This window comes from Microbacterium sp. F2, from assembly GCF_052274505.1.
Lineage (GTDB): Bacteria > Actinomycetota > Actinomycetes > Actinomycetales > Microbacteriaceae > Microbacterium.
In genome coordinates this window covers 1-40387 of the sequence record NZ_JBNVBV010000012.1, presented here as the reverse complement: position 1 = coordinate 40387, position 40387 = coordinate 1, and the positions used below count along the sequence as shown (strand labels likewise).

Genomic DNA, 40387 nt, shown 5'->3' with positions numbered 1-40387 from the left:
TCCTAGCCATCCCTTGGATTCTCGCTTCCCCAGCATCGTGCTGGAATCAGCGTGTCCAAGATCAGGGGTCAAGCGCCATCTTCCCGTTGGTCTGTGGGCGGTAGGGGCGGGTCCGCTTGTGTCGGATGTTGAGCATGGCGCAGGCGTCTCGCCAGGCGTGGGAACGATAGGCCGATCCGTTGTCGGAGAGGACCCGTTCGACGGTGACGCCGTGGTCAGCGAACCATGCGACGGCGCGTTCGAGCACGCCGATCGCGGTGACTGCCTTCTCGTCCGTGCAGATCTCGACGTAGGCGACGCGGGAGTGATCGTCGAGCACGGTGTGCAGGAACGCGGTGCCGATGTTGGGATGGCCTTTCTCGGTGTATCCGGCGCCGGCGCGGGCGGCGCGCTGCTTGTTCTGCTTGCCTTGTTGCTCGCCCACGTATCGCCAGCCGCCGCCGTCGGGGATGTTGCCGAACTTGGTGACGTCGACGTGGATCATCGCCCCTGGATGGTCGTGTTCGTAGCGACGGATGGGTTCGCCGGTGACCCGGTCGATATGGCTGAGCCGGTTGATCCGCGCCCGCACCAGCACCGCATGCACGGTCGAGGCCGAGATGCCGAGCTCGCCGGCGATCTGCGCTGGACCCAGTCTGCGACGCCACCGTAACCGTAGGATCCGCTTCACCGTCGCGGGCGGTGTCTTGGTGGGCATCGAGCGTGGTCGGCTGGACCGATCAACCATTCCCGCGGGCCCTTCGGCGCGGAACCGGGCCGCCCACTTCCGGGCGGTCGGCGGGGAAGTCATGAACATCTTCGCCGCGACGATGACAGGCCAGCGCTCTTCGACTATGAGCTTGGCCAGCCGCAGTCGAGCGCGCGGGGTGAGAGCAGCGTTAGCGTGGGACAAGAAGGCCTCCTGTGTGCGTGAAGCGGTTCCTAGACAGCTCCACTCTCGCAACGGGAGGCCTTCACCCGTCACCAGATCACACGCGATTCACGCAACAACGTCCCTGGACATCACACCTAATCCGCGCCGGCTCTGCCCCCACCGGTGTTGGACGGCAGTCGTTTAGGCCTCCACGTACTCCTGCCTGACCGCACCCCGGGTCGCGACCTCTATGTGACCGAAAACGCGGTCGGAGTTCAGGATGACTGCGTCGTTGACCACCGCGTAGGCCGCGATGAGGCAATCCAACGCCGCAGCCGCGCGCACGAACCCCGAATCCCAGAGCGCCTGCTGAATGTCGAGCGCCTGACGCTCGTCGGGATGCTCCCACGCGGGCAAGAGTTGCGCCATGTCCGCGCGGAGTTCCTGGTGCTCCGGCGGAGTCCGTGCCGAATGGCAGTACTCGAGAACCTGAGGCGGGCAGGTGATGAGCAGGTGCGCGGGCGAGAGCTCCCGGAGCCTGGCCGCGATCACCTCACTCTTTGAGGCCTTCTGCCAGATGCTGTTGTCGACGAGGTACGTCGTCACTGGCCAGCAGTCGACGCCGCCGGCGGGATCGTCGGAGCATCGATTTGGTCGGGTTCGAAAGTGCGGGCAATGATTCGCTCGACAGCGGCAGGCTGACGACGAACGGCGATAAGAGTGCGCAGCGCGAGGTCGACTGTTTCGCGATTGGAGGTCGTGCCGGCGAGCTCCTTCGCCTGACGCAGCTCGTCCGGGTCGATATCGATTGACGTGACGGCCATGAACCCCTCCTCCGTGTTTGTATAGAGGAGTATATAGACTCCCGACTCAGCCGCGCATGGCGACGCCGCGGCGCCAGTAGCCCATGAACGCGACCTGCGAGCGATGGATGCCGAGATCCTTCACGAGGTGCCGGCGCAGGGTCGTGACGACCGAGCTCTCCCCCGCGATCCAGAAGTAGCGATCGATCGCTTCGACCGCGTCATCCAGGTCCTCACCCGAGCCCGAGAAGACGGGGGTCTCCCAGAGAAGTTCTTCGGTGCCGTCATCCGTCACCGTCACGGTCGCCGTCGCGCCCAGGTGACCGAGCACGGTCGGGATGAGCTGCGACCCATTTGCCGCGCCCTGCCGCGCAACCCAGCGCACCTCAACGCCCGCGGGCGCGTCGATCGCGAGCGCGTCCTCGGCGTGCGGCACCTCGATGACGGCGAGACCGACGGTATCCCGCTCGATGTCTTCGAGGATGCGGGCAATCGCCGGTGCCGCGGTCTCGTCGCCCGCGAGCAGAATCTCGCGCGCTTCGCCGGGCGCGTACTCGATGCCGCCGCCGTTCGGGCGGCCCCGGCGCGGTCCGATGATCAGCAGCTCATCGCCGACGGATGTCTGACTCGCCCAGGCCGACGCAGGACCGGTGAACCCGGGCTCGAGGTGCAGCACGAAGTCGATCACGACAGCGGTGCCGCCCTCCTCAACGCGCAGCTCCCGAATCGAGTAGGTGCGCATCGAGCCGCGCTCCTCCTCGGGAACGGCGAGGAACGCCGCCCACCAGTCGCCATCCGGGTGCTCGAGGTCGGGAAGCCGGCCCGAACTCGGCGGGAAGATCAGCTTGATGCGCTGGTCGAGGATGCGCTCGGGGTCACCGAACTCATCGAGGTCCGCGCCGCCGAACGTGATGCGCGCGAAGCTCGGCGAGAGCAGCTCGACCGAGCGAACAGCGGCGCGCGCCACCACGAACGGCGACGCCTCGACGACGGTGGATTCAACGACGGACATGGTGCCTCCCCATGGGCAGAACGACGGGCGAACCTGAGACGGGATCGGGGATGACGCGGCTGTCCATCCCGAACACGTCGCGAACAAGGTCTTCGGTGACGACCGCGTCGGGCGCGCCGCAGGCGTGGACCTGGCCATCCTTCATCGCCACGAGCTCATCGGCATACCGCGCCGCAAGGTTCAGGTCATGCAGCACCATGACGATCGTCGTGCCCCGGCTGCGGTTCAGATCGGTGAGCAGGTCGAGCACCTCGATCTGGTGGGCGACGTCGAGGAAGGTCGTCGGCTCATCCAGCAGCAGGATGCCGGTCTCTTGCGCGAGCGCCATCGCGATCCACACGCGCTGACGCTGCCCGCCTGAAAGCTCGTCGACCGAGCGGTCGGCCAGGTCGGCGATGTCGGTGGCCTCGAGCGACTCGGCGACGACCTGATAGTCCTTGGCGCTCCAGCGGGCGAGCATGCGCTGGTGCGGATGCCGCCCCCGACCCACCAGGTCGGCCACCGCAATCCCCTCCGGAGCGATCGGGTTCTGCGGCAGCAGCCCGATCTCGCACGCGATCTGCTTCGTCGGGGTGCGGTGGATCTCGCGCCCATCGAGCACGACCCGCCCGGCCTGCGGCGGGAGCAGACGGGCGAACGCGCGCAGAAGCGTCGACTTTCCGCATCCGTTGGCCCCGACGATCGTCGTGATCGCGCCGGTGCGAATCTGCAGGTCGAGGTCACTGACGACCGCGCGGTCGCCGTACGCGAGCGCGAGGCCCTCGGCGGCGAGCCTGTGGCCGACCGAGCCCGGCACCGATGCCGGATCGAGCGACGCGGAGGCCGCAGGGGCAGCATCCGGCGCCAGGAGCGTGGTTCCAAGAGGCGGGTTCACAGGGATCCTCCCGACCGGTGCGTGCGCACCAAGAGATAGACGAGGTAGGGCGCGCCGAGGATGCCGGTGATGACCCCGACCGGGTAGCGCGATTCGAAAGCCCACTGGCCGACGAGGTCGGCAACGAGCACCAGCAGCGCGCCGACAAGGCCCGCCGGCAGCAGCAGAGACGGCCCCGGGCCCAGCAGCCGCGCAGCGATCGGCCCAGCCATGAAGGCGACGAAGGCGATAGGGCCGGTCGCGGCGGTGGCAAAGGCAAGCAGGATGACGGCACCGAGAATGAACAAAACGCGGGTGGGCGAGACGCGCAGGCCGAGGGCCGCGGCAGAGTCATCGCCGAGGCGCAAAATGTCGAGATCACCGCTGCGGGCGAGCATGACCGGCACGACGAGCAGCATCACGATGACGAGCGGCACGAGCCGTTCCCAGGATGCGTTGTTCAGGCTCCCCGAGAGCCACTGCATCGCGGCCTGCAGGTCCCATTCGGCGGCGCCCGAGAGCAGATATGCGATGAGGCTCTGGATCATCGCGGCAACACCGATGCCGATGAGGATGAGCCGGGCGCCGGCGAACCCGCCGCGGTTTGCCAGCAGGTAGATCGCGCCGGCGGTGACCACAGCGCCGATGAGGGCGACGACCGAGACAGCGATGTCGCTCAGCGAGAAGACGATGATGCCGGTCACCGCGGCAAGACTCGCGCCGGCGCTGATGCCGATGACATCCGGCGAGGCGAGCGGGTTTCGCAGCATCGTCTGGAACGTCACCCCCGCCATCCCGAACGCGAAGCCTGACAACAGGGCGAGCAGCGCGCGCGGCAGGCGCAGCTCACCGACGGTGAAGGATGCTCCGGGCACGGTTTCGCCGAGGATGACGCGCACGACGTCGACCGGCGTATAGAAGGTGTGCCCGACCATCGTGCTGATGGCGACGACGGCCAGGACGATCACGGCGAGGATCGCGGTGATCACGGTCCAACGGCGGCGGCGGATGCGGCGACCGCGAGCGATCGCGGCGGCGGTCGTCGAGACCGCGGCGGGGGTAGCCGTGGGGATAAGGGTGGCGGTCATAGCTCGCGCACCTTCTGACGGCGGACGATCCAAATGAACACCGGTGCTCCGATGAGGGCGGTCACGATGCCGACTTCGATCTCTTCGGGTTTGGCGACCAGGCGACCGACGATGTCGGCGGCAAGCAGCAGCACGGCGCCGCCGATCGCCGACAGCGGCAGCAGCCAACGGTGGTCGGGTCCGACGAGCAGCCGCACGAGGTGCGGGATGACGAGACCGACGAACGCGATCGGGCCGGCGATCGCGGTTGCTGCGCCACACAGGATGACGGCACCTGCCGACGAGATCAGCCGCGTGCGCGCCACGTGCTCGCCGAGTCCCGCTGCCAGGTCGTCGCCGAGCGCGAGCGAGTTCAGGCCGCGCGCTGTCGCGAACACGATCAGGGCACCGATCAGCAGCGCGGGCGCGACCACGGCGATGCGGTCCCATTCGGCGCCGCCGACGCCGCCGATCTGCCAGAACCGGAAGGTCGACATCACATCGATGCGCGGCAGCAAGATGGCGCTCACGAGTGAGGCGAGGGCAGCCGCGGTCGCGGCGCCTGCCAGCGCGAGCTTGAGCGGCGTCGCTCCCCCGCGCCCGAGCGAGCCCACGGCGTAGACGAAGATCGCCGCTGCGGCAGCTCCCAGGATCGCGAGGCCCATCTGGCCGTACGGGTCGACGATGCCGAAGAACGCGAGTCCGGCAACGACGGCCAGTGCCGCACCGCTCATGACCCCGAAGATGCCGGGGTCGGCCAGCGGATTGCGTGTGACTGCCTGCATGCTCGCGCCCGCGAGGGCGAGCGAGGCGCCGACGAGGATCGCGAGCACGGTGCGCGGCATCCGTTTGATGACCGCTGCTGACTCGATCGAGGAGGCGTTGCCGGAAAGGCCCGCAACGAGATCGGCGGGACTCACGTCGGCGACCCCGAAGGCGACGGATGCCACGGCGAGCACCACGAGGAGGGCGATGCTCGCGATCAGCCACGCGACGCGCACCGATACCGATCGTCGCAGCGAGGCGACGGCCGGTACCGGTGCGGGCGCGTGGAGGGTGGTCACTGCTGTACAGAGACTCCGGAGGCGAGCAGAGCGAAGTAGTCGTCAACGCCCCAGCCGATCGACAGCGGCGACGGGTTCGCGGATGCCGCCAGCGGCGTGCTGTTTTCGAGCACGACGATCGAACCGTTCGCGATCGCCGGGATCTGCGAGAGCAGCGGATCAGCCTGCAGCTGCTCGACGATGTCGCTGCCGGGGTCGCCGTAGGTGACGAACACGTCGACGTCCGCGAAGCGGTCTGCCTCTTCGGCGCTGACCGAGGTGTAGAACTCCTCGGTATTCGCCGACTCTTCGGCAACGATCTCGGGAACGGGGAACCCGATGCTCTCGAGGAAGCCGGGGCGCGTGTCGTGGCTCGTGTAGAAGCCGATCTGGCTGAAGTCAGACGGGTCGATGTAGCTGAAGAGGATGCGAGCGCCGTCGAGCTCGGGGTAGTTCTCGAGCGAGGTAGAGACCGTCTCGTGCAGTTCGTCGATCAGCTCATTGCCCTCGGCCGAGAGACCGAGCGCCGCGGAGTTCATGCGGATCATGTCTTCGTACGAGGTACCCCAGGCGACCTCGGGATAAGCGACGACGGGCGCGATCTTCGACAGGGTGTCGTAGTCCTCCTGTGTGAGCCCCGAGTACGCGGCAAGGATGACGTCCGGCTGCGTGTCTGCCACGGCCTCGAAGTCGATTCCGTCGGTCTCATCGAACAGAACGGGGGTTTCGGCGCCGAGTTCCTCGAGCTTGTCTTCGACCCACGGCAGCACACCGTCGCCGTCGTCGTCACCCCAGGTCGCCTTGCTCATGCCGACGGGAACGACGCCCAGTGCCAGCGGTACCTCGTGGTTCGACCAGGCGACGGTCGCGACACGCTCGGGCTTCTGCTCGATGACGGTCTCGCCGTAGGCGTGCTCGATCGTGACGGGAAAGCCGCTTTCGGACTCGGATTCGGTCGTGACGGCATCCGTCGACGACGCGCAGGCGGCAAGGGAACCGGTCAGGGCCACGGAGATGCCGAGGGCGATGAGACGGGAGGCGCGCACGGGCGCTCCTTTCGTGGGCTGCTGTGGATAGGCTTACCTTCGATTGGTAAGCCTCGCCTAACCTACCTTGCCTCCGAACCATCCTTCAAGCTGAAGGTTCATCCAGCAGACTCTGTCAACTTTGTTGACTCGTTCTCTAGACTGGGATCACGCGGTCCCGAAACCGCGACTGACTCAAGGAGGAGACATGGCCAAAGACAAGGCACTCACCGCAAAATCATCGATCGGCGCGTGGTTGAAGCATCCGGTCGGCGGCCCGATCCTGCGCGACCTGCTCGCCCAGGGCGGCCAGAAAGAGTCGGCCCTGGCCCCCGTCAAGCTCTTCTCGCTCGAGCGAGTCGCCGCCATGAGCGGCGGGCAGATGTCGCAAGAGCTGATCGACGATATGGTTCGTCGCGCCAACGACCCGAGCGCATTGGCCGCTGCGCCTGCAGCTGACGACGATGGCGAGGATGACGAGGACGAGCCTCCCGCTCCCCCGATGGCGGCCCCGTGGGTCGAGCGCATCACGCCCGGCCGATTCGATGGCAAGACGGTCATCGTGACCGGCGCCGGTTCGGGAATCGGACGCGCGGTGGCTGCCCGTGTTGCAGCCGAAGGCGGGAAGGTCGTCGCTGTCGACATTTCGCAGGAGCGCCTCGATGCGGCGGTCCCCGAGATGCCCGGCGCTGTCGCGGTTGCCGGCGACATCACCTCGGAGGACTCGATCGCGAAGATCGTCGCGGCAGCCGACGGACGCGTCGACGGGCTTGCGAACGTCGCGGGAATCATGGATGACATGACGCCGCTGCACGAAGTGAGCGACGCCGTCTGGTCGCGCGTCATGGCTGTCAACGTCGAGGGGACCTTCCGACTCACTCGCGCGGTCCTCCCCCTCATGCTCGAGGCCGGCGGCGGATCGATCGTGAACGTGGCGTCCGAGGCGGGGCTTCGCGGCTCAGCTGCGGGCCTTGCCTACACGACCTCGAAGCACGCCGTCGTAGGCCTCACCAAAAGCACGTCGTTCATGTACGCGGCAAAGAATATTCGCGTGAACGCGGTCGCTCCGGGGCCGGTCGCTACCGGAATCGAGGCGTCGTTCGCCTCCGAACTCGGCCAGGAGCGCGTCGGGCTCGCGATGACGATCCTGCCGCCGATCGCCGAGCCCGCTCAGCTCGCGGCATCCATCACGTGGCTACTGAGCGATGACGCGACAAACGTCTCGGGCGTCATCCTGCCGTCTGACGGCGGCTGGTCGGCGATCTAGCTCAGCCGGTGATCGCTGCCTGTAGCAGCGCTCCGTAGCGGCCGATGAGGGTCTCGCGCTCCAGATGCGCGAGACCCTCATCGCGCACCACCCACAGGCTGTAGAGCAGGCCGCCGACCACGGCGGCAGCCATCCGCGCACGCGTGTCGGCATCCGCCGCATGAGCAGGCGACGCTGCGATCCGTGCGCGGAACGGCCGCACGAATCCCTCCTCGTGCGCGGCTCGCAGGTGGGTCCAGATGCCGCCGGAATCGCTGGCTCGCAGGAGCGCCAGGTAGATGCCCCGGATGTCGGCGTCGTCGTCGAGGATGAACGCGATGAACCGCTCACCGAGGGTCTCGAGCGGACCCTCGAAGGCAGTAGCCGCGACCTGCACCTCCATGGTCTCCATGAAGAGCTGTTCTTTCGAGCCGAAGTGACGGATGACGAGGGCCGGGTCGACCGCAGCCTCGCTTGCGATCTCGCGCACCGAGGTCCGCGCGTAGCCGTTCTCGGCGAATAGACGCTGCGCAGCCTCCCAGATCGCCCGCTTGGAGGCTGGCGCGTGTTCGGGCAGGCTCATCCCCCCATGGTCGCACGTCGCCCTCTCGCCAGGAGGAGGCCCACCTGCGAACCACACGGTTCTGATTTCCTCCGCGAAGACGCGTCGCATCTGCGGATTCCGCATATATCGCTGCAATGATCGACGCTTTCGGTTGTCTTCTGACAGTTCCTCTGCGATGATCATCGCGTGGCAGATCGCACTCCCCGGGTTCCTCAGCTCGATGACATCTCGCGTGCCATCGTCGAACACCTGCAAGCCGACGGTCGGCGCTCCTACGCCGACATCGGAAAGGCGGTCGGGCTTTCCGAGACCGCCGTGCGAAACCGCGTGCAGCGGCTCGTCGACGCAGGAGTCATGCAGATCGTCGCCGTCACCGATCCCCTGCAGCTCGGCTTCGCAAGACAGGCGATGGTCGGCATCCGCACCTCGGGAGACTCGACCCGCATCGCCGCCGAGGTCTCGGCCCTGCCCGAAGTCACCTACGTCGTGCTCACCGCCGGCAGCTTCGACGTTCTCGCCGAGGTCGTCTGTGCCTCGGATGACGAACTCATCGAGCTTCTCAACAAGCGCGTCCGCGCCATCGACGGCGTCGTCGCCACCGAATCCTTCGTCTACCTCCGCCTGGTGAAACAGCTCTACGACTGGGGCACCCAGTGATCACCTTCACAGACACCGTGACCACGCCCCGAAAGGACATTCCATGAACTCCCCCGCCGATCTGCAGAAGAAGGCCCAAGACCACCTGTGGATGCACTTCACCCGCCAGTCGGTGCTGGACACCTCCGGGGTGCCGGTCATCGTGCGCGGCGAGGGACACCACATCTGGGATGACCGCGGCAAGCGCTACTTCGACGGCCTGTCGGGCTTGTTCGTCGTCAACGCCGGCCACGGTCGCAAGCGCCTCGCGCAGGCTGCTGCGAAGCAGGCCGAAGAGCTCGCGTTCTTCCCGCTGTGGTCGTACGCGCACCCGTCGGCGATCGAGCTGGCCGACCGCCTGGCCGACGAGGCACCCGGCGACCTCAACCGCGTCTTCTTCACCACCGGCGGCGGCGAGGCCGTCGAGACCGCCTTCAAGCTGGCGAAGCAGTTCTGGAAGCTGCAGGGCCAGCCCCTCAAGCACAAGGTCATCTCGCGCTCGATCGCCTACCACGGCACCCCGCAGGGAGCGCTTGCGATCACCGGCATCCCGGTCATGAAGGCTCCGTTCGAGCCTCTCGTGCCCGGCGCTTTCCGGGTGCCGAACACCAACGCGTACCGTGCCGAAGAGGCAGGTTTCGTGTGGGACGGCGAGGGCGACCGTCTCGAGGCCTTCGGGCGCTGGGCGGCGGACCGCATCGAAGAGATGATTCTGTTCGAAGGCCCCGAGACCGTGGCCGCCGTCTTCCTCGAGCCGGTGCAGAACTCGGGCGGATGCTTCCCTCCTCCCCCCGGCTACTTCCAGCGCGTTCGCGAGATCTGCGACCGTCACGACGTGCTGCTGGTCTCGGATGAGGTCATCTGCGCATACGGACGCATTGGCCACACGTTCGCCTGCAACGCTTACGACTACGTGCCCGACATCATCACCTCCGCCAAGGGGCTCACGAGCGGCTACTCACCGCTGGGTGCAACCGTGATCTCGGACCGGATCTACGAGCCGTTCCGCCACGGGCACACCTCGTTCCTGCACGGCTACACGTTCGGCGGACACCCGGTCTCGGCAGCCGTCGCACTCGAGAACCTTGCGATCTTCGACGAGGAAGGCCTGAACCAACGCGTCCGCGAGAACTCTCCGCTGTTCCGGGCATCCCTCGAGAAGCTGCTCGACCTGCCGATCGTCGGCGACGTGCGCGGTGACGGCTACTTCTTCGGCATCGAGCTCGTGAAAGACAAGGCGACGCGCGAGACGTTCAACGACGACGAGTCCGAGCGGCTCCTGCGCGGATTCCTCTCCGGCGCGCTCTATGACGCGGGCCTGTACTGCCGCGCCGATGACCGCGGCGACCCCGTCATCCAGCTCGCACCGCCGCTGACGATCGGACCCGCGGAGTTCGACGAGCTCGAGCAGATCCTGCGCGACGTTCTCACCCGCGCCGCGGGACTCCTGTAGCGGATTCGAAAGCTGCGGATTCCGGCCAAGTCGGAATCCGCAGCTTTCGTGCGTGAAACCGTCGCGCAGGTTACTCGAAACGACAGATTCCTGTATCAAGTTTGTTTCGGGCTGCGGAAAACGCTTGCCGCCTCGGGTGAGGTCATGGCACGATCACTGACAATCCGTGCACAGCACGCATTCAGCTGATTGAGGTGACCGACTATGCCCGACCGTCCACTCCCCTCCGATCCGATGATCCGAGCGCTGATCTCGCAGGCCCGCGCAGCGCAGATCTCCCGTCGCGGCGTGCTCGCCGGCGCCGGTGCCCTCTCGCTCATGGGATTCCTCGCGGCTTGCACCGGTCGCGTCGGCGGCTCGGACTCCACGGGCGGCTCAGCGCTGACCGCTCCCGAGGACCTCTCGTCGAGCGTGAAGACCCTGACCTGGGCGAACTGGTCGTTCTACCTCGACGAGGATGACGAGGGCAACCACCCCACGCTGCAGGCCTTCGAAGAACAGACCGGGCTGACCGTCAACTACGACGTCTCGATCGACGACAACAACACCTACTTCGCGAAGGTCCGCGATCAGCTGGCGCTCGGACAGGGCATCGGCGCCGACACCGTGTGCCTCACCGACTGGATGGCCAACATCTGGATCGCCTCGGGCTACACCCAGGCCTTCGACAAGGCGAACATGGCCAACGTCTACGCGAACCTCAACCCGAGCCTGATGAACCCGAGCTTCGACCCCGGCCGCGCCAACTCGGTGCCCTGGCAGTCGGGATTTGCGGGGCTCGCCTGGAACACCGAGAAGCTCCCGAACGGTCTTGCATCCATCGAAGACCTGTGGAACCCCGACCTGAAGGGTCGCGTCGGCGTGCTCAGCGAGATGCGCGACACGATCGGCCTCATCATGCTCAGCCAGGGTGTCGACATTTCGTCGGACTCGTGGGGCGACACCGAGTTCCAGAACGCGATTGATGTGTTCGCGCAGCAGGTCTCAGACGGCCAGATCCGCAACATCAAGGGCAACTCGTACGCCGACGACCTCATCAACGAAGACACGCTCGCCGCGATCGTGTGGTCGGGCGACATCACCGCGATCAACGCGGAGGTCGGCTACGACAAGTTCGGGTTCGCCCTCCCCGACTCGGGCGGGACGCTCTGGAGCGACAACTTCATGATCCCGATCGGCTCGCAGCAGAAGACCAACGTCGAGACGTTGATCGACTACTACTACCAGCCCGAGGTCGCCGCCGAGGTTGCCGCCTGGGTGAACTACATCACCCCCGTCGTCGGAGCACAGGAAGCGATGGCCGACATCGACCCCGAGATGGTCGAGAACCAACTCATCTTCCCCGACGAGGCGACGCTCGCGAACGCGTACATCTTCCGGGCGCTCAGCAACCAGGAGCAGGAGAAGTACAACGCAGAGTTCGAAGCCGTCGGACTCGGCGCCTGATCCCGCATGAGCGCTACGACACCCGAGGCCGGCGCCGACCTCGAGCTCCGCGGCATCCGTAAGACCTTCCCCGGCTTCACCGCTCTGCACGATCTGGACCTGGTGATTCCGGCGGGCTCGTTCTTCGCCCTGCTCGGCCCGTCGGGCTGCGGCAAGACGACGACCCTGCGCATCGTCGCGGGCCTCGAGCGACCCACCGCGGGATCGATTTCGATCGGCGGCAAGGACGTGACATCCGTGCCGCCGCACAAGCGCCCCGTGAACACGGTCTTTCAGAGCTACGCGCTCTTCCCGCACATGACGGTGCAAGAGAACGTCGAGTTCGGTCTTCGCCGACGCAAGGTGACGGATGCCTCAAGCCGCGCCCTCGACGCGCTCAAGCTCGTCGAACTCGATCACGTGGCGGGGCGTAAGCCCTCGCAGCTGTCGGGTGGTCAGCAGCAGCGCGTCGCGCTCGCGCGGGCGGTCGTCAACCGGCCGGCACTGCTGCTGCTGGACGAGCCCCTCGGCGCCCTCGACCTGAAGCTGCGTCGCCAGATGCAGTCCGAACTGAAGACGATTCAGGACGAGGTCGGAATCACCTTCCTGCACGTGACGCACGACCAGGAAGAGGCCATGACGATGGCCGACACCGTGGCTGTCATGAACCACGGGCGCATCGAGCAGATGGGCCCGCCGCAGGAACTGTACGAACTCCCGCGCACCGGGTTCGTCGCGAGCTTCCTGGGGCAGTCGAACCTGATCCCCGCGACGGTCGAATCAGCGGCAGGCGGCACGCTCGTCGCGCGTACTGAGGCAGGGGGCACACTGCGGATGCCGATCGATCGCGCCGTCTCGACATCCGGCCAGATCACCGTGGGTGTTCGGCCCGAGAAGCTGATGCTCGCTACCGAAGCGCCCACGACCGACGACAACATCCTCGGGCCTGGACGCATCACCGACCTCTCGTTCACCGGTGTGAGCACGCAGTACACCGTCGAGATGCCGGGTATCGGACCCGTCGGCGTGTTCGAGCAGAACATGGTGTTCGGCTCGGTCTTCTCGGTGGGAAGCGAAGTCTGGGTGCGGTGGCGACCCGAGCACACGTTCGGGCTGGATGCCGATGCCCAGGCAGGGGCTGCCGAGGCCATCGCCGACAGCGAGGACTCCTAGCCATGGCGATGTCGGCGCTGGCTGTCGCCGATACCAAGAAGGCGTCGCCACAGCGTCGCGCCAGCTGGGTAGCCTTTGCCCTGCTGCTGCCGGGACTCGCGTACCTCGCCCTGTTCTTCGTCGTCCCGTTCGTGTCGCTGTTGATGACGTCGTTCGGCGTCAACGACACGTCCCAGTACGGCGCGTTCTACTACGCGTTCAACTGGCAGAACTATGTCGACGTGATCGCGGAGTACTGGCCACAGTTCCTGCGCTCGTTCTGGTACGCGCTGCTGGCCACCTTCTTCGCGCTGCTGATCAGCTACCCCATCGCCTACTTCATCGGCGTGGTGCTGCGCGACAGGCCGCTCATCCGCAACCTGCTCCTCGTGCTGGTGATCGCCCCGTTCTTCATCTCGTTCCTGCTGCGCACCCTCGCCTGGAAGGCGCTGTTCGCCGACGAAGGACCGGTCGTGGGATTTCTGCAGGCGATCGGGATCTTCGGGCCACAGGATCACATCACGGGAACCGGATTCGCCGTCGTCTTCGGTCTGACCTACAACTTCATCCCCTTCATGACGCTGCCGCTGTTCGCCTCCCTCGACCGGCTCGACACGCGCCTGCTCGAGGCGAGCTCCGACCTGTACGCAACACCGGGGCAGACGTTCTGGCGGGTCACGTTCCCCCTCTCGCTCCCGGGCGTCGTCTCGGGGACGCTGCTGACCTTCATCCCGGCAACCGGTGACTACGTCAACGCCAGCCAAGCCTTCCTCGGAAGCCCGTCGACCACGATGATCGGAAACGTCATCCAATCGAAGTTCCTCATCACGGTGAACTACCCGCAGGCGGCAGCCCTCAGCATCCTGCTGATGGCCGTCATCCTGATCATTGTCGGCAGCTACGTGCGGCGCACGGGAACGGATGACCTCCTGTGAAGACGCAATGGACCGTTCGGTCCCGCATCCTCGGCATCTACGTCATCGCCGCGTTCGTGGTGCTGCTCATCCCGATCGCCTACACGTTCCTGTTCTCGTTCAACGAAACGACCCGCACCAACATCACCTGGAACGGGTTCACGATCGAGAACTGGCTCACCGTCTGCGATCAACCCGAAGTCTGTGTCGCGTTCGGCAACAGCATCCTCGTCGGGCTTGTCGCAACGCTCATCGCCACGACCCTCGGCACGATGATCGCGCTCGCTCTGGTGCGCTACCAGTTCAAGGCCCGCGGCTCGATCAGCCTGCTGCTGTTCCTGCCGATGGCAACCCCCGAGGTCGTCATCGGTGCGGGTCTTGCCGCGCAATTCCTGACGATGGGGGTTGCGAAGGGTCTCGGCACGATCATCCTGGCCCACACGATGTTCTGTCTGAGCTTCGTCGTGGTCACGGTGCGGGCCCGCGCACTCTCGCTCGATCCGTCGATCGAGGAGGCCGGGAGAGACCTCTACGGCTCCCCCCGGCAGGTGTTCTGGCGCATCACGTTCCCGCTGCTGCTGCCGGGCATCATCGCCGCGGCGCTGCTGTCGTTCAGCCTCAGCTTCGACGACTTCATCATCACGTACTTCACGTCGGGCTCGGTGCAGACTTTCCCGGTCTACATCTACGTGGCGGCCCAGCGCGGCATCCCGCCGCAGGCGAACGTGATCGCATCGGCGGTGTTCCTGCTCGCGATCATCGGCACCCTCGCGTACGGGATCGTGAACGCACGCCGAGCGGCGGTTCGTCGAGGTCGCTGACCCTGACGGTCTGGGCGGGGCGTAGCGTGAACGGATGCCCCGCCTCCGCCGCAGTCGCACCACAGAACCGGGCTTGCGGCGTGTGCGTCGCGGACGCGGATTCGCCTACCTCGATGAATCGGGTGCGGCGATCACCGATGAGGCCACCCGCGAGCGGATCTCGGCCCTCGCGATTCCGCCCGCGTGGAACGACGTGTGGATCTCGCCCCACCCGCACGGGCACATCCAGGCAACGGGCGTCGACGACGCGGGCAGGCGCCAATACCTGTATCACGAGGTCTGGCGCGAGCGTCAGGATCGGGTGAAGTTCGAACGGATGCTGGAGCTCGCCGAAACGCTCCCGGGCGCCAGGCGCACGGTGACGCTCGATCTGCGTTCGGACGGACTGGGGCGCTCCCGTGTGCTGGCAGCGGCATTCCGGATGCTCGACACCGGGAGCCTGCGGGTCGGTTCGGAGTGCTATGCCGACGTCCACGGCAGCTATGGCCTGTGCACGCTGCTGTGCGCGCACGCGAGCGTCCACGACGGTGAGCGCGTCGAACTGCGCTTTCCCGGTAAGAGCGGTCAGCCGTGGGAGTCGGAGCTGACCGACCCCGACCTTGCTGCCGTGGTGCGGGCGCTGAAGCGCCGCGGCGGACGGGCGCGGCTGCTGGCGTGGCGCGACGGCGACGGGGAGGTGCACCCGCTGCATCCGGAGGAGATCAATGCCGACATCCGCCGCCGCACGGGCGGAGACTTCACGGCCAAAGACTTTCGGACGCTGCACGGCACTGCGGCTGCAGCGTTGAGCCTGGCGAAGGCGGGACCGGTGGAATCGCCGTCGCGTCGGGCGAGGATTGTCGCTGCAGCAATGCGGGATGCCGCCTTCGTGCTCGGCAACACCCCCGCTATCGCCCGGAGCAGCTATGTGGATCCGCGAGTCGTGGAGGCGTACGAGCACGGCACGACGATCGACCCGTCGCGTCCGGCATCCGTCGAGTCGGAGTTGCGCGCGCTGCTTCGGTGAGAGTGCGCGTGCTCTCAGGCGACGAGTTCTGCGGCCCGAGGGTCGTGACCGGCGATCACCTGCAGGCCAGGCAGCCGCTCACGCAACGCCGCGAACTTCCGCAGCGTCTCGAGCTGCTGCTTCCGGTCGCCGACGTCCGGAACGACCGCCTTCTCGATGAGGCTCGGATCGTAGGTTGCATCCCCGACCAGCAGCAGCGGATTCCGACCCTCGCCACGACGGACTAGCAGGCTCATCGACCCCGCGGTGTGACCCGGCGTGGGCAGGAGCGTCAGCGCGCCGTCCCCGAAGATGTCGTAGGCACCGTCGAAGTCGACGAGCGCGGGATCCTCCGAGGGGGCAAACGTCACGGGCCGCCACTGGACACCGGCATCGAGCAGGTACTCGGCCAGGACGCCGTGCATGTGCGGCGACTTTCCGGTGAGCACGTCATGCTCAGACTCGCTTACGAGCACCGGGATCCCAGCTGCTGCAAGCTCGCCGATGTTGCCGGCGTGGTCATAGTGCAGGTGCGAGATGGCAGCGAGGCTCAGTCGTTCGATGGGGACACCGGCGAGCTCGAGCTGTTCGCCAAGCCCCTGCCCAGGCGTGAGGGTTGAGTCCACCTGCCGCGCGTAGACCGCACCGACGAATCCGCCGGGGAAGTACTCCTTCGGCGAGTCAGCGGACGCGGGTGCTTGCCCGGTGTCCCACAGGATCCAACCCTGTTCGTGCTCAATGAGCACCACATTCACGGGAAGCGGATCCGTCCATTGCCGCGATGTGAACGTCCACCACAGCATGGGAGTGCCGTTGCCTACGATGTTGTGTGGCCGTAGCCGTACCTCGCCAATACTCAATACCGATACGCGTCCGACGCCACCCGATGTCATGGGGTTCAGTGTGCCAGGTCGCTGTTTCGCGCCCGGGGCGGCCAGGTTTCGGCGTGTCAGTCAGCGAGCGTTCGCTCTCGCATGAATCGGCCGACGATCGGGACGATGAGAACGATCACGGCGACGATGGTCGCCGTGATACCGATCGGGACGTCGATGAGGTCACCGAGCAGACGGGCGACGGCGAGCCATCCGAGACCCCAGGCGATCGACACGACGGGAGCGATGCGCCACCCTCCCGAGGCCGAAACGCCCAGCGCGACGACAGCAACCACAATCAGCACGATGACCCCGACGACGGATGCTGCGCTCTCCCAGTCCGCTGGGACGGTCGCGGTGAGCGCCGCGGCAATGTTGGCGACGGTGGCAAGGGTCACCCAGCCGAGGTGCAAGCCGGTAACGACGTCGATCAGGATGCCGTCGAGCCATCCGTCTGCCGGCTCTGGGTGCGCACCGCTCGGAGGTAGGTCACGACGAGCGCTGCAAGCAGCAGGATGATGCACACCACGGTCGCCCAGACCGACAGGAACTGCACGGTGACGAGCCAGAGGCCGTTGAGCACCATCGTGAGGGCGATGAGCCAGCCGAGGCTGCGCTGACGGTCACGGGCGCGCTGCGACGGGAGCGCCTGCCAGATGACGTAGATCGCGAGGCCGAGGTAGATCGGCGTCCAGATGGCGAATGCCTCGGTCGCCGGCGTGAGGTACGAGGCATCCGGCGAAAACGACCCGCCCTGCGCATCCTGGATCGGTGTGCCGCCGAAGGCGCCGAGGCCGACCGCGTCGCCGATGATCATGAAGACGAAGGCCGCGATCACCAGGATCTGGCGAGCCACGTCGCTGCCGCGTGCTGATTCTGTCGCACTCATGCCCCCACGGTATAACGCACCTGCCGCCCGCGGGCCGGGTTCAGGCGGCGCCCCCGTCCCCGGACCCGCCCGTTCAGGCGGCGTTGGGGTAGAAGGTGGGCAAGTGTCGTTCAGGCGGCACCACGTATCGGCGGCCGTGCGGGGATACCCACTCCAACGACCCATCATCGAGGTGGGTGATCACCCACCCGCCGTGGTGTCTCACCGTGTGGTGGCCTTGGCACAACGGGGCCGTGTTCGTCACCGAGGTTTCGCCGCCGTCGGCCCACGCGACCGAATGATCGATCTGACACTGCGAGGCGGGTTTCGAGCATCCCGGGCCCATGCACCGGTCAGCCCGCCACTTCACCAGCTTCACCAGCTCCGGCGGTGGCCGATACCTCGTGCGCCCGACCGAGACCACGGCCCCGGTTTCGGGGTGGGTGAGCACCCGCATCCACCCCGACGCGCCACCAGCCAGCTCCCGGGCGGTGTCGATCGGGATCGGACCGACCCCCTCCACCTCCGCAGGATCCGTCACCCCCTCAACACCCAGCAGAGCCAGGGCAGGGACGGTCACGACCACGGTCGCGCGGATCCCCCGCGCCTGCTCCGGGTGCTGAGGCACTGTTCCGTCGATGAGGAGGTCGCAGAACACGTCAGCCCGAATCTCATCCAGACTCCGCTCCCCCGCACCCTCGCGTTCGCCGCCGCGGGTGGTGCCACGGTCGTGGTCACGGATCACCACCGCTTTCTGCGTGACCCGCCCGAAGATCGCGTGGGCCTCCACCGACGGGACCAGCGCGTGCACCCACGACATCGAATCCCCGACCGGTTCCACCACGATCCGGCGACCCCGCACCGCGGCCTGGTGACGTTCCGTGAGCGTGGGGGCGGTTTCCCGGTCGATCAGGCGGCGTAACGCCCGCCGGAACGACCCCACCGGCAACGATTCCGCAAGCCCCAACGCCCGCCCCACCAACCGGGCAGCGACCACCGGGTCCAGCACGTCCAGGTCATCGACCAGGATCTCCGCGTGACGCACCGTCACGCCCGAACGGGAGAGGGAGTCCAACACGGTCGGGTAGGAGTGAACGAGGGACTCCGCGCGGGCGAGCATCATGCCCGCGGCGTTCTCCGTGATCCGCAGAGCCGACGCCAGCTCCAACCGGAGGGACCGCATCACCAGCTCCCGGGACCCGCCCCCATACCGGGTGACATCATCCAGGGCATCCAAGCGGAGATCATCGACCCGCGCGAACCGTTGCGCAGCAAACACCGCCTCCAAATCAGCGGCCTCAGCCACGAGAGCGACAGCATCCGGACGCGGCGGCACCCACCCAGCCACCTCCGCATCCCACTCACACACATCACCCTCATGCAGGAACGCGTCAGCATCCGAAGCCCCAAGCCCCGAATCACCCATGCCAACCTCATCCATACCCCGACACTACGAGGGGGGTCCGACATCCAAACCCCGGGCGAACTGGATCGAGTCTGGCGCGGGCGCTCCGTGTGAGAGCAGTCAGCCAGCGGCACCGCAGTCTCGGCTGCGTGGGGGTGGGTGGCGCTACGGTGATCGACATGACGGCATCCCTCTCCCCCGAGCAAGCGCGTGGGCTGCGCCACCGGGCTCAGCTGCTCGGCGGCTCGGCCCGCTCCCCGCGGGAGGTGGTCGACCGCGCGGTAGCCCTGCAGGGCCAAGATCTTCCGGCAGTCCTGCGTGCGATCGCCCTGCGGTCGGCCCCGGGAACGACCGTCGATGATGTGCGCGCCGCGTTCGACAGCGGGGCGCTGGTGCGGTCCTGGCCCATGCGCGGCACGCTGTTCGCGACTACCCCCGAGCACTTGGCTTCGCTCCTCGCCCTGACCGGTACCAGAACGCTGCAGTCGATGGCGCGCCGCCGCGAGCAACTCGAGCTGGATGACGCCACGATCGACCGCGCGCACGAGGTCGCCGTCGCGGCGCTCGAGACCGTTCCACTGCGGCGTGCCGACATCCTCGCGACGTGGGAAGATGCCGGGATCTCGACCGACAGCGGGCGCGGCTACCACCTCCTCGTCCACCTGTGCATCAGCGGGTTGGCGCACTGGGGCGCGTTCACGCCCGACGGATCTGAGCAGTTCCTCACCCTCAGCGCGACCCCACGCGAGACCGACACGGATGCCGCACTCAGCCGTATTGTCGCGGGCTATGTGGCCGCGCGGGGGCCGGTCACCCTCGACGACCTGGCCTGGTGGACGAAGCTCCCCAAGACGGGCCTGCGCGCCGCTGCGGCATCCGTCGACGGAATCGAGCTGGCACAGCTGGGTGAGAAGCCCGTGTATCTGGACGCTGAGACATCGACGTCATCAGGCTCGCGCTGGCCCGACTCTGTTGAGACGGTGACACTCGTTCCCGCGTTCGACGAGTGGATCCTCGGCTATGCCGACAGGTCGCTCGTGGCCTCGGACGCGATGTTCGACGCTCTTGTCCCCGGCAAGAACGGCGTCTTCCGCCCGGCAGTCCTCGTCGACGGCGCCGTGGTCGGCACCTGGCGCTTCTCAGCGCCCCGGGGAGCAAAGAACCGGACGCCGGTGGCCGAACTCCTCGCGCCGGTGTCCAAACGCACGGTCACCCTGATCGACGATGCGCTGAGCGCCTGGCCACACGACTGACGCGACGGGGGTGGTGACCTTCTAGAGCAACGGACGCGCGTGCCAGATGCGGTCGAGGTAGTCGCGCATCGAGCGGTCGGAGGAGAAGAATCCGCAGCGGGCGATGTTGAGGATCGCCGAGCGGGTCCAGGCATCCTGGTCCGCATACACGAGGTCGACGCGGGACTGCGCCTCGATGTACGAGGCGTAGTCGGCGAGCACCATGAAGCGGTCGTCATAAAGGAGGTTTGAGACGACCGGTTCGAAGACGGTGCGGTCGCCACCCGAGAATGCGCCGGAGGCGATGAGGTCCATGGCGGCCCGCAGCTGCGGGTCGGCCTGGTAGAAGTCGGCCGGCTTGTAGCCCTTCGCCCACAGCGCCTCGACCTCGGGCTCGGTCATGCCGAAGAGGAAGAAGTTGTCGTCGCCGACGAGCTGGCGGATCTCGACGTTGGCGCCGTCGTCAGTGCCGATCGTCAGCGCACCGTTGAGGGCCAGCTTCATGTTGCCGGTGCCCGATGCTTCCTTGCCGGCGAGCGAGATCTGCTCCGACAGGTCGGCGGCCGGAATGATGCTCTCGGCGAGCGTGACGTTGTAGTTCGGCGGGAAGACCACCTTCAGGCGCCCCTCAACCCGCGGGTCGTTGTTCACGACCGACGCGACGGAGTTGATGAGGTGGATGATGCGCTTGGCCATCGCGTATCCCGGAGCAGCCTTCGCCCCGAAGATGAAGGTGCGGGGCTGGATGTCGGCGGCCGCGACCGTGCCCGAGATGATGCGCTCGTACTCGGTGACGATGTGCAGCACCTTGAGGGTCTGGCGCTTGTATTCGTGGAGGCGCTTGACCATGACATCCAGCAGGTGCGTGTCATCGATGGTGACGCCGTCCCGGCGCTGCAGCACGTCGCTCAGGCGCCGCTTGTTAGCTGCCTTGACGGCAGCGAACCGCTCGCGGAACTCGGGGTCCTCGGCGAGCGCCTCGAGCCCGCGCAATCGCTCGAGGTCGACGGTCCAGCCGGCACCGAGCGCTTCGGTGATGAGGCTCGCGAGCGACGGGTTCGCGAGACGGATGAAGCGCCGCGGCGTGACCCCGTTCGTGACGTTCGTGAACTTGTCGGGGTACATTTCGGCGAACTCGTGCAGCACCTTGTCGCGAAGCAGTTGCGAGTGGAGTTCGGCGACACCGTTGACCTTCGCTCCCGCGACGGTGGCGAGGTAGGCCATCCGCACGGAGCGATACGGGTGCTCACCGATGATCGACATGTTGCGAATGCGCATCATGTCGTCACCGAACCTCTCGCGCACCTCTTCGAGGAACTCGTCGTTGATGCGGTAGATGATCTCGAGGTGTCGCGGCAGCAGCCTCCCGAGCAGGTCAACCGACCACACTTCGAGGGCCTCGGGCAGCAGCGTGTGGCAGGTGTAAGCGAAGCACTTCTGCGTGATCGCCCACGCGTCCCCCCACTCCATGCCGCGCTCATCCACCAGCACGCGCATGAGCTCGGGCACGGCGATGACCGGGTGCGTGTCGTTCAGCTGGAAGATCACGCGGTCAGGCAGGTTGTTCAGGTCGAAGCCCTCGAGCAGCACGTTGTCGAGGAAATCGTTGATGGATGCCGCAACGAAGAAGTACTGCTGCTGCAGGCGAAGCTCCTTGCCCTGGGGCGTCGAGTCCTCGGGGTAGAGCACCTTGGAGATGTTCTCGGCGAAGGTCTGGGCGCGCACCGACTCTTCGTAATCACCGGAGTTGAAGATGCGCAGGTCAAAGGCGTTCGTCGCAACCGCGCGCCACAGACGGAGCGTGTTGACGCGACCGTTGTGGTAGCCGGGAACCATCATGTTGTACGGCACCGCGAGCACGTTCCAGTCCGGAATCCAGCGCGTGCGCGTCACACCGTTGTCGTCGTAGGTCTCGGTGCGACCGCCGAACGAGATCGTCTGCGCCGCCTCGGGGTGCGGGAACTCCCACGGCGAACCCATGCGCAGCCAGGCATCCGGCTGCTCGACCTGTTCGCCGTTGACGAAGGTCTGCCGGAAGATGCCGTACTCGTAACGGATGCCGTACCCGATCGTCGGCACGCTCATCGTTGCGAGCGAATCGATGAAGCAGGCAGCCAGGCGCCCGAGACCACCGTTACCCAGCCCCGGTTCGACCTCGACCTCGCGCATGTCGTCCATCGAGATACCGCACTGCGCGAGCGCTTCCGTCGCGATCTCGCCGAGGCGAGCCGCCAGCAGATTGTTGTCGAGCTGCTTGCCCAACAGGTACTCCGCGGAGAGGTAGCAGACGGTCTTAGCCTGCTGCTCGCGCTGTCGTGTCTGGTCCTCGAGCCAGCGGGCCATGAGGTAGTCGCGCACCGTGCCAGCGAGCGCCAGGTACTGGTCATTGGCATCGGATGCCGACAGCGAAACGCCCTGATCGAAGTTCAGGTTCGCGAGGAACTGCTTGACGAATCCGTCTACCGACGCGGGCGGTGCGATGACGGGAGCGAGAGCGAGCGGGTGCGTGGGACGCAGGGTCGCGTCGGAGTTCTGTGTGTCGGGCACGTCACGACGATATCGAGTCCGGCGAGGTGAATCATCTTCATCCACCGATCGCCATACGAGGTTTACACACTCGTCACGAATCAGGCCCGGCACGAGAGCAGAGCGTGCCGATTGCAGGATCAACGCGGCTTTGCGGCGCTTAAGCTGAGCGGATGAAGCCGTTCATCCTGCTGGCGACCCGCGCCGAGGACGGCCCGGCCGATGAAGAGTACGAGCTTTTCCTGCGCTACACCGGTCTCGCGGAGTCCGAGCTGCGACGGGTGCGGCTTGAAGCAGGCCCGATGCCCGAGCTCGACCTCGATGAGCTGTCCGGCATCTTCGTCGGCGGCGGACCGTTCAACGCCTCGGATCCGATCGAGCAGAAGTCCGCCGTGCAGCGGCGCGTCGAGGCAGAGTTCGACGCACTTCTCGACCAGGTCGTCGCACGGGACTTCCCTTTCCTGGGGGCCTGCTACGGCGTTGGCACGGTCGGGGCTCACCAGGGTGCCGTCATCGACCGCACCTACGGCGAGCCGGTCGGTGTCGTCGAGGTGTCACTCACGGATGCCGGAAGAGCCGACCCCCTGCTGGCGGGCATCCCGCCGCGGTTCGATGCCTTCGTCGGACACAAGGAAGCCATGCGTTCGCTGCCCTCGTCGGCGACGTTGCTGGCGTCATCCGCCTCGTGCCCCGTGCAGATGTTCCGGGTGCGCGAAAACATCTACGCGACGCAGTTCCATCCCGAGCTCGACGTGAACGGCATCACCTCCCGCATCCACGCCTACACCGATTACGGGTACTTCGCACCGACCGAGGTGCACGTTCCGCTCGCGGCAGTCCGGGAGCGCGAGGTGCTGCATCCGAGCCGCATGCTGCGCACGTTCGTCGAGCGCTACGCCCGCTGACCCTGCATCTCGCGGGCAGGGCCAGCGGGCGCATATTGGCTCTTCTCGCCGGGCTACCTGATCGGTTGAATGGGTGCCAGCCATCACGAAAGAGGAGAGCGATGCAGGATGCCTCGGTCGTCGTGGTCCCGGGTCTCGGCGGTTCATCAGCCGGCCACTGGCAGTCGATCTGGCAAGCGCAGCATCCGGCATGGGTGCGCAGCGCTCCGGCATCCTGGGACGAACCAGACTTCGACGACTGGGACCGCGCCATCGCCACAGGCGTGCAGTCAGCCGGTGGGCCGGCGGTCCTCGTTGCCCACAGTCTGGGATGTCTCAGCGCAGTGGCGTTCGCGGCACACTCCCCCGAACGCGTGCGCGGTGTCTTTCTCGTCGCTCCGCCGGATCCGGACGCGCCCTCGTTCCCGACCGCGGTGTTGAGCTTCGCGACTGCCACCGCGACCCTTGCTCCCCTGCCGATTCCGACGATGGCGGTGACCAGTACCACTGACCCCTACTGCTCCGCCGACCGCTCCCCCGACATCTGCCGGCGATGGGGTGCGCGCCAGATCGATATCGGCGACGCGGGACACATCAACGTCCTGAGCGGGCATGGTCCGTGGCCCGAGGGACTCGACCTGCTTCGCCGCTTCCTGGGCGACCTCGAGGGCGGACACTGATGACCGCATCGTTCGATCAGCTCACCACGGAGCTCGTGTCGGCGGCGACTGGCCGGGCCGACCTGGTCGCGGCACTGCGCCCACCGCGGGGTCCAGTGACCTTGCCGTCGCCGCTGCCCGTCGACGAACTTGCCGTCGCAGCGGTCGGAACCGCACGGATGAGGTCGGCCGAGTGCGCCAGATGCGCCCGCACCGCCTCTCCTCCCGCGCGCTGCACCTCGGCGAGATAAGCAGCGTGCTCTCGCGCGAGCGAGCCGGCCGGATAGTCGGGTCTGACGTGGGTCAGGAGCAACAGGATCTCGGACTCGAGCTGGCGATGCGCTTGTGCGATCCGCGGACTGTCGGCTGCCTCGACGATCAGCCGGTGCACCTCGGCATGGGCGCGAGTCGTCGCCAGCCAGTCGCCCGATGCCTCCGCCAGCGCGAGCCGGTCGATGGCCTCCGTCACGGGACGAGTTACCGCCTCCGGCCATGACGCGCCATGCGTGGCACTGAGCTGCCGCACCGCTTCTGCCTCGAGCGCGCCCCGCAACTCTTGGAGCGCTTCGACCGCATCATTGTCGAGGTTTGCGACGCGTGCTCCGCGATAGGGCTCGATCGTCACGAGACGTTCGGCCGCAAGCGTCTGCAGCGCAGCGCGCACCGTGTGCCGGGACGCACCGTACCGCTCTGCCACGTGCTCCTCTCGCAGCGGTGCGTCTAGGCCCAGGTCGCCCGACAGGATGCTGGCGCGCAACGTCTCGGCGAGGGCGGCGGCCTGGGTTGGTCCCGGGTCGCTCTCACGCCGGCGCGGAGACATCCGTCTTCTCCTTCCGTGCTCCTGGCAGTGAGAGCACCACGAGTCCCGCGGCGAGCACGACAAGCCCGATCGCCGATGCTACGGTGAGCTGCTCGTGAAGCACCCACACCCCGAGGAGCGTCGCCCCCAGCGGCTCCGCGAGGGTGAGCGTGGCAACCGTGGTCGGAGCGAGTCGCCGCAGGCCCCACCCGAACAGCAGGTACGCGATCGCCGTGGTCACAACACCGAGCCAGAGCGCGAGCGCAAGGCCCGCGGGTGTCAGCAGCCACGCGGGCGAACTTGCCAGCAGAATCGGCAGGCTCACGATCGCTGCCACCCCGAAGACCGTGCCCATCGCGGCCTGGAAGCTCCAGCCGCGATCCATCAGCAGCTTGCTGGCCAGCGCATAGAGTGCGTACGAGGCTCCCGCGGCAAGCGAGGCAAGGATGCCGAGTGGTCCTACCCCCGCCGCGCCGGCTCCGCCCACCACGCCAGATACGAGCACGACACCGACCAGCGCGATGGCCGTGGCAACACCCCACCGCACGTTCGGCATCCGTCGACGAATGAGGGCGTCGAGGATTCCCGTCACGATCGGGGCGGACCCCAAGGCGATGACCGTACCGACGGCCACCCCGTTGAGGCGGGTACCGGCGAAGAACGTCGGCTGATAAGCAAGGACGCCCGTGGCCCCGACCGCCACGATGACCCACGCCGGTGCGCGGCGGGCGGCAGCAACAGCCGACGGCGCTGTGCGCGGCATCCGTGGGCGGGCAGCCAGCGCGATCGCACCGAGAATCCCCCCACCGATGAGAATGCGGGCGGCGCCGACCGAGAGCGGCGATGCATCGACATCGGCGAGCGCCTGCGCCGTTCCCGTCGTCGCGAAACACAGCGCGGCAAGCAACACGGCGATCACTCCGGACACCGGAACATTGTTACACAATGTCCCCCGCTCGGGGGCTAGCGGGTCGCCGGCTGCACCTAGAAACTGGCAGCGCGGGCTACCGGCGACGACGGCGCGTCCGGATCGGAAACCACGGGCAAGACGGTTTCAAAGACGACATCGGCCCCTGACTGCAGGATTCGCGTGTTCGGTCGGCGGGTTCCGATCCCGGATGCTCGTCGCTCGGCAGACGGAAGGGTTCCCGGCGATGCGACCGTGACAACCAGGCGATCATCGCTCGGAACGGCAAGCGAAACGGTGGCCTCCCGCGCTCCCGAGTGCTTGACCGCGTTGACGAAGGCTTCAGTGACCGCCTCGGCGGCCAGCTCATCGGTCTCCTGATCACCCAGCGCCGTAGCGGCAGTGGCCGAGACCGTGTAGGCGATGTCGAGGACCGCTCGCCACGCTGAGATGACGCGACCGAGGGAACCGAGGGGACCGTGCAGCGATCCGCGCTCGACGTCTCGCTCGTTGACCGGCCCTTGCACTCGATAGAAGGCGGCATCCGTTCGCGCACGGAACTGGGCGACCTCACCCACGGTGGGCTGTCGCTCATCGGCCTGTGCGGCAAGGATGACGCACTGACCTTGCACGCCGCCATGCAGGATGCCGACCGCATGGCGCAACGGATCCGATGCCCGAGCGCTCTCGCGTGCCGCGTCTCGCGCCGCACCCGCGAGCAGGTCCTGCGACATCGCCGCCGCGAGGCGCGCCTCGCGCAAGGCGTCAGTACAGACGGACACCGAGATGGCAAGACCCGGCACGGCAACGATGCCGACGTACGCCACCAGGCCGATGTCGGACAACAGCGTCACCGACAGCACGGCGACAGCACAGCCCGCCAGTACCCAGAGGAGCAGGAACAGCACGGGCCGCCAGCGCCCGCCGGGTCGCGGAAGCAACCGGCGGCCAACGAAGCCCGCGGCCAGGTCGATCGCCAACAGACCCATCACCCCGAGAATCCCGACGCTGAGGCCGCCCTGCATGATCGAGAACGGAAGAGTTGCCACCGCATAGACCGCCCCAACCATCAGGAGCGGCGGGTTTGCCAGTCGCTCCGAGATCGTGCGGGGCCGCAGGGCGGATGCCGTCACCGGACCAGGCACCGGAGCCGAGGCATCCGTTGCATCAGCGCGCGCCTCGAGCAGGTGACTCTCGCGCCGCACCTCTTGGGCGTAGGCGCGCACGCTGTCGAAGTCGACGGGGCGAGCCAGCAGCACGTTGCGGGATGCCTGGAGTCTGCGCACCGTCGCGGCGAGCACCTCTCCAACCTCGTCGGCCTGAGCGCGCGCCCTCTCGAGGCTGGCACGCATCGGCGCCAGCGCTCGTTCCAGGCGCGCGTTGATCGCTCGCCGGCGGGCGTATTCCGAGAGCGTGATGCTGACGAGCGAGAACAGCGCAATCCCGGCAACGATGTTCGTGACCACACGCGGGAGGAAGACGCCAGCCGTAGCGACGTCCCACAGCCACCGCGATAGCAGGTCGTTCAGCGGTGTTCGGATGATGCAGATCACCAGCAGCGTCGTCAGGACGGCAGCCCCGCGGGCAGGTCGTGAGCGCCAACGGCGTTCTGCGACCGCCGCCGGCAGGACGAGAATCGCCAGCACGATCCACCCAAGCACACCGACCACCATGGCCTGCAGGTATCCCGTCACCGACGCACTGTTGACCGTCGGCACACCCACGATGGCAGCGAGCACGAAAGAGAGGAACGCGCTCCATCGGTTGTAGAAGGAGCCGTCGGTGACGGCGCGCCACCAGATCTCGGCGACTCCCGTCACCCGCAGACGCTCCCACACCTCGATCACCTTGCCCCAGATTCAGACAACCGTATCCCGCCGCGGGCGAAACGCGTCAGGTGCCTTTGGCCCTACCCCGCGAAAGAGCAGTATCCGCGGCTGTCAGCACGAGGGTTGCAGTCGCGTAAACGACGAGATCCCGCGGGTCGAAGACGGTGCCGAGGACGAGCATCGCCGGAGGGAACGCGTTGCCCGCCGCCAGGGGGACGCCGGTGAGCTGGAACAGCTCGATACCGACACACCACGCGAGCGTGACAGCACCGACGAGGAGCGGATGTCGCCCGGGCATGATCGCGGTAAGGAAGGCATACACGGCAACCGCGTAGAGCGCGTCCCCGGCAATGTCGGTGGCTGCCGTGTCGGGCAGGAAGAGGTGAACGCACAGTCCCGCTGCGATCACCATGAGCAGTACCGCGAATCCCACGACGCGCCGAGTGCGGGTGCGGCTGCGGCGCGTGACATCGGTCATGCCCCTACCGTAGGGCGACGCCTGACACCGTGATCGTCACCCGTACTCCGAGTCGCGGGAGGCGTACTGTCGGAGTATGACCGGTAGCGCCGAGTGGGCTGCTGAGCTGCTCCCTATGCCGACATCGGCGCGGGCGGCCTACCTCTCAGCCCATTCCGGGCTTCCTGGTCCACGCGCGAATCTCGAGCTGGTCGCAGCGTTTGCCCCTCTCGCCGATGAGCCCACCATCGACGCACTCCTGGCGACGGGCGACGAGTACCACGCCATGTGCGCGGCTGCCGCGCTCGGCATGCGAGTCGAGGGCGCGGCATCCGAAAAGCGCGCCCGGGAGCTTGCCGCCGACGCCCGGTGGCGCGTGCGCGAGGGCGTCGCGCTGGGCCTCCAGCTTCTGGGTGACGCCAGGCCCGCGGCGCTGGCATCGATCGTGGATGCGTGGGTCGACCGCGCCCATCCCCTCGTGCAGCGCGCCGCCCTCGCAGCAATCTGCGAGCCGCGCCTGCTGCGGGATCCTCGGATGGCAGAGCTCGCGCTGGACGCCTGTGAGCGCACGACCCAGTACCTCGTGAGTCAGCCGCCTGCGGAGCGGAAGACCCCAGACGTCCGAACCCTGCGACTGGCGCTGGGCTATTGCTGGAGCGTGGCTGTCGCCGCGGATCCGATGCGTGGCCTTCCCGTCTTCGCCGCCCTCGATACCGGCGATCCCGATGTCGCATGGATCGTGACTCAGAACTGCCGCAAGAAGCGCCTCTCACGCCTCCTCGACAGCTGAGACCGGGGCGCCGTTCGCGCCCCAGGGGCGGTCACGCGCTCAGGTGGTTCGCACCGCCCGCAGCACGACATCCTCGACGTGGTGGCCACTCACCGCTCCGGCGGGGCGCGGCCGCGTCTCGTGCACGTCGATCCGCCACCCCTCCGATGCGGCGAGCGCGGCCGCGATCTCGGTGACGCCGGCGTACGCATCCGGGTCGAACATCGGCGTGTGTTCGACAGGGTCGAGCCCCTCGCGCGCCCACGCCGTGTCGTGGGAGACCACCAGCAGCGTGCCGCCGGGAGCCACTGCACCCAGAAGGCTGCGCACTCCCCTGCCGTCGGGAGTGCGGGCGAACGATCCGTATTGCAGCGAGACGAGGTCGAACGTCTCGCCGGCGTAGGGGTGGATGCCGTTGGCATCCACGTGCCATGTGCGCACGGCCAGTCCCCGACGCCGCGCTTCGTGCTCGACGCGGGCGAGTGCGCGGGAGGAAACGTCGGATGCCGTCACACGCCACCCGCGCTCGGCAAGCCAGAGGGCATCGCCGCCCTCGCCCGCCCCGACATCCAGAACAGTTCCCGGGGTGAGTCCGTCGACCTCAGCAACGAGCGTGCCGTTCGGGTTGCCGCTCCAGACCTGCTCGCCGCTGTAGCGACCGTCCCATTCGGTCTCGACGCCCGACGGGCGGGAGCTTGCGGCGAGATCTTCGTCGGCCAGGCTGAACGCGATCTGCGCGCCGACCATACTGCCGTTCGCGGCGGCGGGAAGCACCTGCAGGCTCGGGTCGACGACGTTACCTGCCGCGAAGACGCCGTCCGCGGCCGTTCGGCCCGTGGCATCGGCGATCAGCGCATCACCGAACCCTGTCGCGTGGGGAGTCGCTTCGAGCCCCAGACCGGCGAGCGCTTCGACGCGGGCATGGAACCGCGCGCCGACCAGCACGGCGTCCGCGGCGATTCGCGTGCCGTCGGTGAGGTCGATGCCGAGTGCGCCGTCAGCATCCGTCACCCGTGTCACGGTGCCGGCGATCACCGTGACACCGGATGCCTCAAGTCGGCGCACCGCCTCGGCATCCACCTCGACACCGTCGTGCAGCACGACGGTCAGAGTGTCGGTGAGGTGGCGCATGAGCGGGGTCGGGTGCAACGTGAGCGGGCTCGTGACGATCTGGACGACGCGCTGATCGCGCACCTCCCAGCCGTGACAGAACGGGCAGTGAATCACCGAGCGACCCCACCGTTCGCGCAGGCCGTCGATCTCGGGCAGTTCGTCGGTGATCCCGGATGCCACGAGCACACGACGCGCGAGCAGGGCCCCTCCACCGGAGAGTTCGAGGCGGAACAGATCCCCGTCGCGGTGAACGTCGAGGACGCGCCCCGACAGCACCTCTCCGCCGTAGGAGCGGACTTCCTCCCGGCCGATCGCCCGTAGCTCGGCGGGCGGCGCACCTTCGCGCCCGAGGTAGCTGTGCATGTGCTCGGCCGGTGCGTTTCGCGGTGTGTTGTCGTCGATCACGATCACCGAACGGCGCTGGCGGACGAGCTGGAGTGCGCCGGCAAGGCCGGCAGCCGAGCCGCCGATGACGGCGACATCGCACCGGCGAATCATCGCGGGACCGCGGGTGTGGTGGTGAGACGAGTCGTGGGTGCCCATGCGTCGAGGCTAGACCGGCCTAGCGTATAGTGGATGCCAGCTTGCAATATCCGCAAGAGCAACGGATGCTGGACTCATGACAAGCACGGATGTCGAGACCCTCGCGCGGATGCGATTGCGCAGCATCCGCACCACCCTCGGGTACTCGCTCGATGAGATCGCCGAACGCAGCAACCTCAGTGCGTCAACGATCAGTCGCATCGAGACCGGTAAGCGCGCGCTCAGCATCGACGTTCTTGTGCCGCTCGCCGAAGCCCTCCAGGTGAGCGTCGACGACCTGCTGCGCGCCGAGGATGACGACGATGTCGTCATCCGACCGACTCAGCGCACTGATGGGGCGCGCACGACGTGGGCGCTGAACCGTGTCAACGGCCGCACGATGGCGATGAAGATGCGCCTGGAGCCGGCGCCCGAGATCCCCGCCACGCGGGTGCATCCGGGTTTCGACTGGTTCCTCGTGCTCGAGGGGCGGGTTCTGCTGCAGCTCGGCGAACGGCGCATCGAAGTTGCGCAGGGAGAGGCTGCAGAGTTCTCGACCATGACTCCCCATGCCATCAGCGCGATCGATGAGCCCGCCGAACTCGTGATGATCTTCGACCGCGAGGGTCAGCGCGCGCACCTGCATCGGTGACGTCGCGGTGAGGTTCCCGCTCACCCGGGCGCGGATGCCGAATCGCGCCAAACCGACGGAGCGACTAGCGTCACACCTATGGCTTCTTCCCTCGAGAACGTAACCGACGAGGTAGAGCCTCCTCGATCCGAACCCGCTTTCGCTGAGCTCGGTCTCAACGACGCGGTCATGAAGGCGCTCAAGGATGTCGGCTACGAGACGCCATCCGCCATCCAGGCCGCTACCATCCCTCCCCTGCTGTCAGGACGCGACGTCGTCGGACTCGCCCAGACCGGCACGGGAAAGACCGCTGCATTCGCGCTGCCGATCCTCTCTCGACTCGATCTGTCGCAGAAGACCCCGCAGGCGCTCGTGCTCGCCCCCACTCGTGAACTCGCCCTGCAGGTCTGCGAGGCCTTCGAAAAGTACGCATCGCACCTGCGCGGCGTGCACGTGCTGCCCGTGTACGGCGGACAGGGCTATGGTCAGCAACTCTCCGCTCTGCGCCGCGGCGTCCACATCGTGGTCGGCACCCCCGGCCGCATCATGGACCATCTCGACAAGGGCACACTCGACCTGTCGGAGCTGAAGTACCTCGTGCTCGACGAGGCCGACGAGATGCTGAAGATGGGCTTCGCCGAGGATGTCGAGACGATCCTCGCCGACACCCCGAGCACCAAGCAGGTGGCCCTCTTCTCGGCGACGATGCCCGCGCAGATCCGGCGCATCTCGGCGCAGTACCTCAAGGATCCCGAAGAGATCACGGTCAAGACCAAGACCACCACCTCGGCCAATATTTCGCAGCGGTACCTGGTGGTGTCGTACCCGCAGAAGGTCGATGCACTCACCCGCATCCTCGAGGTCGAGAACTTCGAGGGCATGATTGTCTTCACGCGCACGAAGAACGAGACCGAGACCCTCGCCGAGAAGCTGCGCGCCCGCGGATACACGGCAGCCGCGATCAGCGGCGATGTCGCGCAGGCGCAGCGCGAGCGCACCGTCAATCAGCTCAAGAGCGGCAAGCTCGACATCCTGGTGGCAACGGATGTCGCGGCCCGCGGCCTCGACGTCGACCGCATCAGCCACGTCGTGAACTACGACCTGCCGATCGACACCGAGTCATACGTCCACCGCGTCGGGCGAACGGGACGAGCCGGTCGCACGGGAGCTGCGATCAGCTTCGTCACCCCGCGCGAAAGACGCATGCTGACCTCGATCGAGAAGGCCACCCGGCAGCCGCTGACCGAAATGAAGCTGCCGAGCGTCGACGACGTCAACGCGACGCGACTCACGCGCTTCGACGACGCCATCACGGCGGCGCTCGCAGACCCCGAGCAGATCAGTATCTTCCGCGACATCGTCGCGCACTACGTCGAGCACCACGATGTTCCCGAAGCGGACGTCGCAGCGGCGCTCGCGATCGTCGCGCAGGGCGATACGCCCCTACTGCTCGAGCCGGATGCCGCGCCCGAGCCGCGCTTGGCGCGCGACACGCAGGACCGACCCGAGCGTGGCGGACGTGACCGCAACGACCGCTCCGATCGCGGCCCCCGTGGCGGTGGGCGCGCGCGAACGACCTACCGAATCTCCGTTGGCCGGCGCCACAAGGTTGAGCCGCGCCAGATCGTTGGAGCCCTCGCGAACGAGGGTGGTCTTCGCCGCGAGGACTTCGGCGCAATCCAGATCCGCCCTGACTTCTCCCTCGTCGAGCTGCCGGCGGATCTCTCGCGTGACACGCTGAAGCGCCTCGAGAACACGCGCATCAGCGGCAAGCTCATCGAACTCAAGCCTGACCGGTTCGGTTCGTCGGCTAAGCGCGAAGACCGCCCGACCCGCCGCTGAACCGCTGCGGAGGGAGTGCCCGTCGTTTCGACGACGTCTCAGCTGTCGCGCACGTTCTTGTTCGCCCCAAGCGAACCTGTGAGGCCCACATCTTCGGGGCGTACCGTCAGGTCATGACGACACAGACACGAACGAGCGGCCTCGACGCCGCAACGCTGGGCCTCGGATCGGTGCTGGTGGCTTCGTTGCCTGCGGCGTTGATGACCGACGAGGCCCCTGACCGCTACACGGTAGAAGCGGTGTTCACCCGTCGCCCCGAACGCGACGAAGTGACGCAGATCCTCGGCAGCGGGACGCGGGATTTTCTCGCGAGAGCGGGATATCCGACGGTCGAGGTGATGGTCTCGGATCGTCGGCTGGAGATCGCGAACACGAATCTCGAGGAGCTGCGAGATGGCCTTGCCGGCGTGCTCGCGGATCGGCTCGCTGAGATCGGCGAGGAGCTCCGTGCCGAGAGGGCGGTAGCCGCCGCGCGCTTTGAGGAAGCGGCAGCGAGCGAGCAGAGCCGCGCGGCTGCCGTAGCAGCACTCGCGGAGTCCGTGACGTTCCGACGCACCGGCATTGCGAATGCCCCGCACAGCTCCGCCATCGACAACACGGATCTGGATGCGAGCTACCGGGCGCAGATCGATGAGTGGAGCGACGAGGGCGGTCACGCGCGAACACGCTCGTGACGCCGGGATGCCGGTGGACTGAGCACACCCCGCTCGGCGGACCGACATGGTGCTGAGGGTCGGGATGCTGGCCCCGGTCGCCTGGCGGACGCCACCCGAGCACTACGGCCCGTGGGAACGCGTCACGAGCCTCCTCACGGAGGGCCTGGTGCGACGAGGCGTTGCGGTGACGCTGTTCGCGACAGCCGACTCGGTGACCGAGGCGGAACTCGATGCGGTGGTTCCGCACGGCTATGAGGGCGATCGGCTGATGGACGGCCGTGTCTGGGAAGCGCTTCACGTCGCGCATGCGATCGAGCGGTCGGGAGAGGTCGACATCGTCCACAACCAGATGGACTGGTTGCCCCTCGCGTTCAGCTCGCTGTGGGATGTGCCCCTGGTCACCACGATTCACGGATTCTCGGGGGCGGGCATCCTGCCCGCCTACGAGGCGTCATCCAGCGCGTTGGTCTCGATTTCCGACAGCGATCGTTCCCCGGCACTGGATTACGTCGCGACTGTGCACCACGGCGTCGATGCCGCAGAGCTGCCGCTGGTGGTCACCCCCGACGACTACCTCGTGTCGTTCGGGCGAATCCACCCCGACAAGGGAACGGCGCAGGCGATCGAGATCGCCTGGCGCGCGGGACGTCGGTTGGTGGTCTGCGGCATCATCCATGACCGCGAGTACTTCGCCTCCCAGGCGGAGCCCTATCTGGACGGCGACTGCGTCACGTTCCGAGGCTCCGTCGGCGCCGATGAGCGCGCCCAGGTTCTCGGGAATGCCGCGGCATTGCTGCACCCGATCGACTTCGACGAACCGTTCGGGCTGTCGGTCGTCGAGGCAATGCTCTGCGGAACTCCCGTGGTCGCCTATCGCCGCGGGTCGATGCCAGAGATCATCGATGAGGGTGTCACGGGCCGCACCGTCACGACCATCGGGCAGGCCGTGGCCGCCGTCGATGAGGTCACCGTGCTGGATCGCCGCCGCATCCATGAGCGAGCCGCGCTCCGCTTCGGTGTCGAACGGATGGTCGATGACTATCTCCGGGTGTACGAGCAGGTGCTGGCTCGACACGCGCGGACAGCTCACAGGCGGTGGGCGTAGGATCAGGTCACAGCGCCCGGAAGGTTCCCCGTTCGGGCGTGAACCGGATCACGCCACCATCGCCGCGATCCCACGAGGGATGCCGCCGGCAGACGTCTCGCCGCCGCCCGAAGACATCGCCCTTCGGGCCCACCGAGGAGCGTCGTCGTGACCCACTTTGGATTCCTGAGCACCTATCCGCCCACTCGCTGCGGCCTGGCGACGTTCACTGAGGCTCTCGCTGATGCGCTGACTGTCAGCCCGATGGACGATGCCGTCATCGTGCGCGTGCTCGACGCTCCTGATCTCACGCGAGCCCGTGACGCGTACCGATCGCCGCATCTGAGCGCGGAGCTCATCGGCGGCGGCAGTGGAGCCGCCGCCGTGGCAGCTCTCAGCGCCTGCGAGGTTGCGATCGTCCAGCACGAATACGGCATCTACGGCGGCGAAGACGGCGACGAGATCATCGCCGTGCTCGCGGCCGTGACCACCCCGACCATCGTCGTGTTGCACACGGTGCTCCCCGCGCCGACCGAACACCAACGCGCGGTCCTGACGCAGGTATGCGCCCACGCATCCGTGACCGTCGTGATGACGGATGCCGCCCGCGAAACCCTCATCGAGCACTACACCGTCGACAGCTCGCTCGTCCACGTCATCCCCCACGGCGTGGCGAGCATCGCCGTGGGGACGGTCGCGCCGCACGCCCGCAAGCGCGTTCTCACCTGGGGGTTGATCTCACCCGGTAAAGGCATCGAATGGGGCATCCGGGCCACTGCCCGACTCATCGCCCCTGACCAGTCCCCTGACGTGGAGTATGTCGTTGCCGGACAGACCCACCCGAAGGTTCTCGCTCAGGACGGCGAGAGCTATCGCGCCGAGCTCACACGCCTGGTTGAAGAACTGGGTGTCGAATCCTCAGTGCACCTGGACGGCCGTTATCTCGAGCGTGACGAGCTAGCCGCGCTGCTGGCAGCATCCGATGTCGTGCTCCTGCCCTATGACTCCCGCGACCAGGCAACCTCGGGTGTCCTCGCAGAAGCAGTAGCCGCCGGCATCCCTGTCGTCGCCACCGGCTTTCCCCACGCGGTCGAACTGCTCTCGGGTGGCGCGGGCATCGTGGTCGCGCACGAGGACCCGGAGGCCATCGCCGCAGCGTTGCACACGATCCTGACCGGAGACACCGTCGCGCGCCGCATGCGGGATGCAGCGCTCAGTGACGCTGCCGACATGAGCTGGCCTGCGGTCGCCGAGCAGTACCGACTCCTCGCTGCCGGCATCGGCGCGACGGCCGCCGCCTGATGGCTACGTCGGCACGATTCGGGCATCTGCGCGCACTCACCGACGCGCGCGGGGTCTTCGAGCACGCCCTGCTGGACATTCCACGCCGCGAACACGGATACTGCGTCGATGACGTCGCCCGCGCACTCATCGTGGTTGTGCGCGACCCCGATCACGACGACCTGCGGCAACTGAGTGAGATTTATCTGAGTTTTCTCGAGAGTGCGCTCGGGGCGGACGGCCTCACGCACAACCGGATGAACGAGTACGGCGAGTGGACCGACCAACCCGGCATGGGCGATTGGTGGGGTCGGCTCATCTGGGCTCTGGGCACCGCCGCAGCTCGTGCACCCTGGGCATCCGTGCGCGCCCGTTCGCTGGACGCCTTCCACCGAGCCGCACAGCAGCACTCCTCACACCTGCGCACCGTCGCCTACGCGGCGCTCGGCGCCGGCGAGGTTGCATCGATCCGCCCGCACGATGAAGCGGCCGAGCGCCTGCTGCGTGCACTGGTCCTCGCCGTACCGGCTCGCGCCGAGAACGGCTGGGCGTGGCCGGAAGCCCGTCTCTCCTACGGCAACGCATCCATTGCCGACGCACTCATCACTGCCGGCGCGGCGCTGCGCGATCGCGCGGCGATGGACCGCGGATTGGAGCTGCTCGGCTTTCTTCTGGAGGGCGAGACATCCGGTGATCGGCTCTCGGTGACCGGAGTCGGCGGACGCGCTGACGGGGAGGTGGGTCCGTTCTTCGATCAGCAACCGATCGAGGTCGCCGCCCTGGTCGACGCCTGCGCGCACGCCTACGAACAGACGAGCGACGTGAGGTGGCACAGGGGTATCGACCTGGGCTGGCAGTGGTTCCTCGGCGACAACGACAGCGGGATCCCCCTGGTCGACGCGGCGACGGGAGCGGGCTTCGATGGACTCGAACGCGGCGGACGCAACGAGAACCGTGGCGCGGAGTCGACGCTGGCGGCGCTCAGCACGTACCAGCAGGCACATCGCCTGGGAGTGGGAAGCCGCGCATGATGCTCGTCCGCACGCACGACGCGGAACTCCATGCCGAGGCGGACCGCGTGATCGGACAGCTGTTTCTTCCCGGAGAAGAGTCGGCGGCAACGCATTCCCGAGCGACGGAAATCGTTGCGCGAGTGCTTGCGATCGACGACGACGACGTCGAGGCCGCCGTCGCCGGCCTCATGAAGGACTTCAGCGCGCGCCATCCCGATCTCGGGGCGATGTTCCTGGCACACGCGGACGCGGTGAGCTCACGACTCACAGGCCCTATCGAGCTCAGCCACTCCCGTCGGCTCCTCCTCGGTGCGAGCTTCACGGCGGAGTTCGCGCTCGAGGGCGCTGCGCTGTGCAATCCCAGTGCCGTGGAGCATCCTGACCAGAGCGGCCTCGAACCCGGGCAGCTGCGCGTCGCGATCGCCCTCCGCGCGATCGGAGAGGGTCACCTGTCCTCCATCGGATTCGCCGAGGCCGTCATCGGCCCGGGGCGTACCTGGACCTTCCAGGACCGCCGGAAGCCTCCCTGGCGCGCGCAGGTGCGAGACGGAGACTGGAGCCTCGGGCACTTCCGGGCGATTGCGGAGCACGAGGGCATCCTCAATGAAACCTCTCACGTGATCCTGCGCGAGCTGCCGCCGCGATTCTCGGCGGCGGATCTGAACGTCGCCGTTGCCTCACTGCCCACCGAGCTCTCTTCACGCCCCGGCAGCCGTGGACAGATCGAGGCGTTGCGCGCCATCGCGGCATCCGCCTATCACGCGAGCTTCCCCGTCGAATCGGAGCTGAGCCAACGAGTCCTTACCCCCGTTGCGGCCGAAGAGCATCGCGGCATGGAGGATGCCCGGTTCGTGCGGGTGGTCGACGTCGAGGGAAGCGTCGAGTACCGTGCCACCTACACCGCGTATGACGGGCGCGACATCGCTCCTCGCCTCATCGTGACTCCCGACCTTCGCGACTTCACGATTCACCGGCTGGCAGGCAATGCCGCCCACAACAAGGGCATGGCGCTGTTCCCGCGCCGGATCGGCGACAAGCACCTCGCCCTGTGCCGCACGGGTGGTGAGAACATCTCCCTCGCCGAATCCGAGGATGGCGTCGTCTGGACTCTTACCGGGACGGTGCACGAACCACGCGAGGTCTGGGAGATCGTGCAGACCGGCAACTGCGGGGCGCCGCTGGAAACCGAGCACGGATGGCTCGTCCTCACCCACGGCGTGGGGCCGATGCGCACCTACGTCCTGGGCGCGCTCTTGCTGGACCTACAAGACCCAAGCCGCGTGATCGGCCACACCTCGTTGCCGATCCTCGAGCCTCGTCCCGGGCACAGCGACGGCTACGTGCCCAACGTCGTGTATTCGTGCGGCGGCCTGATCCACGAGGGAGTGCTGTGGATCCCGATCGGCATCGCCGACGCGCGCATCGGCGTGTGCTCCATCGGGGTCGCGGAGTTGCTCGCGGCGATGACCAGCTGAGCACCCCCATGGCGGACACGCGCCAGCGTTCGTCCTTCCCGGAGCGGGTACGGCTCCTCCGCAACGATCTGGAGCACCGATGGAGCGCACGGTCACGAGCACCCTGGTGCTGGAGGTCACGGAGCCGGCTCACCTCGTCTTCACGATCGCGGCGGCAGGTGTCTACCCGGCGATCACCGAGCGCTTCGACGCGACAGTCAACGGCACACCCGTTCCCGTCGTGGAGCTGGCGGATGCGCACCGGACGCGGCTGCACCGGCTACACGTGGGGTCGGGTGAACTCGTTGTGCACTACGAAGCGACGATTCAGGGTGCCGGCGCGGCGTTGGGAGCCAGCGAAGTCGAGCTGCTGAGGCATCTTCGTCCGAGTCGGTACTGCGAATCGGACGAGCTCGCTGCCACGGCGGCAGCTGAGTTTGCGGGACTCGATGATCCCGGCGAGCTGCTGCTGGGCGTGTCGTCGTGGGTCGGCACGCACCTGCAGTATGTTCCCGGTTCGTCCTCTCCCACCGACGGCGCCGTCAATACTCTTCTCGCCCGAAGAGGCGTATGCCGGGACTATGCGCATCTGTGTGTCGCGCTCCTTCGAGCTCGGGGCGTTCCCGCCCGGGTCGCTGCGGTCTATGCGCCAGGCCTGATGCCGATGGATTTCCACGCGGTTGCCGAAGCGTGGGTCGATGGCGCGTGGCGGGCAGTGGACGCAACAACGCTCGCGCCCCGATCAACCCTCGTCAGGATCGCGACGGGGAGGGATGCCGCCGACACGGCGTTCCTCAATGTCATCGCCGGGCGCGCCCGCCTGGTCAGCACCCAGGTCACGGCGATTGTCGACGAGATCCCCGGAGACGACCTCAACGAGCTCGTTTCCATCGCGTGAGAGCGCCGGCCCACAGGACGGCCTGACCGAGTTGGCAGGAATCCGCAGGAGGACGACGCGCCTCCACACACAGCGGGTGAGCGCCCGCTGAGAAAATCAATCGTGCGCATCGCCGACTTCCCCGTCCCCACGACGCCGGCAGCACGCGGCGCACTCGAGCTCGCGCAGCAGTACCAATCCACGGCGATGACGTCCCATGCGTTACGTTCCTGGCTCTGGGCCGAGGCATTTGCACGAGTCGACGGCGTATCAGAGATCGACCATGAACTGCTCTACGTGGCCGCCGTCCTGCACGACATCGGCACGGTGACCGAGTTCGACAACCACACGATCTCCTACGAGCACGCGGGCGGACATGTGGGCGTCGCCCTCACCGCCGGCGCCGGCTGGGATGAGGCTCGGCGCACACGGGTACTCGAGGTCATCGTGCGCCACAACTGGCCGCGGGTCGACTCAGCGATGGATGCGGAGGGATACCTTCTGGAGATCGCGACGGGCCTCGATATCTCGGGGGCCAGGCCGGATGCTGTTCCCGAATCCTTCCGACGCGAAGTGCTCACCGCATACCCGCGCGGAGCGCTCGCCGCCGAGTTCGGCGCCTGCGTGATCGAGCAGGCGGCCCGCAAGCCCGAGACTGCCGCCCGACGACTCCTCGACGGGGGGATCATTACCAAGCTCGCTGAGAACCCCCTGGAACGCCTCATGTGAGGCGGTCGTGCGCGGACTGACACTGCACATGAGCCACAGTGAGGGCTTAGCCTCGATCCACCGATGAGCCGTGGGTGTGCCGGGGCGGCATGATCGGGGCGCGGTGACGCGTCGAGGGCAGGGTT

At 67.2% G+C, this 40387-nt stretch carries 39 protein-coding genes and 1 pseudogene; 21 read left to right on the top strand and 19 right to left on the bottom strand.

The window, feature by feature from the left end; translation table 11 throughout:
- Window positions 1–76: 76 nt before the first annotated feature.
- The 8 genes and pseudogenes from ACQVDU_RS14970 to ACQVDU_RS14935 form a co-directional block, all read right to left on the bottom strand.
- Window positions 77–892 (bottom strand): annotated as a pseudogene (locus ACQVDU_RS14970) (IS481 family transposase); the annotation flags it as partial.
- Window positions 893–1054: 162 nt separating this feature from the next.
- Window positions 1055–1459 carry a PIN domain-containing protein gene (locus ACQVDU_RS14965; RefSeq protein WP_443477542.1) on the bottom strand — a complete coding sequence of 135 codons (405 nt, stop codon included), beginning with the start codon at window positions 1457–1459 and terminating at the stop codon, window positions 1055–1057.
- Window positions 1456–1677, bottom strand: a complete 222-nt coding sequence (locus ACQVDU_RS14960; protein ID WP_292728026.1) for a type II toxin-antitoxin system VapB family antitoxin — start codon at window positions 1675–1677, stop codon at window positions 1456–1458. Before ACQVDU_RS14960 ends, ACQVDU_RS14965 begins: the two co-directional genes overlap by 4 nt.
- A 46-nt stretch (window positions 1678–1723) precedes the next feature.
- Window positions 1724–2668: a siderophore-interacting protein gene (locus tag ACQVDU_RS14955; RefSeq protein ID WP_443477541.1), complete on the bottom strand. Its 945-nt coding sequence runs from the start codon at window positions 2666–2668 to the stop codon at window positions 1724–1726.
- Entirely contained in the window at window positions 2655–3464 is an 810-nt protein-coding gene (locus ACQVDU_RS14950) for an ABC transporter ATP-binding protein (protein ID WP_228178675.1), read from the bottom strand. The genes ACQVDU_RS14955 and ACQVDU_RS14950 overlap by 14 nt, the downstream gene beginning before the upstream one ends.
- Window positions 3465–3538: 74 nt before the next feature.
- Entirely contained in the window at window positions 3539–4609 is a 1071-nt protein-coding gene (locus tag ACQVDU_RS14945) for a FecCD family ABC transporter permease (RefSeq protein WP_228178541.1), read from the bottom strand.
- Window positions 4606–5652: a FecCD family ABC transporter permease gene (locus tag ACQVDU_RS14940; RefSeq protein ID WP_443477540.1), complete on the bottom strand. Its 1047-nt coding sequence runs from the start codon at window positions 5650–5652 to the stop codon at window positions 4606–4608. The genes ACQVDU_RS14945 and ACQVDU_RS14940 overlap by 4 nt, the downstream gene beginning before the upstream one ends.
- Window positions 5649–6677 (bottom strand): iron-siderophore ABC transporter substrate-binding protein, encoded by a 1029-nt coding sequence (locus tag ACQVDU_RS14935; RefSeq protein ID WP_443477539.1) that lies wholly within the window; start codon window positions 6675–6677, stop codon window positions 5649–5651. The genes ACQVDU_RS14940 and ACQVDU_RS14935 overlap by 4 nt, the downstream gene beginning before the upstream one ends.
- Before the next feature lie 187 nt (window positions 6678–6864).
- Between ACQVDU_RS14935 and ACQVDU_RS14930 the strand changes: the two genes are divergently transcribed.
- Window positions 6865–7923, top strand: a complete 1059-nt coding sequence (locus ACQVDU_RS14930; protein WP_443477538.1) for an SDR family NAD(P)-dependent oxidoreductase — start codon at window positions 6865–6867, stop codon at window positions 7921–7923.
- Between the two features lies 1 nt (window position 7924).
- Here ACQVDU_RS14930 and ACQVDU_RS14925 read toward each other — a convergent pair whose 3' ends face one another.
- Window positions 7925–8485: a TetR/AcrR family transcriptional regulator gene (locus tag ACQVDU_RS14925; RefSeq protein WP_292801119.1), complete on the bottom strand. Its 561-nt coding sequence runs from the start codon at window positions 8483–8485 to the stop codon at window positions 7925–7927.
- Between the two features lie 168 nt (window positions 8486–8653).
- Here ACQVDU_RS14925 and ACQVDU_RS14920 point away from each other — a divergent pair, with 168 nt between their 5' ends.
- The 7 genes from ACQVDU_RS14920 to ACQVDU_RS14890 all read left to right on the top strand — a co-directional run bounded on the left by ACQVDU_RS14920 (window position 8654) and on the right by ACQVDU_RS14890 (window position 15874).
- Entirely contained in the window at window positions 8654–9124 is a 471-nt protein-coding gene (locus ACQVDU_RS14920; protein WP_443477537.1) for an Lrp/AsnC family transcriptional regulator, read from the top strand.
- A gap of 43 nt (window positions 9125–9167) precedes the next feature.
- Complete coding sequence (locus ACQVDU_RS14915) at window positions 9168–10556, top strand: aspartate aminotransferase family protein (RefSeq protein WP_443477536.1); 1389 nt, start codon at window positions 9168–9170, stop codon at window positions 10554–10556.
- Window positions 10557–10760: 204 nt separating this feature from the next.
- Window positions 10761–12002: an ABC transporter substrate-binding protein gene (locus ACQVDU_RS14910; protein ID WP_443477535.1), complete on the top strand. Its 1242-nt coding sequence runs from the start codon at window positions 10761–10763 to the stop codon at window positions 12000–12002.
- Window positions 12003–12008: 6 nt separating this feature from the next.
- The gene (locus ACQVDU_RS14905; RefSeq protein ID WP_443477534.1) at window positions 12009–13154 is read left to right on the top strand and encodes an ABC transporter ATP-binding protein; all 1146 of its coding nucleotides are present in this window, start codon (window positions 12009–12011) and stop codon (window positions 13152–13154) included.
- A gap of 2 nt (window positions 13155–13156) precedes the next feature.
- Window positions 13157–14068, top strand: a complete 912-nt coding sequence (locus tag ACQVDU_RS14900; protein ID WP_443477533.1) for an ABC transporter permease — start codon at window positions 13157–13159, stop codon at window positions 14066–14068.
- Window positions 14065–14868 carry an ABC transporter permease gene (locus ACQVDU_RS14895; RefSeq protein WP_443477532.1) on the top strand — a complete coding sequence of 268 codons (804 nt, stop codon included), beginning with the start codon at window positions 14065–14067 and terminating at the stop codon, window positions 14866–14868. The genes ACQVDU_RS14900 and ACQVDU_RS14895 overlap by 4 nt, the downstream gene beginning before the upstream one ends.
- 34 nt (window positions 14869–14902) lie before the next feature.
- Window positions 14903–15874, top strand: coding sequence for a DNA topoisomerase IB (locus tag ACQVDU_RS14890; protein WP_443477531.1), 972 nt, complete (start codon window positions 14903–14905; stop codon window positions 15872–15874).
- Between the two features lie 14 nt (window positions 15875–15888).
- Here the strand turns inward: ACQVDU_RS14890 and ACQVDU_RS14885 are convergent, their stop codons facing one another.
- The 4 genes from ACQVDU_RS14885 to ACQVDU_RS14870 all read right to left on the bottom strand — a co-directional run bounded on the left by ACQVDU_RS14885 (window position 15889) and on the right by ACQVDU_RS14870 (window position 19034).
- Window positions 15889–16746 carry an N-acyl homoserine lactonase family protein gene (locus ACQVDU_RS14885; protein ID WP_443477530.1) on the bottom strand — a complete coding sequence of 286 codons (858 nt, stop codon included), beginning with the start codon at window positions 16744–16746 and terminating at the stop codon, window positions 15889–15891.
- Window positions 16747–16802: 56 nt separating this feature from the next.
- Window positions 16803–17123 carry a hypothetical protein gene (locus tag ACQVDU_RS14880; protein ID WP_443477529.1) on the bottom strand — a complete coding sequence of 107 codons (321 nt, stop codon included), beginning with the start codon at window positions 17121–17123 and terminating at the stop codon, window positions 16803–16805.
- Window positions 17124–17155: 32 nt separating this feature from the next.
- Complete coding sequence (locus ACQVDU_RS14875) at window positions 17156–17614, bottom strand: tryptophan-rich sensory protein (protein ID WP_443477528.1); 459 nt, start codon at window positions 17612–17614, stop codon at window positions 17156–17158.
- Between the two features lie 73 nt (window positions 17615–17687).
- Entirely contained in the window at window positions 17688–19034 is a 1347-nt protein-coding gene (locus tag ACQVDU_RS14870; RefSeq protein WP_443477527.1) for a DUF222 domain-containing protein, read from the bottom strand.
- 143 nt (window positions 19035–19177) lie between these two features.
- On the opposite strand from ACQVDU_RS14870, the gene ACQVDU_RS14865 reads away from it, so the two are divergent.
- The gene (locus ACQVDU_RS14865) at window positions 19178–20251 is read left to right on the top strand and encodes a winged helix DNA-binding domain-containing protein (protein WP_443477526.1); all 1074 of its coding nucleotides are present in this window, start codon (window positions 19178–19180) and stop codon (window positions 20249–20251) included.
- A gap of 21 nt (window positions 20252–20272) precedes the next feature.
- Here ACQVDU_RS14865 and ACQVDU_RS14860 read toward each other — a convergent pair whose 3' ends face one another.
- A complete protein-coding gene (locus ACQVDU_RS14860) occupies window positions 20273–22777 on the bottom strand; it encodes a glycogen/starch/alpha-glucan phosphorylase (protein ID WP_443477525.1) in 2505 nt (834 codons plus the stop codon).
- A gap of 152 nt (window positions 22778–22929) precedes the next feature.
- Here ACQVDU_RS14860 and ACQVDU_RS14855 point away from each other — a divergent pair, with 152 nt between their 5' ends.
- Window positions 22930–23661: a glutamine amidotransferase gene (locus ACQVDU_RS14855; protein WP_300591273.1), complete on the top strand. Its 732-nt coding sequence runs from the start codon at window positions 22930–22932 to the stop codon at window positions 23659–23661.
- Window positions 23662–23762: 101 nt separating this feature from the next.
- Complete coding sequence (locus ACQVDU_RS14850) at window positions 23763–24320, top strand: RBBP9/YdeN family alpha/beta hydrolase (protein WP_300591274.1); 558 nt, start codon at window positions 23763–23765, stop codon at window positions 24318–24320.
- A 16-nt stretch (window positions 24321–24336) separates the two neighbouring features.
- Here the strand turns inward: ACQVDU_RS14850 and ACQVDU_RS14845 are convergent, their stop codons facing one another.
- From ACQVDU_RS14845 to ACQVDU_RS14830, 4 genes are read right to left on the bottom strand one after another with little or no spacing between them, the layout of a single operon-like run.
- A complete protein-coding gene (locus tag ACQVDU_RS14845) occupies window positions 24337–25119 on the bottom strand; it encodes a GntR family transcriptional regulator (RefSeq protein WP_300591275.1) in 783 nt (260 codons plus the stop codon).
- Window positions 25100–26026, bottom strand: a complete 927-nt coding sequence (locus tag ACQVDU_RS14840; protein WP_300591276.1) for a DMT family transporter — start codon at window positions 26024–26026, stop codon at window positions 25100–25102. Before ACQVDU_RS14840 ends, ACQVDU_RS14845 begins: the two co-directional genes overlap by 20 nt.
- A gap of 56 nt (window positions 26027–26082) precedes the next feature.
- Window positions 26083–27852, bottom strand: coding sequence for a hypothetical protein (locus tag ACQVDU_RS14835; RefSeq protein WP_300591277.1), 1770 nt, complete (start codon window positions 27850–27852; stop codon window positions 26083–26085).
- A gap of 46 nt (window positions 27853–27898) precedes the next feature.
- On the bottom strand, window positions 27899–28312 hold the full coding sequence (locus ACQVDU_RS14830; protein WP_300591278.1) for a ribosomal maturation YjgA family protein: 414 nt from the start codon (window positions 28310–28312) through the stop codon (window positions 27899–27901).
- 76 nt (window positions 28313–28388) lie between these two features.
- On the opposite strand from ACQVDU_RS14830, the gene ACQVDU_RS14825 reads away from it, so the two are divergent.
- Window positions 28389–29081, top strand: coding sequence for a HEAT repeat domain-containing protein (locus ACQVDU_RS14825; RefSeq protein WP_300591279.1), 693 nt, complete (start codon window positions 28389–28391; stop codon window positions 29079–29081).
- A 39-nt stretch (window positions 29082–29120) separates the two neighbouring features.
- Here the strand turns inward: ACQVDU_RS14825 and ACQVDU_RS14820 are convergent, their stop codons facing one another.
- A complete protein-coding gene (locus ACQVDU_RS14820) occupies window positions 29121–30716 on the bottom strand; it encodes a bifunctional NAD(P)/FAD-dependent oxidoreductase/class I SAM-dependent methyltransferase (protein WP_300591280.1) in 1596 nt (531 codons plus the stop codon).
- Between the two features lie 76 nt (window positions 30717–30792).
- Here ACQVDU_RS14820 and ACQVDU_RS14815 point away from each other — a divergent pair, with 76 nt between their 5' ends.
- The 9 genes from ACQVDU_RS14815 (at window position 30793) to ACQVDU_RS14775 (ending at window position 40262) form a co-directional block, all read left to right on the top strand.
- Window positions 30793–31347, top strand: a complete 555-nt coding sequence (locus ACQVDU_RS14815; RefSeq protein WP_300591281.1) for a helix-turn-helix domain-containing protein — start codon at window positions 30793–30795, stop codon at window positions 31345–31347.
- A gap of 78 nt (window positions 31348–31425) precedes the next feature.
- The gene (locus ACQVDU_RS14810; RefSeq protein ID WP_300591282.1) at window positions 31426–33168 is read left to right on the top strand and encodes a DEAD/DEAH box helicase; all 1743 of its coding nucleotides are present in this window, start codon (window positions 31426–31428) and stop codon (window positions 33166–33168) included.
- Window positions 33169–33281: 113 nt separating this feature from the next.
- A complete protein-coding gene (locus tag ACQVDU_RS14805; protein ID WP_300591283.1) occupies window positions 33282–33842 on the top strand; it encodes a hypothetical protein in 561 nt (186 codons plus the stop codon).
- Window positions 33843–33888: 46 nt separating this feature from the next.
- Window positions 33889–34929, top strand: coding sequence for a glycosyltransferase family 4 protein (locus tag ACQVDU_RS14800; protein ID WP_300591285.1), 1041 nt, complete (start codon window positions 33889–33891; stop codon window positions 34927–34929).
- A 147-nt stretch (window positions 34930–35076) separates the two neighbouring features.
- Window positions 35077–36210: a glycosyltransferase gene (locus ACQVDU_RS14795; protein ID WP_300591286.1), complete on the top strand. Its 1134-nt coding sequence runs from the start codon at window positions 35077–35079 to the stop codon at window positions 36208–36210.
- Window positions 36210–37220: a glycosyltransferase gene (locus ACQVDU_RS14790; RefSeq protein WP_443477524.1), complete on the top strand. Its 1011-nt coding sequence runs from the start codon at window positions 36210–36212 to the stop codon at window positions 37218–37220. The genes ACQVDU_RS14795 and ACQVDU_RS14790 overlap by 1 nt, the downstream gene beginning before the upstream one ends.
- A complete protein-coding gene (locus ACQVDU_RS14785; RefSeq protein WP_300591288.1) occupies window positions 37217–38677 on the top strand; it encodes a glycoside hydrolase family 130 protein in 1461 nt (486 codons plus the stop codon). Before ACQVDU_RS14790 ends, ACQVDU_RS14785 begins: the two co-directional genes overlap by 4 nt.
- A gap of 79 nt (window positions 38678–38756) precedes the next feature.
- Entirely contained in the window at window positions 38757–39554 is a 798-nt protein-coding gene (locus tag ACQVDU_RS14780) for a transglutaminase-like domain-containing protein (RefSeq protein ID WP_300591289.1), read from the top strand.
- A gap of 102 nt (window positions 39555–39656) precedes the next feature.
- Window positions 39657–40262: an HD domain-containing protein gene (locus ACQVDU_RS14775; protein WP_300591290.1), complete on the top strand. Its 606-nt coding sequence runs from the start codon at window positions 39657–39659 to the stop codon at window positions 40260–40262.
- The last annotated feature ends 125 nt before the right edge of the window (window positions 40263–40387 follow it).

Bases quoted from the DNA above. Each gene is read 5' to 3' on its own strand.
- ACQVDU_RS14810 (WP_300591282.1), top strand. From the start codon at position 31,426: ATGGCTTCTTCCCTCGAGAACGTAACCGACGAGGTAGAGCCTCCTCGA.
- ACQVDU_RS14855 (WP_300591273.1), top strand. From the start codon at position 22,930: ATGAAGCCGTTCATCCTGCTGGCGACCCGCGCCGAGGACGGCCCGGCC.
- ACQVDU_RS14800 (WP_300591285.1), top strand. From the start codon at position 33,889: ATGGTGCTGAGGGTCGGGATGCTGGCCCCGGTCGCCTGGCGGACGCCA.
- ACQVDU_RS14815 (WP_300591281.1), top strand. From the start codon at position 30,793: ATGACAAGCACGGATGTCGAGACCCTCGCGCGGATGCGATTGCGCAGC.
- ACQVDU_RS14945 (WP_228178541.1), bottom strand. From the start codon at position 4,609: ATGACCGCCACCCTTATCCCCACGGCTACCCCCGCCGCGGTCTCGACG.
- ACQVDU_RS14900 (WP_443477533.1), top strand. From the start codon at position 13,157: ATGGCGATGTCGGCGCTGGCTGTCGCCGATACCAAGAAGGCGTCGCCA.
- ACQVDU_RS14960 (WP_292728026.1), bottom strand. From the start codon at position 1,677: ATGGCCGTCACGTCAATCGATATCGACCCGGACGAGCTGCGTCAGGCG.
- ACQVDU_RS14850 (WP_300591274.1), top strand. From the start codon at position 23,763: ATGCAGGATGCCTCGGTCGTCGTGGTCCCGGGTCTCGGCGGTTCATCA.
- ACQVDU_RS14825 (WP_300591279.1), top strand. From the start codon at position 28,389: ATGACCGGTAGCGCCGAGTGGGCTGCTGAGCTGCTCCCTATGCCGACA.
- ACQVDU_RS14915 (WP_443477536.1), top strand. From the start codon at position 9,168: ATGAACTCCCCCGCCGATCTGCAGAAGAAGGCCCAAGACCACCTGTGG.
- ACQVDU_RS14830 (WP_300591278.1), bottom strand. From the start codon at position 28,312: ATGACCGATGTCACGCGCCGCAGCCGCACCCGCACTCGGCGCGTCGTG.
- ACQVDU_RS14890 (WP_443477531.1), top strand. From the start codon at position 14,903: ATGCCCCGCCTCCGCCGCAGTCGCACCACAGAACCGGGCTTGCGGCGT.
- ACQVDU_RS14845 (WP_300591275.1), bottom strand. From the start codon at position 25,119: ATGTCTCCGCGCCGGCGTGAGAGCGACCCGGGACCAACCCAGGCCGCC.
- ACQVDU_RS14865 (WP_443477526.1), top strand. From the start codon at position 19,178: ATGACGGCATCCCTCTCCCCCGAGCAAGCGCGTGGGCTGCGCCACCGG.
- ACQVDU_RS14885 (WP_443477530.1), bottom strand. From the start codon at position 16,746: ATGACATCGGGTGGCGTCGGACGCGTATCGGTATTGAGTATTGGCGAG.
- ACQVDU_RS14925 (WP_292801119.1), bottom strand. From the start codon at position 8,485: ATGAGCCTGCCCGAACACGCGCCAGCCTCCAAGCGGGCGATCTGGGAG.
- ACQVDU_RS14785 (WP_300591288.1), top strand. From the start codon at position 37,217: ATGATGCTCGTCCGCACGCACGACGCGGAACTCCATGCCGAGGCGGAC.
- ACQVDU_RS14930 (WP_443477538.1), top strand. From the start codon at position 6,865: ATGGCCAAAGACAAGGCACTCACCGCAAAATCATCGATCGGCGCGTGG.
- ACQVDU_RS14910 (WP_443477535.1), top strand. From the start codon at position 10,761: ATGCCCGACCGTCCACTCCCCTCCGATCCGATGATCCGAGCGCTGATC.
- ACQVDU_RS14780 (WP_300591289.1), top strand. From the start codon at position 38,757: ATGGAGCGCACGGTCACGAGCACCCTGGTGCTGGAGGTCACGGAGCCG.
- ACQVDU_RS14820 (WP_300591280.1), bottom strand. From the start codon at position 30,716: ATGGGCACCCACGACTCGTCTCACCACCACACCCGCGGTCCCGCGATG.
- ACQVDU_RS14805 (WP_300591283.1), top strand. From the start codon at position 33,282: ATGACGACACAGACACGAACGAGCGGCCTCGACGCCGCAACGCTGGGC.
- ACQVDU_RS14905 (WP_443477534.1), top strand. From the start codon at position 12,009: ATGAGCGCTACGACACCCGAGGCCGGCGCCGACCTCGAGCTCCGCGGC.
- ACQVDU_RS14790 (WP_443477524.1), top strand. From the start codon at position 36,210: ATGGCTACGTCGGCACGATTCGGGCATCTGCGCGCACTCACCGACGCG.
- ACQVDU_RS14870 (WP_443477527.1), bottom strand. From the start codon at position 19,034: ATGGATGAGGTTGGCATGGGTGATTCGGGGCTTGGGGCTTCGGATGCT.
- ACQVDU_RS14955 (WP_443477541.1), bottom strand. From the start codon at position 2,668: ATGTCCGTCGTTGAATCCACCGTCGTCGAGGCGTCGCCGTTCGTGGTG.
- ACQVDU_RS14875 (WP_443477528.1), bottom strand. From the start codon at position 17,614: ATGAGTGCGACAGAATCAGCACGCGGCAGCGACGTGGCTCGCCAGATC.